The following is a 57,671-nucleotide window of genomic DNA, read 5'->3' as shown; positions in this document are numbered from 1 at the left end:
CTCATATCTTTATGCATTATTTCATCTAATTCTGTTACACGCTGTTGTAAATTAGAAATCCAAATGGTAAGTTTCTTTTTTCCTTCTTCAAGTTTCTTCTTTTGCCTCATTGATTCTTGGTTATCTTTTTGATATCTTTTTACTTTTGCATTCCTTAACATTTTTAATGCGAGTGGCAATGCCAATGCTGGAATAGATAAAATATTTAATCCAGTAATCATTCCTAATCCCAGTCCGCCAACTGCCATTGTCCCTCCAGTAGCTAGCCCGCTGGAAAACATTCCTGTGGTAACCGAAGTTCCTACTGCTGCTGCGACCGTTCTCCCGACTATGGATGCATAACTCATATATTTTTTTGTAACATCTGATTCCTTATTTTCGAGATTTTTAACCAATGAGGGTAAGGATGATTCTTTTAGTTCCACTGGTTTAGAAATAGAATTAATATAAGATAAAATTTCTGTTGCATCATCATCAGCTTGTTGATATGCCTCTAAAATAGCTTCAATAGTTTCTGTACTCTTTTCCATATTCTCCTCCACATTTTTACTATTACGCTCTAATTACCACTTTATTTATTCTAGATAACCTTTTTTATAACCTTTCTCCTAACTATTTTATATCTTCCTTGACTAGCAGAGCAACACACTCAACATGCTCATCATTGTCCAAACCTATATTTAAATCTCCATCGATGATAGGAAGTTTAAAAGTAATTGATTTTAGCCATTGCCCATTCGGTTGCTTTTCTTCGTAAATTTGAATTTCAGAAATCAAAGCTGTAATTAACTGTCTACGCTCTACATCATTCATTACCTTGTAAAGTTTATCAAAATAGATCAAAATCTTATATATGTTATCTCCTGTAAGTTTCTCAGCTTCAATAGTTTGTTTCTTTGCTTTCGCATCAATTAACAATGATTCTAAGTCTTCAATCTTATCATACATACGATAAAGTCTATCGTCTAAGTCCTGTTTTCTTCGTTTGTAGTGCTTATCATCAGCATCTAAATTATCTATTTCCTCAATTAGCTTAAATTTCGTAGAATGGCTCTTCCTCAATTCTTTCTGGTAATTATCTATCTCTTTTTCTATTTCAGAGGTATCTACCTTCATGTTAATTTTTTCTTGCATCATAGAAGCAAATTTGGGATTGCTTACTATCTTTATAATTACCTCAGCAACTGCATCATCTAACAATTCTTCTCTGATTTGTTTATTGTAAGTACATTTATGACCTCTTATCATATGCCTATGTTTACAGCCATAGTAATAAAAATCTTTATACTTTGTACCATCTTTCTTTTTCTTAATACACTTGTTTCCAAACATTCCCACTCCACATATTGGACATTTTACAATTCCTGAAAGCAGATGTGTGCGTGTATCTTTCCCTTTATTCACATGCTCATATTTCTTTGCTTGAGATTTTAACTTAACTTGAGCTGCTTGCCATAGCTCATCAGAAATTATAGCTTCATGAATACCTTCAGCTATTAAATATTCATCTTGTTCAACTTGCTTATATTCATTTCTTGTACCATGAACTTTTTCTAAAGTTCTTCTTCCAAAGGCTATCTTCCCGTTATATACCGGATTCTTTAATATCTTTCTTATAAGACCCGCATCAAATAATGGATTTTTCCCATTCTGTCTTGGAATTTTTCTTATTCCATGATTTTCTAGGTATTTAGAAAGTCCATTTGCTCCAATGGTTGTGTTAACATATTGATCGAAAATAGTTCTTATAGCTACAGCTTCTTCTTCATTGATAAACAGTTTTCCATCGACAAGCTGATACCCATACGGGGCAAACCCTCCGTTCCATTTTCCCTCTCTTGCCTTTTGAATGCGACCTTCCATTGTTTGAACACGAATGTTTTCTCTTTCAATTTCAGCCACAGCTGATAAAACTGAAATCATCAATTTGCCTGCATCTTTGGATGAATCAATCCCATCCTCAACACAAATTAAATTGACTCCAAAATCTTGCATTGTTTGTAGAGTTGATAAAACATCAGCAGCATTTCTTGCAAATCTTGATAGCTTAAACACAAGAACAAAAGATACTCCATCCTTTCCGGATTTTATATCTTCCATCATGCGAGTAAACTGTATTCTTCCCTCAATAGATTTTCCAGACTTACCTGCATCTTCGTATTCACCAATAATCTCATAATCATTATAGAGAGCAAAAGCTTTCATTCTTGATTTTTGTGCCTCTAAAGAATAACCGTCTATCTGTATTGATGTAGATACTCTTGTATAGAGGTATACTTTTATTTTTTCTTTTGACATAGCATTAACCTCAATATTCTTTTTTCTATATCTTTATATTTTTACCAATTATGGTTTGGACTTATATCTCAAGTATATTATATCACTTTTATTACTTTCTCTCAATCTGTGTTTTTGCCATGTCAAATTTATTTTTATCTTCAATATTTTTTACTGGAGTTGGATTTGGAAGATTATCTAAATCTAAAACTCCAGCATACTTTGTAATCAGATTTGCTATCAAATCAGCCAATCCATTCCAGTGATTATCCACTAATACACCCCCTCCGATTTAAATTCTTTATAATCAAGTATTATTTTTCTTACTAAGTTTTATGACATTGGTAGGTGCATTGGCTGCTACATAGGAATCTCACCTCTGCCCCTTGTTCCAGACGAGGCAGCTTAAACTATTGAAGTATCATTATCACTACTTGTATCATCGAACAGATTGCCACCTCTGTTTTTTATGTATTCTTATTTACCGCTCGCTTTCTTGTATCCTTGGTTAACACAGTATTCATAAAACCGAAATTACTTTCAGCAGAAAGGTCATGGCGTAAGTCATAATTCTCCACAAGTAGATAAAGTCCTACCTTGGTCTATTCAATTGTCAAAGAGCAATATTTGAAAGGGATTGTTTTCTTTACATTTTCCTATTTGCCATAAGCAGGTGTATCTCTTACTCAAGAAAGTAAAGGAGGTCAAACTCCCCTTCACTTTACATAAGGAAAATTTGACCCCTTTGGTTACCGAAGTTTTAAAGTTCTTCGATAAATTTTTTCAGCTTTTCAAGAATTTTGTTTCTTCTTTTGATTAAAGCTGGATGTGTAATACTTTTGAGCTTTGCTACTGAACGAACAGTTTCATCATTAAAATACAAACGTTCAATAATATCTCTTTCTTCTGCATTAAGCCTTGATATAGCATTTCTGACTGCTTCAATCATCATCTGTGTTTCAACAATCTTTTCTACATCAACACTTTCATCAACAATATTATCTACAAAGTGTCCGTCATGATCCAATGATGAAAAAAAGAGCAAGTGGTTTTTCTTGTCCACCTGCTCTAAATACTTTTCGTGTTCTTTTTCCTGCCAGTAGACTTTATAAATATCTTCACTGACTTTCACCTTTTGTCCTCTGACATAAAGGTAATACTCTTTTGCCATAAAGTTTCCTCCATTCTTTTTTGTCTGCTTGTTTTCAGGCAAAAAAAGGAGGACTCCTGCATCTAAACATAAGAAGTCCTCTAAAATGAAAGAAATACTTTCTTCTAAGAAATATTTTTAATTGTTCAACGGAATATGCATAAGGATGAGATATTGTAGAATGCAATATAAGAAAAAGGGTTATTCATAATCTTATCAATCTTTATAATGCAATAAATGTTTTTTTGCATTTTCCCATCCACTCCTTATATCTTTTATGATTCACTCCTGCTAAATTCTTTTGTAATCCATCCTAATTTTCTCTAATATTCTTTTTTATCCATAATTGAAATAGATATTTTTATGGCAATCCCTATAGTAACAAGTCCTACCAAGACTATTCCAATAAAAATCATTACCATTGAATACTTACTGAAAAGCTCCACCATATTCGCAAGTAAATCTGATTTTTCTTTTAAAAAAGTGGATAGAGCAAATATTGCAAAGTAGGTTATCACCATAATCAGCCTGCCCTTTTCAGCACCATATTTTAGGATAAACGGTAGTTGAATAGCTGACATTAAAACACTTGCAACTAATGTAATCAGTGAGATAAATACGATGTTATCTATCGACATCTCATTTTTAACTATAAATAGAACAAATAAACATACTGAACCGACTAACCCAAATACAAACGCAAAAAACAATTTACTTAATACAAAGCTGCTCTTTTTAATAGGCATCGAAAAGGCGAATTGTTCAAACTTCGATTTCGTATCATAGCCAAAAGCGATAGCAGTTAAAATTAACGGTATCATTGCACATATAAGTGGAATCATAAAAATCGCATTTTCATATATCCCATACACAGCGAGTGCAATACAAATAGTAATCGTCAATAGCAGCGTCTTTTTTAAAGTAGCTATATCTTTTAATATCAATGCAGTCATTACCTTTTATCTCCTTTCACAAAATAAATCATAATATCTTCGATAGACGGTTTTTGTAATGTTATTCCATCCGGAATAAGATTTCTTTTAACAAGCAGCTCTTGTCCAAATGAGTGTACCCTTCTTCCAATAATGGCTTCTTCATCAAGATTTTTAACTTCTTCATTAGATAAAGTACAGATACCATAGTTTTCCTTTAGTCCATCCTTTGTTTCCACAAAAAGAACCTTACCATCATTGATAAAAGCGATATAGTCTGCCACCTTCTCTAAATCCGATAGAATATGTGAAGAGATTAGAATTGTGTGATTTTCTTCTTGCATAAAGTCAAGAAGCAAATCTAAAATTTCCTCCCTTACAATTGGATCCAATCCACTTGTAGCTTCATCCAATATAAGAATTTCAGCATTATGAGATAAAGCTACTGCCATAGATAATTTCATTCTCATTCCACGAGAATAATTTTTAATAGTCTGTTTTTCAGATAAATTAAATTTCTTTTTTAATTGATAGAACAATTCTCTATCCCACTTTGAATAGACCCTTGAACAAAATTTTTCCAAATCAACAAGTGTCATCTCTTCCGGCACTAATAACTCATCGAACACGACTCCAAGTTTATCTTTCAACTCAATACTGTTAGGATTATCACAACCTAAAATTTTAATTTCTCCTGAATCTATTTTAAGCAATCCTAATAACAATTTTATTGTTGTACTTTTACCTGCTCCGTTTTGACCAATGTATCCGACGATAGTCCCTTTAGGAATAGACAAATCTATCGGCCCTAATGTAAAGCCATCAAACTTTTTAACCAAGTTTTTAATTTCAATAGCATAATTACTCATATTTCCCCTCCACATAACTCTTAAGCATCTGTACCAATTCATCATTGGATACACCTGCAATTTCCGAAAGCTCAACAACCTCTTGCAGCTTTGATTCAATTCGCTTTAAATATTCTTCACGAATAAGTTCTCTATTCTGAGCCGCAACAAAATTACCTTTTCCTTGCACTGAATTAATGAAACCATCAAGTTCCAGTTCATCAAAAGCTCTTTTAGCAGTAATCATACTCACTCGAAGTTCTTTAGCTAAAAATCTAATGGATGGCAATTGCTCCCCAACCTTTAATTCTCCCGAAATAATCTGTGCCTTTATTTGATTTTTTATCTGCAAATAAATCGGATCATCACTTGAATTATTAATCTGTATATTCATCTTCCATATCCTCCGACTGTTATTTCTGTTCTATCTGTTTCTATTATAACATAACAGTTGTATAAGTTCAATATTTAAAAATCAGTAGGAGCGATCATGTTTAAAAATGATTACTTTTCTTTTGCAACTCTAAAATTTTTTATGCTGACATTATCACTCTTATCTGGTATAATTAAATCATAGATTTTAAATTAGCTTAATGCTTGCTATCTAATTCATTCTTTTGTAGCAAGCACAGTAAGTGTACGGACACTTACGGAAAAATTGACGAAGCAGCCCTTTGGGATCTGCTTCTTTTTTTATCAATTTTTAGCTTGTTAGGGAGAACCCTAAGACCCCGAAATACACCTAAAGGAGGAAATACCTATGGCAAATAGAATACGAAACGAAAGACTTGAAATTAAACTAACTGAAGAAGAAAAGGCTCTTTTTGAAGAGAAAAGAAAACTTTCAAAGTGTAGAAATATGAGCCATTTTATTCGCAAATGCGTTTTGGAAAAGGAGATTTATCAGGTAGATTTAGAGCCTTTCCGGGATTTACAAGGCTTACTTTCCAATGCAACAAACAACATCAATCAGATTGCAAAGCGAGTAAATTCGACAGGCGTAATCTACAAAGAGGACATCAGTGATATAAAAAAAGAGATTGAACATTTCTCAAAAGAGCTGTGGCAAATTCATTCACTACTTCTGAAAAGAACATCTGAAACGGGAGGTGAATAATAATGGCTATTACAAAAATACACCCAATAAAATCAACGCTTAATCTTGCCATTGACTACATTGTAAATGGAGATAAAACAGACGAGCAGCTATTAGTAAGCACTCATAAATGCCACGAATCAACTGCTCATACACAATTTTTAAGGACACGAAATGACGCAGGAACAAAAGGAACCGTTCTTTCACGACATCTCATTCAATCATTTTTACCGGGAGAAACAAGTCCTGAATTGGATCACCAGATTGGTATGGAGCTGTGTAAAAAGATACTCAAAGATGAGTACGAATTTGTCTTATCTACTCACATAGATAAGGGACATATCCACAATCACATCATCTTTAATAATGTAAATATGGTAACAGGTAGGTGCTACCAGTCTAACAAGAAAAGCTATCATAGAATCCGTTATCAGAGCGATAAGTTATGCAAAGAAAATAACCTATCTGTCATTGACGAGTTTTACGAAAGCTATAAGAAAAAATATATGATTAACGGTAAATCTTGGTATGAAAACGAACAGGCAAAACATGGCACTTCTTGGAAAAGTAAGCTTCAATTTGACATTGATAGAATGATTAAACAGTCTAAGGATTGGGACGATTTTATAAAGACAATGGCTGATCTTGGCTATGAAATTAAGTATGGCAAACACATTGCTTTTAAACCGAAAGATAAGCCGAGATTTACAAGATCTAAAACAATCGGAGAAGATTATACTGAAGAAAGGTTAAAAGAACACATTGCAGAAATATCGTCTATTAAAACCCCTGCCGTCAAAAAACGCATTGGCAATGTTATTGATATGAACACAAATGTTAAAGTAAAAGAAAGCAAAGGCTATGAATATTGGGCAACCAAACATAACCTTCATACAATGGCTGAGTCTGTTATCTTCCTCAGAGAACAAGGTATTAAATCCGTTAAGCAACTTGATGAGTACATCCAAAAAGCAGCCGACGAAAGGCAAAATTTACAGGATAAAATCAAGGTTATTGATAAGGAAATGCTGTTGCTTTCTGCCACTATGGAACAAGTTAATACCGTTAAAAAATACAGGGCATACTACAAGGAATATAAGGCAAATTCGTCTGATAAGTCATTTTTTGAAGAGTACAAAGCTCAGATTACCCTATATGAAAATGCCCTTTCAGAACTAAAAAAATCCTATTCCAAGCTCCCAAATTCAAAGGATATTTTAGCTGAGCTTGATAAATTACAAGAAAAAAAGAATACCCTAATGCAAGAGTATTCTTCCTCAAAATCTACTATGGACGAGCTTTACAAGATACGAAAAAATTATGGAATTTATATGGGTAAGGAGATGGAGAGATAGTTTTCTATATTCTCTTCTCCCCCTACCTTGTCTGTTTAATCATACATTTAATTGCTTCATCAATATTGAAAACTGTACCTTTTCCATCTATCCATCTGTCCCAAAAATCAATAGTTGAACTTTTGGGCTCTTCCTTAGGTTTGTCTAAAATAATTTTAGTAGGTAATTTAATTGAATCTCCAATAACAATACATTCTCCAACATCAAGATTAGGTAATGTTTCAACCAAACCTACCAATGAATCAGTTAACATAGTTGCTACTGCCGATTTATCTCTATCATTCGTAATTTTCAAACTTATAATATTATTGCATTGAGATATGATAGTGGAATTTAGTTCTGCAGGTCTTTGAGAAACAATCACCAATGAAACACCATATTTTCTCCCCTCCTTAGAGATTTTTTCAAATATCTCCAGTGATTTGTTCTCAACCGCTTTCAATTTTGTTGTATCTCTCGGCATGTATAAGTGTGCTTCATCGCAAATGAAGGCTATAGGATGTCGAGTCTCATCTGTTTTAGGCGACATCCAAAATTGAACTTCATATACCAACCTTGTTACAATACCTATTATCATAGGTAACATATCTGATGGGACTTCTGATAAATCTATTACTTTTACTTTTTTATCTAGCCCCATTATTTTATCAATAAATTCTTTCAAATATTCAGCTCTTCCAGTGTTACTCTCATTAAATACAAACCCATATTTTTTATCGTCTATTTTTGTCTGTAATCTCGTAATGAGATTAGTTAGCTTGCCATAATATTGCCCCTGTTTTGTTTTTTCTTTTCCTTTATTTGGACCACTTTGAATAATATCACCTGTGAATTCTTCTTTTATATTTTCATCTTCTAAATAGTCTTTTAACCCTTTTGCTAAAAAAGGAATCGGAGTATCTGCTGTAATTATTTCAGAAGAAAATCCAGCCATATTGTCTTCAAGATACCTTTTCTTATGCTCTAAAATATATTTAATTACTGCAGCTCTTTGATTTGTAGATGTCCCTTCCGAAGATTCAATAAATAAAGAATGAATTTCTTCATAATTAAAAAACCACAAAGGAATATGTAATCCATCCTCAGAGTCACAAATTTTTATTTGTTCAGCATAACTTAATTCATTGTATTCACCATGCAAATCAAAAACAATTAAATTAGCATGTTCCAACTCATTCGCCTTCTCAAGAATATTTGCTACAGTAAAAGATTTTCCACTTCCAGTACTACCCACTATGGTTGCGTGTCTTTGAAAAAATCTATTTCCATCCAAAATTGCTTCAACCGTTTTATTACTTGCATATTTGCCAATGATTAATCTTTTTTCTGAAGATATCTCATTTTCAAGAGAGTTCATAATAATAGAGAGTGCTTTACCATCTGCCAAATAAACCTTGCTATTGATTTCAGGGTAAGTATTCACCGCTCTTTTAAAAATATTTTGTTTAGTTGAAGACAGTTTTTTATAAAAGGTACCTACTAAAGTTATATTACAAAAGTTAAATGAATACTCTTGTTCTTCAGTTTCTTCATCATCGATGTCAATTCTCTTTTTACTTACTCTAGTTACTATTCCAATTAGTTTTTCATCTGCATTATTTCCAGATAAAACAACTATATCATTTATTTTTAACCTATTTAAAATTTCTTCCTTTTCTACTGATACAGATACTTTCTTGGTATCAACATTTTGAACAACTCCAATTTCTTGATTTAAATAATTTTGAATATCTTCCATAATTTCCTCCTACCCTAAAAAAGTTTCTGAAAATACATTTATATCCCACAATTCCTTATTTATATTATATTTTTTGCCTTTATATACCATATAATTTCCTTCTTCTGTATTTTCTTCTTTATCTTCATATTTATAAAATAAAGTCCAGTTTTCGTTTTTCATTGCTCTATCTAAAAATGATTTTTTAATAGTCCTTGTCAAGACAACCACATCCTTTTGAGTATCCTCGAATACTGTATTAAAATGCTGGTCATTGAATCCATATCCATAAATAAATATAGAAAAATTCTTTTTAGAGTCTGTTATCAATTCATTAAAAATTTCCCTATGACATCTAAAAATACCGTTAATCATTCCTGACTTATATTTCATACTGCCTGGTGTAATAATATCTATATAGCACTTGTTATCTTTTAGTAACTTATAATCATTAATCTGATATTCTCTCTCATTCTTTTTTATCCAATTAACTGATCCATGTGGCTTAAATAATCTTACTAAAGGAACGCTTTTAGAAAAAAAATCATAAGGTTGTTTTAGTATATTTTCATTAAAAGTTTGATACATATTCCCCGAAAATCCTAATGTAGTTGATAGTTTTAATTTATCACAAATTAGTTCTATAATTCTGTCATAATTAGGAGTCATTATATCGATTACTTGATTATTTACACTTACAGTTCCCAATAAGTACTTTAATAATTTTTCAAATCCGGAAATTTCATTTAATATATCACGATGCTGATTATATTCTTCATCTAAAATAAATTCACTCGTTATCTCTCGAATTATTTCCACAAACGATTCTTCACTTATTGAAACATCTAATAAGGCTGCTTCTAATCCTTCATCTTTGATCTTCCCCTTATATTTGTTCCACTGCTTCTGTAACTCTAAATCACCGATACTTTCAAACGATTCCCCCAATTTTTCAGCCAATTTTGACATTCCCGGAATATTCATTGCAATAGAAAGCCCTGTTCCAACTATTAATTTGGGGAAATTTACACCTGATAGGTATCGTTCCTTAATATCCATAAATATTGGTTCAAATTCTTCACTATCTATATTCATCACTACACTCCATAATTTCTTCAATACCACAATCCAAAGTATTGCAAATTCTAAGTAAAACATCCGTCGTTATATTCTGCCCATTCTTCATTTTGTAAAATGTGCTTTTACTTATTTTTGCCTTTTCCATCAATTCATTATTTGTCATATCTAAATCAATAAGTTTTTTGAATAGTCTTTTATAGCTAAATACTCTCATCTATATTATTATCCCCTGTAATTACATTTAGAGTTACATATGGTTCTTTTAGTTTAATAAAACTATCTAATTTTGTTCTTCTGCCAAGATATAAAAAATCCATAATATCATTAAATTCTTTTATTTCTTCACTATCCTCATCTATAATTCCATATTGCTTGTAATACGGCAATGCACTTTCAAAGTCAATATACAAATGACCTTTCGAATCTATTTCATTTCCAATTTTCATAATTTTATCAATACACAACTCATACATATTTTTATAAGGCGAATTAAATCTAATTAGCTTTGCAAATTCTATCCCTTTATTTTCTGCAATCTCATTAAATGCTTTATCTGACATTACATCTAAATTAATCAAGTTGTTTTTTTCAGCTTCAATCCATCTGATTGCTTCTTCTTTATCAAATGCTTTAACAATAGCTAATGCCAATCTATCAATAACATGAATGTTATTTGGATATTTGCTGTATAAAAATATTAGCACCTTATATCGTACTATTGGGGGTAATAATGAAAATGACTGTAAAACATCACTTCTTGATCCAAATTCATAAGTTTCAAAATAATTTATAAGCATGAATGAAAGCATATCCAAAAGCTTATCCACAATTTTATCAAATTCATCAGATGTAACCTCTTCTAAATACTCAGTATGTGTAAATTTATTACCATCCTGTCTAATATTCTCTAATGCTTCTTTTAAAAATTCACTATTGTTGAGAGCATCAAGTTTTTTAGATATTTCATTTGCACCAATAGTCATCTTTTTGCTTGGGTTAATATCTAAAATTTTTCTCACTATCACTTCTGCATACTGGCGAATGGTAGCAATTTTATTCCGATTAGATGTCTCCGAATAAAAAATATCCCCCATTAAATCTTTTGCTAAAATTTGATATTTTTCATTATCAAATTTTTTCATTCAACAACCTCCTTTCAAGAAAACTTTATTTAGTATATTATACCATAAAATATACTTATTTCATAAATATATTCTCTTTTATCGAACTCTCGCAAATAAAAAAGAGTCGGTGCAGTCCTAAGACCACACCAACCATAAGTTTATCTCTCTGCTTCTTTGCTTGCTTCTTTCTTTTTTTTGGCTTTTCCTTATCTTCAGCCTGATATTTTTTGATAGCTCCAAGTACAGATTCTTTCTTTTCCTCCTGTCCTTTCATTTGTTCCTTTGCCTTTAAGAGTTTTGAAGAAAGTATCCTTACATTGCTATGCTCCTTACCGTTATCATCAATGGAAGTTCTAATTTGTCCAAAGAGCTTAACAAAATCTCCCTGCTTAAAGTCCTTTGGAATATCACTCTTTTCTCCATAAGCGGAGCAGTTGTGATACACCTTATTACCCTCATCATCTTTGGATACAACAGAGAAATTTGCCACCTTAAAGGCTTCTCCGTTTTTGTTTTCTCTCTCAATAACATCAACCTTGCCGACAACATTTCCAACGATATTTATAAGGTTATCTTTCTCTTCCTGAACATAAGGTAGGTCTTTTATCTGTCCCTGTTCTCTTAAATCCTCAATCATATAGTCAAATTCCTCATGTAGCAAATTAAGGCTGTCATTGTCCATATAAGCGTCATAGAGCTTGTCTAAAGCACTTTCATCATTGATACCTTTTTCCATGCTTATAATCGCCTTCATAAAGTCCTTGTGGTTATCATTTACCATATCTTCAATTTTATCTCTTATTGTTTTGTAATCCATATTTTTATCTCCCTTCATGGTAAAGGGGAGGTTTACCCTCCCCTTATCTTAAAAATTCCTGTTCTTTTGTAGTGTGTTTTTCTTCCGTTTTACTTTCTTCCTGATAAGCTCTTATCTGTCCTAAAATAGATGGCTTATCCTCTGTTTTTTGCGTAGCTTCCTCTTTAGTATGCAGGTTATCCTCCACATCATAGGTTGACTCAAAATAATCACTGTCCTTAAAGTCATTGTCATATCTATCAGGAATACCGTCATTATCGAGGTCTTTTGCAAGCGGATCATAGAAGTTTCCTTCATCATCAATGTCCAGTCCGAGAGCTGCCTTTAAGTCCTCGGAATCCACATAGACTAAATCTTCAAAAGAGGATAGCTCTATTTCATTTTTCATATTCCTTAGAGCTTCATTTTCTCCCTTGTTTTCATAGTCGAAGCTCTCTGTTTTGATTGGAGTATCATCAATATACTGTGTCCATGTTTTAGCTTCTAAATTAAGCTCATATTGGATGCCGTGTCTTTCGTCAGGTGTATTGGTATAGGCGATGCCGATGTGCTTTAAGTCAGGATATAGAGTATCAAACTCATCATAACTATGGTTTTCTTCATATTCTCTGTTGCAAAAGTCTATGATAGCTCTTTTTACATCTTCCACAAGAGGATTGTCATTTCTCTTTTCTTCCACTTCTCCCATATCAAGGAGCTTATTTAACTCAGCAAGCCTTAGTATCTTAGACTTTAATTCTTCCGCTTTTTCAAATGGCTTTTTTAATTCTTCTTTAGCATTTTCCAGTTGTTCCTTTGTGCTGATGAGTTTTTCTTCAAGTCTCTTTAATTTCTCAGGTATTTTCTCAAGAGCATTATCAAGTCTTGTGATATTACCATCTGCACTTGTTCCAAGCTCTCCTGAATGCTTTGCAGCACCGTTTAAGCTGAAGTTATGCTCATTGGTGAAGAAGTTGTAACTTACCTCTAAATCCATATTTCGATACTTACCTATAACCTTGCTTTCATTGATTTTTACTTTAGAAATAGCTTCAAGCAGCTTTTCTCTGGCTAATTTCTTATCGGTAATCTTTTCTCCCGCAATGGTAATGGAAGTAAACTTTTCCTCACCTTCCGCTTTAGGCTCTACACTTACTATATCTTTCTTAACAGCTTCAATTAGTTTTTCTGTTCTTGCGATTTCTTCCGGATAGTTTTTAGCAACCTTATCCTCTAATCTGTAACGGTTGGACTTATAGTTTGCTTCAAGCATTTTAAGTTTTGTAACCTCATTATCCAAATCCATCTTTTCCTTGATTTTCGGATCACCTGTAGCAAGGGCTTTAATCTCTGCATAGTTTAAGCTGCTTTCGTCCACATCTTCCGCCACTCTTACAGGTGTTTTACTTGTCATAATCTGAGAAATGAACTTCTGTTTATTCTCGATGGTCTGCCAAAGGTACGCATCAAAGGTATTCTCCGTTACATATCTGTATATGCTGACTTCTTTGTTTTCATTTCCCTGTCTTACAATTCTACCCGCACGCTGCTCTAAATCCGCAGGACGCCAAGGGACATCGAGGTCATGAAGTGCAATCAGTTTGTTCTGCACATTCGTGCCTGCTCCCATTTTCTGAGTTGAACCAAGTAATATCCTCACATCTCCCTTACGCACCTTTGCAAATAGCTCGTCCTTTTGCTTATCGGAACCTGCTTCATGGATAAAGGCGATTTCTTCTTTCGGAATTCCCATTGCAACGAGTTTTTCTCTGATGTCATCGTAAATGTTAAATTCTCCATCGCCTTTCGGTGTGGACATATCGGAAAATAGAAGCTGTGTTGACCTATCTTCTTTTGTCTTATCCCAAATGGCAAACACATTTTTCACGCATATATTGACCTTGCTATCAGGATTGTCAGCAAGCAATGGATTGATTAAACGCTGATCTAAAGCAAGTTTCTTACCGTCATTGGTAATTTTCAGCATATTATCTTCATCAGGTTCTACCACTCTGTTTCTGACATCATCAGCTCTTTCGGATAAGCTCTTTAGGATTTCCTTTTGCTCCTCACTTGGCAAAGTCTTAATCACTTCATATTGTGCTTCCGGTGTTGGAAGATTGAGCATATCTGCTGTTTGAATATCTGCAACTTCCTTAAACATACTCATTAGCTCCGGAAGATTATAGAACTTTGAAAATCTTGTCTTAACTCTGTACCCCGTTCCCTCCGGAGATAATTCAAAGGCAGACTGTGTTTCACCAAATGTAGATGCCCAGCTATCAAAATGCTCTAAATTATTCTTTTTAAGACTTTCATACTGAAGATAACGCTGCATTGTATAAAGTTCCGTCATGGAATTTGATACAGGAGTTCCTGTGGCAAATACAATACCTTTTCCACCCGTCATTTCATCCATATATCTACACTTCATAAACATATCGGATGACTTAAATGCTTCAGACTGACCAATACCTGCTACATTTCTCATTTTTGTGTAGAGATAGAGATTTTTGTAATTGTGTGCTTCATCGATAAAGAGCTTATCAACGCCTAATTCCTCAAAAGTAATGACATCGTCTTTCTTAAAATCATCATTTAATTTTTCAAGCCTTGTTTCCAGTTTTTTCTTGGTCTTTTCAAGCTGCTTTACCGTAAAGTTCTGATTTCTATCATGCTTATATTCCTCAACATAGTTGATGATTTCATCAATCTGATCCTGAATGTGTTTTTCCTGATATTCTTTACTCATCGGAATTTTTTCAAATTGCGTATGCCCAATTACAACCGCATCATATTCACCAGTAGCAATTCTTCCTATGAACCTTTTTCTATTTTTCGGCTCAAAATCTTTTTTATCTGCAACCATAATATTAGCCGACGGATACAGCTGCATAAATTCTCTCCCTATTTGACCTGTTAGATGGTTCGGTACAACAAAGAGTGATTTACTGCACATTCCAAGCCTTTTACTTTCCATTGCGGAAGCCACCATTTCAAAGGTCTTTCCGCTACCAACCACATGGGCAAGAAGCGTATTTCCTCCATACAAACTTCTTGCAATAGCATTTTTCTGATGAGGTCTAAGCTCTATTTTAGTATTCATTCCCTCAAAGGATAAATTGCTTCCGTCATATTCTCTGTTACGAATAGAGTTAAAACGCTCATTATACAATTTTACAAGTCTGTTTCTTCTTTCCTGATCGTTAAATATCCAGTTCTTAAATTCTTCTTTTAGAAGCTCTTGTTTCTGCCCTGCAAGTAAGGTTTCTTTTTTATTTAGCACAGAAGTTTTTGAGCCATCAGGATTTACAATCTGATCAAATACCTTTGTTTCTTTAAGATTTAAGGCGTCTTCAATCAACTTATAGGCACTTACTCTACTTGTACCGTAAGTCATTTCAGCAAGGTCATTTCCTCTGTCTTTGCTTTTTCCCTCAATATTCCATTCGCTTGTGAGATTTGAAAATTTAACCTTAATATCCCATCTTGCCCAGCCCGGAGTTTTCAGTGTTTCAAAGATAAACTTTTCTATATCTTTTATCGGTATCCAAGTAGCACCAAGCCTTACATTGATTTCACTTGCTTCAAGCTCCTTTGGTAAAACTTTTGTAAGCTCTGCCTTTTGGTATTCCAATCGGTTCATCTCATAGCTTATCAGCTCTTTTTCTTTGCCATCTTCCGCATAGCCAAGATGAGGCAGCTCTCTTTCCGTTTGTCTAAGTTTTGACAGATAACTGTCAACAATCGCAATCTTTTCTCTGATATTTCCTGATAGGTACTCATCTTTTGTTACATAGCCATATTTATAGGAATTGCTGTCATTTGCACAGGCAAAAGGTAAATCCCCATCTTCGAGGTTAAAGGATAACGGTCTATAAAAGTTTTGTTCTTCCCTGATGTTTAAGTAAATTTCTCCTCTAAGTTCTTCTATCAAAGTAGATCTGTCTTTTCCTGTAAGACTTCCCATATAGTCAAAATCCACATAACCTTTTTCAGACATAGATAACACAAGAGCTTCAAGGGAAGTGTCTACATGGTCGATTGTCTTTGCCTTTGTGATTGTTCTTTTTGAAAAAATATCTCCCTTTGCCTTAAAGTTTTCTTCTTCATCAAGGATTTCTATTGAAGATACAAGCGGGAAGTTGCTATCTTCTTTTAAGGCTCTGGTGTTAGAAAGGTTATTTACATACCCATGCTTTTTAGAAAAACTGTCATAGACTTCATTTAGCTTCTCTTGAGCTTTCCTTACTTCATCATCGGAAAAATCTTCCTTTTGCTTGTAGATTACATCTTTTAGAGCATCATTTAACTCAAGATAATCCTTAATCTTTTCCTTATTTTTCTCCGTTACTTCCTTCTTTACGAAAAGTGAGTTTTCTCTGTAATATACTTCATCATCAATAATGGTATAGGAGAAATTCTTGACATCATCTGTTGCAGGTATTGTGCTGATTTCATCGTCAAGTAGCTCTATTTCTTCATACTTTGCATCTTTAGAGATTTCTTCACTTGCTTTTGTAAGTAATTCCTTTAAGTTAGCATTTTCTTTTGGAAGGCAAGCTATCATATTTCCAAATCTTCCGAGTACTTCCTCCATACTTCCAAGCACCATCTCAGGATGATCCACAAAGTATTTATTGTAGGTAAGTCCGTTTTTATCTTCAGATAGATGTATCCAGTCCTCATCCCTTTCTCTAATACTATCTCTTTTCTTTAGGAAAATAATGTCCGATGTTACTTCCGTTCCGGCAACACCCTTAAAGGTATCATTTGGAAGTCTGATAGCTCCTAAAAACTCTGTTCTTGCTGCAAGGTAGCGTCTGACACTTTCGTCCTTTTTATCCATTGTTCCGCTTGATGTAATAAAGGCGATAACACCACCATTTCTTACTTTATCAATGGATTTCGCAAAGAAGTAGTCATGAATCAAGAAGTTATTTTTGTTATACTCCCTGTCATTTACCTTATATTCTCCAAAGGGGATATTACCGATAACTGCATCAAAGAAGTTATTGGAAAAGGTAGTTTCTTCAAATCCCTTAATTTGCACTTCACTTTCAGGATATAAGAGTTTTCCAATTCGACCGCTTACTGAGTCAAGCTCTACACCGTAAAACTTCAACTTACTCATTTCATCTGGAAGATTTCCTATAAAGTTTCCAACTCCCATACTTGGTTCTAAGATATTTCCGCTCTTAAATCCCATACCGGAAAGTGTCTTATATACGATGTAAATAACTGTTTTAGGTGTATAAAAGGCTGTTAAGGTAGATTCTCTTGCAGCTTCATATTCAGATGGTGATAGATTTTCCTTTAAGAAACTTCTTGCAGCTTCCCATTGTCCCTCTTTACTTTCATCAAACACATCAGCAAGTCCGCCCCAGCCTACATATTTCGCTAAAACTTCCTGAGCTGTACTGTCAAGCTCTCTTTGTCCACTCTCTACACGATTAAGCATGGAAATTGCTTCAAGGTTGTTATTCAGTCTCTCACTTGGAGATAACTTTTCCGGGAGCGTTTCTTCTGTGATTTTGAAGTTATGAGCATCAGCTTTCTTTATTTCTACTTCCTCAATAGTCTTTTCAGGGTTCGTATAGGTTATATTTTGAAATACCCTCTCAAGGTCGCTTTCAAGATGATAAGGGATTACATCGGAGCCTGTTATCATACCGCCAAGATATTCGGTATTGTCCTTAACCGTTACTGTCTTTAGATTATTTCCCATATCATCAAAGCGTGTGATGGTATAGTTTTTGTCCTTATATTTAACTTCATCACCAACAATAAAATTCGGTCTTTCAAGGCTTATCTGCTTTAATAAGTCCCCATTATCTTCAAAGGCTATAATCGGGATTTGACGATTTCCACTTCTTACCGGATCAAGCCATAAATCATTTCTTCCTGTGATTTGATTTTTAGCAATCTCCCTTACAGTGTATTCTTCATGGTTGAAATAGACTGTATCACCTTCTTTAACTGTAAATTCATCGGTAAGGCTTTCCTTTTCTTCATTAAGCTCTACTTCTTCTCTTTCTTTGAGGTAATCAAATAGCGTTCCTTGAACAGGTGTTGCAGCTATTCTTTCTTCTACTTCTTCAGGTGCTTCAAGCTCTGTTTCTTCTTCAAAACTAAGTTCTCCGTTAAATACCGATTGAAGCTCCTGCTCATCCATCTGCTTGACAAGCTCTGTATTTTTAAGTTCTCTAAAGGTCTTTGGAAAATCTTCTAAAATAAGCCTCTGGGCATTTAATTCTTTCAACTCTTCAATACTGAAATATCCCCATTCAGGTTCAATCCCAAGTACAAGTCCAAAGGCATCTCCACTTTCTCTATCATACTCCGTCATATACCAAGTCCAATTACTTCTAAACGGAATGATATATGCAGCATGAACCTCTTTATCTGCTAAAGCGACATCTTCCTGTGCATAAAGCTCAGGCACTCTTTCAAGCATTTCATCAGTCATTAAGTTTTCAGGATCATCTTTAGAATAATATTGTGGTTCTTTTGCTTCTTCTATCTCTGAATTACCTTCTATTTTTTCCTCAAGATAAAGATTTTTAGAAAGCAGCTCATCAATATGCTTTGCCACACTTGACCAAGTAAGAAAAACATCACTGCAATCTTTCTTCTGTAATTTAAGTCCCTTAGCATCGTGCCATTCATCACTTCCCATTGCCCCTGAAACAGCATGAGAGCTTCCCCCGATGCCATACTCATCTTTTAGGAAATTAGCTTTTTCTTGAAGCGTATGGTTTTCTTTGAAGAATTTGGTGATTCGCTCTTTTCCCTTATCTATTCCGCTTCCTCTTGAAAGCGTAGAAAGAACTTCGTCATCTGTAATAAATGGCTTTACTTTAGGAAGCTCTATCAGATTGGTACTATATTCCTTTCGTGGCAGCTCAAGTTCCTGTAATCTCTGATAAAGGCTATCTACCTTGTGGTAGTGAAATCTTAGTACATCTCTATTTTCTTTATATCCTGCTAAAAACCTGCTGTATTCTTTGATTGTTTCTTTCAGATACTCAGGATTTTTTAATGCCTCAGACAATTTTTTCGTTTCTTCCGGAAAGCCACCACCTCTTTCTATAAAATCAAAATATCCCTGTGCTTTTCCTTCTTCGCTTAAATCGTGATATAGATACCATAGGGATTCTGAAATTCTATCTCTTTCATAATCAAGGGATTCAGAAAGTTCTACATTTGTGGCAAACTCTCCGGTTTCCAAAAGCTCATTTATCCTACTTGCTGCATCATTCCAGCTTAAAATTTGCGTATCATCTTCTCTTGCTGAAGTCCCATAAGCTAAATAAATGCCTTTATCCGAATACCAGGAAGATGCCTCTCTTTCATCAATGTAAAATCCGTTTCCACCCCCAAAGGTATCTTTGAGGTATTCTCCTAATTCTTCATTGCTCTTTCCTTTGGAAAACTCTGATATAACGGGAAGCCTACCACCATCATGGTTTCCTCCGTTAATAAGGATAGTGTCTATGTCTTTCTGATTAAGAGGAATAGTAAGCCTCATCTGTCCATAAGAATTTTCAGGCAAAGAAAAAGAAGCCTTATCAGCTTCTCTTATCTCTGCTTCAGTATTTTCTTTTAGATTTCCACGATTTCCTTGACGGTCATCTCTTTCAGTGCTGAAATCATCGCCCCATACTGTGGATTGTTCTCGTCCTCTATCTTCCAAGCTGTCATCAGTTTCGGCTTTTCCGTTCTCATAAAGTCTATCGCTTGTTTCTGAATATCCATCAGGTGTCCTGTCAGCTTCTTCTCCTTGTATAGATCTACCAACATCTCGAAGTGGCTCTGCTCCTCGCTCTGTGAAAGGTAAGTGAGCCTCATCACTGCGTATATCGGATTCGGAAATTCTTTCATGAAGTCCGTCTGTTCCTCCAAGCTGTTCAGCGTATTCTCCCTGATTTTCTCTATTATCTCGTCCGTACTCTCCATTTCGGAGAACTCGCTCATTTTCATTTCTTTTCTGATCATCTCGTCGAAGTACATTTTCTTCTACCTCCTCAATTTCTTCTCTAATCTTATTATATCCTGCTTCTTTACCTCTTAAAACTTCTTTATCAAGCTCTTTACTTTTCTGAATGGTTGCATCAATAATCTTTCCGCTAATATCCGATATGGTTTCGCCAAGACTCATAAGGGAAATACTATCAAGTCTTTCAAAATTCTCTCTTAGAAGTTCGTTATCTATCGGATAGTCTACCTTAAATCTTGAAGCAACTGCATAGCTTATTGAGTCCCTCACAAACTTGGTAAAAGATATTCTATCCTCATCCGCTATTCTAAGATCATTCATAAGGCTATCTATCTTTTCATCTCCGTAAAGCCTGCTTAAAGAAAAGATATTTTCTAAGATACTTTCACTTTCCTCATAGCCCTCACTTGTTATCATTTCCTTTAGGACATCCTTATGAACTTCTTTGTCAAACTTCCAAAGATTTACTTCATTGACATCTCTGTTTCTTGAAACTGTCTGACCTATATCAAAGATATAGGTCACCTTCTTGTATGTGCCGTAGTCCTCTAAAATTGGGATACCCTTTTGTCCTCTCATAACGGTACGGTTAAAGCGTTCCCTCCAATAGTCGAACTTGGCACAGGCTGTCGCTTCAGGATTTCTATCATAGATACTTAACTGACTTCTAAAGTCGTATCTTTGATTGTTTCCGACAACCTTTAAAAGCTTCAGGTATTCTGCTTCACTTTGCAAAATATCCAGTTTTACAAGTTCCAAAATATTATGAAAATCATTTATTCGCATTTTTACCTCCTTCTTTTTTACATGAAAAAGACGATAGATGTTCTCTACCGTCTATGCCCAAAATTATATTTATTTATTTTTTATAACACCATTCAACTCTTTCTCGTATTCCTTAAGAGTATCAATGATTTTATCAAATGGTATCTTTTCTCCAAACAACATATTTTTCATGCGGTCATAGTCTTTTGAAAAAATTTCTAATCCTTCCTTTGATGGTATTAACTTTAAATTACCATTCATGATGTCATCATATTTCGCCCAATTACTTGCGTAGAATTTTTTCTTAAAGTGAATAACTATTTTTAATAGTTCGATGTTTTCAAAACTCTTTTCTCTAATATCCGTTAGTATCATTTTATAAACATCGTAAAAATGTCTTGAATATCTTGTCGGATAATTTCCATTCACTCGATTTGCTTCTCTATGAAGTATAGTAATCTTTTCAAAAAAGGTTCGTAAACTGTCTACCGCCACAACTTCTATATTTTCATCAAATACTTCCGGATACACTTCTTCGATATAAGTTTTTATTTTTTGATTGCTTGCAGGAATTGGTTCTGCTAAGCTTCCAATTTCCAATCTTATCACTTGTAGAATCGAGCTATCTTTATGATTTTTAGGATAGTCAAAACATATTGTCTGTCTGTCAAACTCATCGATATAAAAACTATATATTTTGTGCTTTAGTATTTCTTTAAAATCATTTTGTAGAGTGGGCAGAAATTCATCACGCAGAAATACTTTTGTATCATCATTTATTTTATCGTTGAATTTTAGTTGCTTGGTATTACTTCTATCTTCATAAGGTTCTATTTTTCCGTATCCTAAAACTTTCCAATCTAACGCAAGGTCTATATCTTCTGAAAATCTTTCAATCAACTTATAAACTTTAGATAGACTTGTTCCACCTTTAAAAACAATAGCATCCCTGTACTTAAACCTACTAAACAGATATTTTAAAATCACACATACCCACAAATCTTTTTCTACAATAGCTTTCGACATATTGAGTTTGTCTGCGGTGTTTTGTATAACAAGCTCTAATTCTTCGCTTGATATTTCTAATAATTTACTCATAGTTGATCTCCTGTATCTTTTCTAAAACTTCCTGTATCCAAAAAGGAAGTTTTAAAGTATCTTCTTTCAAATTTTCTTTAATTCTTTTGGTAAATACAGCAAGCTTTTTTATATCTTCTTCACTGATGTTGTCTTTGCCTAATGCCTTAATTGCCTGTATTAAAATGGACAATTCTTTGGAATAAGATGTTATGTTTCTATTTGTTGTGTGTTTAAAGATGATCTTTTTATCCCTATACAAATATTCTCTATATGCCCCATCTGAAATATAAATATACTCATTAGGAATTTGAGTGGACAATCCTGTATAGTTTAGAGCTGTATCTCCTGTGGGAGCTATTGTCCAAGAAAATTTTTCTGCAAGTTTTTCAGCAACTTCACTTGCATCCGGATAGGAATATTCTTTTAAAATCTCGCTATATTTTGGTTTTATATATAATCCATCAATGAGCCTCGTAATCTGATTTTCTTCATTTAATCTATATAAGACAGATTTAATTGTGTTTTTTGTTCCAAGATTGTAGAAATCATTAATAGAAAAAATTTTCCCTTGATTTTCTGACATAATTTTTTCTATTTGATTCGTTATAGAAATCATATAAATCACCTCCTTGCACCTAAAATTATATACTTTTGGGTGCAAAAAGTCAATGCTAAAACTTTTCTAAAAGTTTCCTATTTGTATTGTTTTATCGTAATATTTATTTCTTCCTCAATTTTTTTCAGAAAATCTTCTTTATTTTCCTTGCCTTTTGCAATATCCGATAGCTCCATTTCCCACTTTGCAGTCGTTTCTGCTGACTTAAAGGTATCAGATACTATTGTTACAAGACTAATTCCTTTATGTGTGGCTACAAGATTTTTCTTATTTCTTTCTACAAATCCCTTAAATATTAGATTTTCAATAATTCCTGCCCTTGTTGCAGGTGTTCCGAGCCCTTTTCTTTCCACTTCTACACCTTTTTCAAGTACGTCATTTCCTGTAATCTCCATAGCCTTTAAAAGCGTATCTTCAGTAAAGTGTTTTGGAGGTTGGGTGAATTTCTCTTTAATCTCTTTATTTTCTACTTCAAATACATCGCCTACTTTTACATCAGGAAGCTCTATATCTTCATTTTTCTTAGGCTTGTAATCTTTAAGATATTTTGTAAAGCCGTCATCTTTAACAACCTTGCCGGCACTTGTAAACTCAAAGCCGTCAAATTCAGCCACAATCTTTGTTGTGCTTTCCACTAATGGATAACCTACACTTGCGTGAAGCTTATTAAAAATAAGCCTATACACTTTTACTTCACTCTTCGGAATACTCGATAAATCTTCACTCATTGAACTTACTGTCGGTATAATAGCATGATGGTCTGTTACCTTGCTTGAATTAAAAATGACCTTAATACGCTCTGTATCAAAGTCATTTTGTCCCAATATGTTATTTACCATACTTGTAATCATATCTGTTGTAAGGTATCTGCTATCCGTTCTTGGATAGGTAATCAGCTTTTTCTCATAAAGACTCTGAGCATAATCAAGAGTTTGTTTTGCTGAGTATCCAAAATACTTATTGCACTCTCTTTGAAGTGTTGTCAGGTCAAAAGGCAGTTCAGGCTTTGTAATCTTTTCTTTTTTGATTACATTGGTGATTTCAATCTTATCACCAACTAAATTGATTAGCTGTTCAGCAGCAATCTCATCATCAATTCTGTCTGTGGAAAGTATAAAACCGTCCATAGAAAGCTCTACTGTGTAATATTTTTCTTTCTTAAAATTTGCTATTTCGTTATCTCTATCTACAATCATTGAAAGGGTCGGTGTCTGCACTCTGCCAACTGAATAATTTTGCTTATATAGGCAAGAATAGAGCCTACTGATATTCATTCCGACCAACCAATCCGAAATGGCTCTTGCCTGTGCCGATTCAAAGAGATTGTCATAGTCCTTTCCGTCTGTTAGGTTATCAAAACCCTCTTTAATGGCACTATCTTCCATTGAAGAAATCCAAAGGCGTTTCATCTTCTTTTTGCATTTAGCTTCGTTATATACAAGTCTAAAAATGCTTTCTCCCTCACGACCTGCGTCGCACGCATTGATAACCATATCAATCTCTTTATTATTCATCAGCTTTTTAAGGATGTTAAACTGCTTCTTGGTTGCCTTTGCTACTTCATACTTGTAGTCGCTCGGAATAATCGGTAAATCTGTAATATTCCATTTAGCATATTTTTCATCATAAGCATCCGGATTTGCCATTTGAATTAGGTGTCCTACGCACCAGCTCACACTATATCCGTTTCCCTCATAATATCCATCTTTCTTTTTATTTGCTCCAATAACCTTTGCAATAGAGATTGCAACACTCGGCTTTTCTGCAATAACTAACTTCATCTGTGTTTTCCTCCTGTTATAAATCAAAATAGAGCGAAAGATATTACTCTCCCGCCCTAACTTTGCACCCAAAATAATATGTTTTTAGGTGCGTTTATTCTTCATCTTCCACTTCATCTGCATCATTTATTTCTTCCTCGCTTTCAGCTTCAGAAAAGAAATCATCATCTTCCTCCTCTAAGGCTTCAAGTTCTTTATCTTCTTTCTTTTTCACAACCTTAAAATAGTAGCCTGCTCCTAATGCACCACCTACTACAAGAAGCAAAATAATATAGGTTCCTAAATTACCCTTTTCGTTTTTCTTCTCAGGCTTTACTTCTTCCTTAACAGGTTCTTCTTTTACTACTTCCTGCTTTGGTGCTTCTTTTTTCTCCACCATGTTTAAGAGATCATCTTCAGATACTTCCGTAAGAAGCATTACATTCTCACTATCTTCATCATGATTGATGATTAAATAAAAGGTTTTACCGTTTTTCGTTTGAAAGGTAATAAACTGCCTTGCATCTGCCGAATACTGATCCGTTTCTTTGTTATCGCTGCTATCTCCATGATGAATCGGATACTCCTTATTTGCATTATCTTTATTCTCCGTAACGGATGCTCTCGCCTTTGACGGAGATGAAGCTACTCCCTTGTTGGTGTTTACACTCTTACTTGCAGACCCCATTGATGAATCCTGACTGTTATTCACAGAAGCTTTTGCCGTCAACTTATTGGGATAGCGAACTTCCTTTTCTTTCTCCTTTACTTCCGTTTTGCCTTTGCCGGTATCCTTTGTAGTATTACCTGAGCTTACCGAATCCGATGAGCCTTTACCGGTACTACTTACAGAAGTCTGTGGTGTTTGAGGAGAAATACCTGAACTTGTCTTAATTCCGGAAATAGGACTAATCGGTGTAACTGATTGTGATGTTACAGGAGCTTTATTTGTTTCAGTTGCCTTTTTCTCAAGCTCTTTCACCTTTTCCGTCAGCTTATCTATTTCCTTTTTCATATCTTCTGATAAGTCCTTATTTCCCTTATCTTTCTTCATTTTTTCTTTCAGGCTATCAATTTCATCTTCAAGATCTTTAATTTTATTCTTTTGCTTATCACTTAATTTGTCTTTATCCTTAAGTTCGCAATTTAACTTATCAAGTTTATCCTGAAGCTCTTTTGCCTCTTTTTCTATTTTTGAAATATCGTCTTTAGAAAGCTCTGTCTGCGTTCCCTTATCCTTAACCTCTATCTTTGCTACCTTACGGATAATCTCATCTTTTCCATCTCCCTTTACCTCATAAAACAGAAATTCATCAATGAATTTCATATTATCAGGAAGCATTGGAAGATCTCCGCTATCAATAAGTTGTCCTTTCTCAGCCTTTATCTTTTCTTCCTTAAAGACCTTTTCATCTTCAAAGATATACCTTACATTTACTTCCACTTCCGTTTGAACAGCTTCGTTTTTTGTTGAAGCTTCAGATTTTTGCTCCTGTGCATAAACAACCGTCCAAAGACCTAAAATACAACTAATACTTACAATTACCGCAAGTGCTACCGTCCAAAACTTATTATTCTTTTTCAAACTGGTTTTCATTTGTTTTCTCCTTTTTCATTTCTGCTTTTTGTCTGTTTACCTTTGCCATCAAATCGCTGATTGTGATGTTATTCTTTCTGCAAATGGCAATGATTTCTTCATTTTCAAGCTCTTCTTCACGAATGAATAAAGGCTCCAATTCTTCATTAATCAGAGCCTTTTTATCATTTAACTTCTTTATTCTGTTTTTTACTGCTATCAGTTCCTTTTTCAAATGGTTACCTCCTATTTCTTTACATTTGGCGGAAAACCGAATCCTACGGGATGGTGCTTACAAAATGTTGCTATCCAATCATCTAAGGTAGTTACTCTTATTCGACCGATGTTATCAATCACTTTTCCATCTCCAATGTAAATACCTACATGACCATAGGTAAGCCCTGCACTGCTTCCGCTACTGCTGCTTTCGACTGCCACAAGCATTCCGACCTTGAGCTTTGACCTGTCTGATGTAAAGGTATAGTTTCGGTACATATCACAGGCATTCCCGCCTATGTATCCAAGTCCTGCATTTTGATAGACCTGTGATACCCACATGGCACACCAGCCTGCACCCGGAGATGGCGTAATGTATGCAGCATTAACAATCTTCTTTTGAACCTCCGTAGATGCCTCATACTCTTTTCCACCACCGATACCTCCATTTGCACTGATAAGGTCAGAATTACCAAAGGCTTCTCCCATATTGCCTTGTGCAAGGAACAAGGCTTCATAGTGCTTTAGATTATCGGGATAATTTGCAAAGACCTTTCGGATAATGCTGTCCATCTCCTTTTTATGAAGCGTTACGATGAGTTTTTTATACTCATAAGGTTCTTCGTGGCTTTCGGTATATTCATTGCCATCTTCATCGGTATAGGTTTTTGTAACCGTCCTGTATCTGATTTCAATTTCTTCCCTATACTCAAGGTCATACATGGAATCAAATAATTCTTTTAATATGGATTCTACTTCCGATACACTCTTTACCTCTCCACACCTTGATGTAATGTAGGATAAAAGCTCATGGACATTATGACCGATGTATTCTGTATTATTTAAGATATATTCATCATATCCGGGATAATTTTCTTTCACATGGTCAACTTCACTTTGAAGCTCACCCTCCATATCTGAAAATTTCTGATTGATTTCACTTAGGACATTTGGCTTTGATAAATAGCTTGTTGTAAGCACAGAGCTTGTAGAGTTCATAAAGCCCGTCATTCCCGTTCCTGCAAAGTTAATCACAAAAGTCCCTAAGATAATGATACCTATGAAAATAAGCATTAGTCCTTTTGCTTTTCGGATAATCATATCCTTTGAGCTTTTCAGTGTTCCGATAAGTCCCTCTTTAATTCGATCTCTAAGCCTTGACTTATTCTCACGAGAAATTGCTGCCTTTACCTGATTTTTCTTTTGAAATCTTTTATATGCACTTGCTCTTTTATACTCATCCGTCTTTTTCAGTTCCTTTTTGGCATCACGAAATTCCAACTTTGACTTACGCTTTCTGATTTTATAGTCCTTATTTGTAAGGTCATAGCCTCTTTTAGCTCTTTTCTTATCAGAATACTTCTTTATGCCATGAATGAGCTTGGAGCTTGTATCTGCTGTCTTTTCTCCTGCTTCCACTCCTTGATTTTCATCACTTCCATGAGAAAGGTAATCTCTTACAGTTTCACTTCCTTTGGCAAGTCCAGAAAGTGCAGATACTTTTACCATATCTTTCTTTAGCTTTTTCTTCTGCTCTTTATAAATACTGCTATGAACTTTTTTGCTTGCAGTATCTTTTCCAGTCTTTTTATCTTCAGGCTTATTCTCCTTTAACACATCATCCTTTTTCCTTGTATAAAGGCTTTCGGTATAGTTTTTTCTCTTATAATTTTTCTTTTGAGCTTTTTGGCTTTTTAAGAAGCTATTTGTATTTTCTGCTTTATGATGAAGATTATCCTCGACATCATAGGTTGACTCAAAATAATCGCTATCCCTAAAGTCATTGTCGTATCTGTCTATAATCCCATCATTATCAAGGTCTTTTCCTAAAGGATCATAGATTTTCCCATCCTTAACCTCTGTAACATAATCCGCTCTTCCAGTTTCAGTTACAGAAGTTATGCTCCCCTTATCTGAAACTCTATATTTTGCGTTTCTCTTGGAATTTCCATAAGACTTTTCATTATCAGCGCTTACCTTACTTGTTTTTTCATGCACTTTATCCTGAAACCGTTCTTTCTCATGAACGATTTTACCTCTGTAATCATCGTTATGTTTTAGCTTACTTTCTTCAGGTATCGTATCTGTTTTACTATGAAACATCTCTCTTTCAAGGCTTGCCTTATGCCTTTCCTTAAAATCCTTTTTCAGCTTCTTTCCCATAGGCTACCTCACTTCTTCCGGCTTGGTAGTCATCTTCTGATAAAGAATCGTATCTTTCGGAAACTTATCAATGAAAGGCACAATGGTATTTCCAAAGAAAAGTAGTCCCTCACCTTCATTTGAATTAGTAACATATCTGAGCTGTGGAAGTGAGATTTTAAGTTTTCTTGCAAGTATCTCTCTATCTCCTGATGCTTGATTAAGCATTAAGACAAAGTCTGTATTGTCAAAGATATTTTCTATCTCCTTACTCATAAGTAGGTCTTTGACATTCTGCGTAATACCTGTTGGAATACCTCCCCATTTACGAAATCTTTTCCAAATCTCTACGGAATAGGATGCTGTCTGCTCATCTTTTAAAAGCAAATGGAACTCGTCGATATAGTACCTTGTAGCCTTGTTTCCTCTGTTTTGTGACACCTTATTCCACACCTGATCCTGAATAACAAGCATTCCTATTTTCTTTAGCTGACTTCCAAGTTCTTTAATATCAAAGCAAAGGAGCTTCTTATTCAAATCTACATTTGACCTGTGATTAAAAACATTAAGAGAACCCGATACATAGATTTCCATCTCTGTTGCCAGCTTCTTACCAACCTTTTCTTCCTGTCCTTTTAACATATCGTATAGGTCTTGTAGTATTGGCATATTATAAGGCTCTGGGTTTTCAAAATACTTTTCATAAATCTTTGGCAGGCATCTGTCTATTACAGACTTTTCTTCTGCTGTAAGACCACTACCGCCTACTACAAGCTCAAGCATACTCATGATAAAGTTTGCCTTGTCTTTCAGCGGTGCATCCCCATCACCGTAGTTCATGTTTATATCAAGGGGATTCAGGTAATCCTTTGACTTACTGCTGACCTTAATGACTTCTCCCTTAAACTGCCTTACGAGGTTTCCATACTCTCCTTCCGGATCACAGATAATCACATCATCATCTGTTACCAAAATTGCATTTGCCATTTCTCTTTTGGCACTAAAGGATTTACCACTGCCCGGAGTTCCGAGGATTAGACCGTTTGGGTTCTTCAGTTTCTTCCTATCCGCCATAATAAGGTTATGGCTTAGTGCATTTAGTCCATAGTACAGACTGTTACTTGAGTTGATAAAAAGCTCCTCAGTAGTAAATGGCATAAAGACTGCTGTTGAGGAACTTGTTAGTCCTCTGTCAATTTCTATCTTGTTCACACCTAAAGGAAGTACACTCACTAAGCCCTGCTCCTGCGTATGGTCAAGTCTTTTAATCTTACAGTTATGCTTATTGGCAATAGAGCTTATCTGAGCAATGGTGTTATCAAGTTTTTGCACTGTCTTTGCAAAGTTCATAAAGACAATGCTTACAACAAACATTCTCTCATCTCTTGTTTGCAAATCTTTTAGGAGGCTTTTTACATCTTCTCCATAGGTAATTAAATCACTTGGAAGAATATCCATATCATAGCCACTTCTAACAGCCTTCTTATTTTCCTCAATCTTCATCTTATCAATATCAGTGTTTTTTCGTTTTACCATCTTAATGGCTTCCGATTGGTCGATTGCCCTAATATGAAAGGAAATATTGATGTTATCGTCAATATCCAAAAACTCGGATAACATCCTATCTGAAAGCTCACTGGCAAGGATTTGAAAATGACTTGTTGCTCCGATGAATTTGCCGAACTTAAAGTATCTACTCGGTGTAAAGTTAAACTCATCAGGCACAATATATGTCTTTGTGCTTTCCCTTTTCTTTAGGTCTTTGTAGGAAAATTCAAATGTTTTATTTGGATTTAAAACATCATGAAGTATCTTTAGCCTTTCTTCTCCGTTTAGGCTTTCTGCTCTCACACCCATGCTCTTTAGATTAGATAATATATCTATCTCCAGTCTTTCAAGTTTTGATGTTGCCTGCTCTAAATTATCCGCTTCCACTGTAAAGGTTACATACTTTGATTTTTTAAGTCCGTTATTTCCCTTTACAATCTGGCTTTTAAGCATCTCTCTAAATTCAAAGCGTATATCGTCGAAACCGTCCTTTTTATCCGGTATCTGAATTGCCGACTTCATTTCTTCGTTTCGTCCGAGCTGATTGATATACGAAAACTCAATGCTGATACTTGGATCAAAAGAGTTTAGGAAGTTTGCAAACTGATTAAAAATCAAGTCCCTATCTTCATCTAAGGCAAGCTGATAGTTAATGTCCTGAAAGGCTATACTTTTACTGAAGTGCTTTTCATCAAGCTGGCATATTCCGCTTTTTAAAAGCCTTAGATAGGGAATGGTATCTTCTACCGTATATCTTTTCGGTTCTTTCTTAAAGATAAGGTCAAGGATTCCTCCCTTATCTTCTTTTGACTTGCCATTACTTTTCTTTAAGTTCCGCTTTTGACTTCTCAATGCCTTTTCGTTTTGCATGAGTTTTATTTGCTGAATTTTTCTTTTCTTGTTCAAGGTAAACCTCCTTTCTCACTCTCTTTTTGGGCTGATAAAACTTATGAAGGTAGATGTGCTTAAAATATTTCTCAAAGATCAGTCCGTCCTTTTCAAATAGTGTGATGAAAAAGATAGGAAGCGTTGACACAATGAGAAATATGACAGCTATGTCATTTGGCACAAACTTCCTCATAAATAAATAGACTGGTATTCCAACCAGTCCTGCAAGTGTGAAGCCTATGAGCTGCCTTTTCGTTAGGTTAAAAGCAACCTTTGTCTTTACCCTATTTAAGTCTTTAGGGATTGGTACATATGCCATATCTTACCTCCCATCTTCTTTACCCTTTGACAGCTCCTCAAAGTGTTCATATACAGAGCCGATTTCTTCCTGAATACTCTCTATCTGTTCATTCGTACTTTTGTTATATCTTTCCTGCATTAGGTAAAAATCATTATGGCAGCGACCGATGTCATCTGTTCTTTCTTCCAAATCCTCAAGCCTGTTATGAAGCCTGATTCTATCAATTATCGCCATAATGCCTGCTCCAATTACTACTGTTGTAAATACTGTTTTTCTTTTATCCATACTATCTTTCCTTTCTTTTAGTGTGCATTTAATACGCTTTTGGCCAGTGTTCCGCTCTTTAGCATCATTAACCCCAGCAAAACCGCATAGCCAAGTATCGTCATGGTACTTGTGTGTATATCTGTTATCTTAATCGTCTTAACTAAAACTGCGTAAATTCCAAGACAAACCATTAAAAAGAGTCCTTGTAGTCCAAGTGCAAATAGTCCTTTGATGTAATTTGTTCCAATCTGTCCCCACTCTTTGTTTCCCATTGTGGCAAATGGAATGGCTGAAACCGATGAGTAAACATAAATCTCAAACATTCTTCCGTAAACTACAAGCATAATCACAACGGATATTACCTGTATAGCAACCTTGATGAGGGAGGTTTCAAAGAGAATCATAACAAGTTCTCCAAGCCCCTTTTCTTTTAGGGTATCCATCATTGCCACTATCTGATCTCCGGAAACGGTGGCAGAGGTATTTATCACCCCCGCCGCCTTATTTACCACGTGCTGTGCCACATCAAAAACTGCCATTGAAAACTCAAAGGCATGGGATACTAACCATACAGCAATCCACATCTTGATGATGTACTTGAAAAATTCAAAGGTATCTGTATCGTGCATATTGTTCTTTTGCATTACCATATTGATAAGCTCGATACAAAGAACTGCTGTGATGATTAGTCCTGCTATTGGAATGATAACGGAATCGTTAATGTTTTTGATAAAGGCAAATACATCTCCGTTCCACCCCATAGGCGTTTTACCTACATCTGTTGCAACTGCACCAACTTTATCGTTGATGTCAAGAAACATGGACTCTAAGTTTGCTTGAATACCGCCCAGTAGAAGCTCCTTAAAGAATTCTTCTATCTTGTCGAATATTCCAAACATCTAAGCTCTCCTTTTCTTCTTAATTGAGTACATTGGCAAGTAGTGGAATGAGCTTAAGTCCGATAAGAACGATACCTCCTCCAGCCATAAGCTGCTTAATACCCTGGCTCTTAGCACCGGGATTGTCATTACCATATCCTTCCATCAAGTTGATAACGCCCCATGCTCCAAGTCCTGCACCTACTGCCATAACCAAAATCTTTAATACATTAACTGCCTGTGTAAAAAATGCCATAAGTTATTCCTCCTCGTTTTCTTCTTTCTTTTCAATCTTGTTATATGACTTCACTACAAAGTTTTTGTAAGTCTTTCCCTCTTTTTCACGCTTCTTAAAGTAACCAAAGATATGAATTAAATCGCCTTTCTCAAAGGCTTTTGCTATTTCTGTCTTTTCTCCATAAGCTGCACAGTTGATGTACTCCTTACCCTTTCCGTACTTTTTTACAAGCGTGAAGTTTGCAACTTCCACTTTCTCTCCTTCATTTTCAAAACTTGAGAAAGTAGGCTCTGCCAATAAGTTGGCGTTGATGTTAATCATTTCCTGCTTCATTAAAAATTTCTCCTTTTCATTTCAATAAAAAAAGCGACCAGAAGTATTACTTTTCCAATCGCTGATACTCTTACTATTTAGTTTTCGTTTAAGTGGGACTTCTGATCCTTATCATCTTACCTCCTGATTTTAAGTAATAAAAAAGCAGCAAATCTATGTTCTTTAGACTTACTGCTTTCTCAGTTTTTAATAACTTAATGATATTATTTTTTTATAACTATATCTTTTGCACCCGATGGCAAAGACTTATAACCAGCAAATCCTGGGTAGCCTGGATAGCCCGGATAACCCGGGTAACCTGGATAACCCGGATAGCCTCTATATGGATGATTTGAAAAATAATAAATTCTATCTTTGTCTACAATAGTTCCTAAATAATCGCCTTCCATAGTAACAACATCATTATCCCCCCATGGTAGCCAGCCAATTATATTCCCATTCGTATCCCAAATAAATTTATTAACTTTAAAGCAAATCCATTCTCCAGATGAATTAAATAAATAATCTACCAATATCTTTCCTCCTCTCTTTTTTACTTTATATATACATATATTATACCCTAAATATTCTTGTATTTGATGTCAATTTTGCTTTTCCTTTTCGCTTCATATAGCTTTCTATGTCAAACAAATTCTTCTTATCATAGTCCTCAAGTAATCTATAATTCTTGTGCTTTGTAATATCGAATTTATCTGAAAGAAAAGGTCTGACACCTCTAAGCTGAAAGATACATTTACCACCGTCCATTACAGTAATTTCATCTTGACTCATCAGTTCCTTACCAGTCTTTTGATAATTTAAGCCAAAGCTCTTTTGATTACTTCTTGTTTCTGATGTATTGTAAAGGTCTATTGTTTCTTTTCCAAGTGTTTCAGAAAGTTCCTTTAATGTTGTCTTTTCCTTACCACCAAGAAACAAGGTACTATCACAGTTACCTACAATTGTATCGGCGTTATCTTTATAGATTGCCTTTAACTGAGATTGTGCCTGTAATATAATGCTTGCTGATATTTCTCTTGAACGAATCGTTGCAATCAATTTCTCAAATTTTGGAATTAAGCCGATGTTCGCAAACTCATCAAGCAAACATCTCACATGGACAGGTAATCGTCCGCCATACACATCATCTGCTTTATCACAAAGTAGGTTAAATAATTGTGAGTACATAATAGATACAACAAAGTTAAAGGTATCATCTGTATCGGAGATAATAACAAAGAGTGCTGTCTTTCTATCTCCAAGTGTATCAAGCTCCAGTTCATCTTCTTTCATCAAGTCCCGTAGTTCCTGAATGTCAAAGGAAGCAAGCCTTGCACCGCAAGAAATTAAAATAGACTTTGCTGTTTTTCCCGCAGCCAATTTGTACTTTTTATATTGCTTCACTGCAAAGTGTGTAGGCTCTTTCTTTTCCAGTGCCTCAAAGAGTCTGTCTATCGGATTCATATAGGTTTCATCATCTTCTCTGACTTCTGAAGCATCTATCATATCAAGGAGTGTTGCAAAATTCTTTTCTTCTCTTGGAGCTTCATACCAAATGTAACCAATAAGAGCTGTATAGTAGAGTTTTTCGGCTTTGACCCAAAAGTCCTCACCTGCTTTTTCTCCCTCTCCTTTCGTATTTGTAATGATTGTCTGTACCAATTTCAGAATATCTTTCTCAGAACGAATATAGGCAAATGGATTGTATTTCATACTTTTTTTGAAGTTGATGGTATTTAAGATTTTTATCTCATATCCGTTATCCTCAAGCATCTTACCACACTCAAGGACTATCGTTCCTTTTGTGAAGATTTGTCAAGGACATAAACAAAATTTCTTTGACAAATTTATATCTTTTCTGTTTCTCTCTTGATTAACTTCAGTATTTTATCCTTGTATGTTTCTCCTGTACCTTGTTTGAAATGTAGGTTTACAGTATATTTTGTCTTTCCAATATCCATTATTAACTGTTTATTGGGTGATGCTTGTATTTCTCTTTTTTCTTCTTTCATAAGTCCTCCTTTCCGATTTTAGACAAAGAAAAAACAGTAAACCTTTTATGATTTACTGTTCTGTGTTAGTTTTTATTAAATTGTTAGTTATGCGAACTGTGGTTTGCTTTAATCTTTACTAAAAACAAGAATCTTCTGCGTGATCTTCCTCGCAATCGGAAGCCAGTCGATTAGCTTTAATGTAGGCATAAGAACACGCATACCACGTAATATGTTGTCATCTTTAATCTTATGAAACCCCTGAGCAATATTCTTTATATCATCAAAGCTGTCTGCACCGAAAACGAATCTGGCTCCGGTTTGCTGAATGGATTTTTCAACCCCTTCTCGTTTTACCCACATCTTTGCAATACATTCCATTATGACCGTAGCGGTGTCAAAGTTTTTATGAATGATAGAAAGTATCTTGGCATTTTCTTCAGCAGTGAGATACATGGACAGTCCTTCTATAATAAAAAGTACATTCTCTCTGTTTTTTACTTCCTTGAACCAATTTGGATCTAAAGCAGACGCACTGATAGATGAAACTCTCCCGCTTTCTAAAAAAATCTGATCTCTGAGATTTATAACATCAGGCAGATCCAGATTATACCAAGTGATAGTACCATTATCCACACGATAAAATCTTGTGTCCAGTCCACAGGCAATGTTCACTATTGTAGCAGTCGGGTTTCGCCCAATAAATTCTTTGACCAGTTCGTCAAAGACGAGTGTGCGTGCGATTACACCACTACTCATGGTACGATCTTTTGCTGCAGTTGAAAAGTCATAATCAATCTTATTTACAAGTTCTACTGCTTTTGCATCATAGAATTTATGCTTCTTTCTCTGTGAATACTCTGCACGTGCATAAAAACTTTGAAGCATAGTTTCTGCAGTGCCGTTCAAAACAGGTTTTATTTTCTCTTGCATTTCTATTTTCCCCAAATGTAAACGCCTCCTTCAAATTTTATTTTTTGTCTTCACTAGTTAATATTATATACTTTTTTCACTTAGTTTTATAGGTCTAACTCATTCCGCTTTACCTGTGATAGTTGTTTTTCTTGTACCTGTAACTGCTCTATACAGTTCTTAACTTTTTCAGCTTGTTCAACTTCTTCTCGTATTTCTAATATTTGATTGTATAGGCTCTTTTTCTCTTTCTTCAAAGTGATAAGTTCTGATTTCCATTTACTGATTGTTAAGGTCTTGTTTTCTCCTAAATGCTCTTTCAGATATTTCTTAGCACTCTCAAACAAAATAAGCTCTGCGACATGTTCGTTGTAAAAATCTTCCTGTTTGCTTTTCTTCAATTTTGTATAGGCTTTGTAGATGTCTTTATGCTTCAAATACTTCTCTGCTTGTTCGATAAGTTTGGTGTTATCATCCACTTTCTTTTCAACATCTTTTAAGGCTCTTGTAGTCTTGTAGTTCTTATCCCTTAAAGCAAGTATATTTCCTTTTAACTCCGATAATGAAGTGATGTTTTTCTCTTTAAGTAGCTGATAACTCTCAATATATTTTTCTAAGTCTGCATTATAGTTATCTGCATTGTTACGGATAAGATTTTCAAAAACAGATAATAGGTTTTCTTTTGGTGGGAAGGTAGATTTTATGTTTTCCGTTTCTGCTTTTTCTTCTTTTCCAATTCCCCTTATCCAATTTAATAAGGCTTTTATTCTTCTTGAGATTTCTCTTAATATTTTGTTCTGATATCTGATTTCCCGATTGATATTTCCTCTGTCTGTAACAATACCTTTCTTCTCCATTTGAGTTGCTGATACTCCTAAATGAATGGTCGGTATTTGCTCTATGCCCTGTCTTTGATAGGAACGATGGTCTACTTTTTCCTGTATGCTGTTTCCTTCAAGATATTTGTTTGTAATACCTGCCCATGCTTTCCTCCACTGCTCAGCCTTTTCTTGCTCGTTCCAGTCCGTTGTATTTATCTTTCTTGTTTTGTAATTGCCGTTTTTAAGTTTTACTTTTTCTCCGTTTTCATCAAGGATATATTCCTTTTTTGATTTTGCTCCCCATGTTGTATCTTCATTTAACGGTCGCATTGTTAGTAGGATATGTGCGTGTGGGTTTCCATCATTTTTATCGTGTAAGGCAATGTCGGCACACATACCAACATTTACAAAATTATCTTTTACATACTCCCTAACAAGTTCAATCTGTTTTTCTCGATTTAGTTCTTTAGGTAAAGCAATTTCGATTTCTCTTGCAAGCTGTGAGTTTTTACTCTTTTCTATTTTCTCTACGCTATTCCATAATGTTCCCCTGTCTAAAAATGCCTGTGGTGCATTTTGTGGCAATAGGATTTCTGTATGGGCTATTCCTCCTTTTCTTGTAAAGTCATGGACTATGCCGTCATACTCGTTTTTTATCTTTTCGCCACTTCGATAGGCGGAAGCTGCTACTACACTTTTGCCTTTACCTCTTGAGATAATCTTTATGCAAAGATGATATATCGCCATAGTCAAAAACCTCCTTTCCATTTTTCGATATGGTTATAGTGGCGATAGATAAGACTTTCTAAAAAAATCGGATAACTTTTTATCCGATTTCTTTTGGGAAGTACACAAGGGGTAGGAAATTTATTTCCGTAGGGGAGTGTAGCTCCCCTGTATCAGCTTTAGCTGATATGCTCTCTGCAAGAGCCTTCGGAGAACGCACACACCCTTTAGGGTGTATAAGTGCGCCCTTGTAAACAAGGGACTATTCCTCTGTGTTCATTTCTTCCTCTTGATTTTCTATGTTTTCTTCTTCCGTTTGTTCTCTTTTCTCTATGATTTTTCTGATTTTTTGATTGACTGCTTCTTTGATATTTGGAAATGTAATGAGCTGATAAAATTCATCTTTGGTTAAGTTCTTGCTTTCGGTAAAGATACTTTCAAATACTGCTCCTTTTTCATAAAGCCGTCTATCTCTCTTTTTTCTCTCTTCCTGTTTCTGCTGACTAATGAGCTTTTTTCTTTTGTTTTGTAACTGCTTGATTTCTTCTTCTGCCATTAAAATTTTTTCATCTATATTTTTCATTTTCTTTGTCCTTTCTTTTTAATTATGAGCAACAAAAAAGAGATAACATTTCTGCTATCTCAACAATAAACTTCTGTCTGTACTACATAAAAATATGCTTTTAGGTTTTATATGTTTTGTAAATTAAATATCCATTTAAGCCATGAATAAACTGAACTGGAACGTCTAACTATCTGCCCCTCATTACACACATTATTTTCTCTCATAATATTTTGAATTTCTTCTTTTGTAGGTAACTCTCCACTATTATAAACTTTTATAAATAGCCTATTAAATATTTCATGTTCTAAAATCAAACTGACCAATTTTAATTGGCGTTCTTTATATCTAAGTTTTACTGTATCTTTTCCTAATTTGGATAATGAAACTTTTTTTACTATCTTTTCTTCGTCTTCAACATCTTTCTTTTCAAACAATCCAAGATACTTACCAGCATTGTAATAATAATCTGACTGTCTTAAATCAAATTCCATAGTTTCAGCAATTTCTTCTGTGGTTTTATTTTCTTCAAATAAAATCTCCATTAGTGATATAATTCTTTCAAAAGAATTAGCCTGTATAAAAGGAATATTAGTATTATTTTGATTATCATCATAAATAACTTTTACATCCGAATACACATCATAAAGTTCATTTAAAGCAATGTCTGTATCTTGTAAAGAATAATTTTTAGATTTAACTAATCTTATTGATGAATAGTTGTCTTTATCTTCAAACACATATTCAAATAGTCTATATATCTGATTTGAATAAATAGAAAAAACGAGTCTAATAGGCTTGACAACTTTACTTGCCCACAATCTATACGGATAATAAAGCTGTCTGATGTGAAAATCCGGATGAACAACATTTTTTGCTTCTAAAATAACAACGGAATTATTATTTTCCATTCCTCCATCAATTTCACATTGTGCATTTTTTACGTCAACTTTAAAAGGACTCCCTCTATGTCTATCTACACGAAAACTGAAAATTCCTGTTCCCATTCTTCCATTAAATGTGGCAACATTATCATCTTCATCTAAAAAATCATCTAATATTTTTGAAAGCATTAAAACATTAATCGCATTCGCCTCCGATGATATATTACCAATATCAATAGTTTCATATTCTGGAATTTCAACTTTTTGCATTTCTGTTATATGTTCCCCTAATTCAGGAATTGGTTCATACAACTTAAAATCACTTAAAACATATCCGTTTCTACTAATTGGCAAAATATTAATATTGTGCTTTTTGAAAATACTGGGCAAATTTTCAGAACTGTCCCACTTCGCCATTAATCGTGGTTCCTTAAATTCTTTTATTTGATTGGCAGTAATGAAAAACGCACCCTCGCTCTGAATTTTATTGAGAATATCATATTTTTCAAAAAGTTTACTCCAAGCTTCATTCACATTCATTTTAATCATAATTCCTTACTAATACTTCATTTATTTCTCCACGTTTATTACCATTACTATTTATTGAACGCTTTGCTTTTACAGTAATAATTTCATAATCTTTATACAATTCTCTAATGAAAGGGTGATCTGAATTTGATAATAAAAATTTTACTCCTTTAGAGTTTAATTTATCGCACTCTTCTTTAAGTTCAATTTGTTGTTTCGTATCAAATCCATTTTCTGTATAACCTGTAAAAGAAGATGAGGATGAAATCGGCATGTATGGTGGATCAAAATATACAAATGCACCTTTCCTTAAATTTTTTAAGGAGTTTTTATAATCTCCATTCATTATCTTTATATTGTTTTCATTAAAATACTTCGACATAGCTAATACAACGGGCATATTAACTATATTAGGATTTTTGTATTTACCATAAGGAGAATTAAATTGACCTGCTTGATTTACTCTAAATAAACCATTGTAACACGTTTTGTTCAAATAAATAATTCTTGCAGCTTTCTCAATGTCATTTATTTCCCCATATTTTTCATTTCTGTCTAATGCCCTAACTTCATAAAAATATTCCTCTGAATTAAGTCGCTCATGATTTTCTAAAGCTAAAATTAATTCATTAGGTTTCTCTTTAATTACTTTATAAATATTTATAAGCTCACTATTAAAATCATTTATAATTGCCTTTTTAGGCTGAATATCAAATATGACCGCTCCTCCACCTACAAAAGGCTCAACATAAGTAGAAAATGTCTTTGGAATAAGCGGAACTATATCACTCAATAATTGTCTTTTGCCACCAACCCACTTTACTACAGGAGAAAGAACAATATTCTTTTTTCTTGAATTTTTAGTCATAGTCCTATCCTCCTTATCTTTTATCACTTGCACAGAACTGAAATACATCATTGGGGGTACATTCTAAAGCTTCGCATATACGGCTAATATTCGCCATTGAAACATATTTATTGTTACCCATATTAGCAACACAATTCTCTGAAATGTTTGCTATCTCAATCAAGTCTTTTTTCTTCATTTTTTTATCTTCTAAAATCTTCCAAAGCGGTTGATAAGATACATTCATTTTATACCTCCAAATATAATTTATTATAACAAAAAACTTGCAAAATCGCAAGTTTTAAGTATATCTCAAATGATTACTTCCATAAAAATTATATACATTATTCTTCACTCTGTGGTACTTGACAGTTGCCTATAAAGTTAAAATACACATCGACTTGTTGTTTTCTGTATTTGCCTTTTCTTCCTCCTGTAGATTCATGGACTACAACTTTTTCAATGTATTCATTTATCATAGGTACTGTAAGTTTTTCAATATTGGTATATTTTTCTATCATTTTTAGGAATTTATCGGTGTCAACTTTTCTTTGATGATAGCTTTCAATTTCTTGTTCAAAATACTGTATTTGTTTTTCTAAGTCTTGTTGCTCTGTATCATAGGTATTAAATAATCTATCAAAGTGTTTTACAGGAATTTTCCCAAGTGCGTGGTCTTCATATAGCTTTGTAATGAGGGTGGTTAGTTCTGCGTTTCTTGATGACAACTTTTCTAATTTCGTTGTATCTTCTTGATACTTTTCTTCTCTTTTTTCATCGGATAACTTGTTCATCACTTTTAGAAATTCTTGCTTTTCTTCTTTTGCAAAGTTGGTTATCTCTTTGATTGATTTTAGGAGAATCTCATTGACTGTTTTTACTTTGATATAGTGCATACTGCAAGTGCCTTTTCTGTGTCTGTAATGTTGGCATACAAAACAATAATCACAATCGTATTTCTTTTCTTTATGTTCTGCCGGCTCTCGATAGCTTAGCTTTCCTCCACAATCGGAACAGATTAAAAGCCCTGTAAATGGGTGTGAGGTTGTACCATACTTTGGACTTCTTCTTACTGTTTTTCTTAATCGTTGAGCGTTGTTCCATGTTTCTTCGTCAATGATGGCTTCGTGGGTATTTTTGAAGATAATGAGTTCATCTTCTTTTGCCTTTCTTCGCTTCTTAGTCTTATAATCAAGGCATATTGTTTTACCAAGTACAGTGTGTCCCATATATTCTCTTTTTTCTAAAATATAACCTACTGTGGTCGGTGTCCAAAAATATGGATCGTCTATTCCTCTTTTCTTGGAGCTATGATTATTTTCGGGGTAATGTATTTGGGCATAGGCTGATGGGATAAGGACTTTATCTTTGGTTAGTATATCTGCTATCTGTGTTACTCCATATCCCTCTATTACAAGCCTATAAATGCGTTTTACGACCTTTGCACTCTCTTTATCAACAAGTAGCTCCTGTTTGTTCTTAGGATTTCTATAATAGCCGTATGGAACGCTTGGTGATACTCTTTTACCCTCTTCCATTCTTGCTCTAAAGATGGATTGTATTTTTCTTGAGGTATCTCTTGCATACCATTCATTCATAATATTTAGAAATGGGGTAAAGTCGCTTTCTGCTTGTTTTTCGCTATCTATTCCGTTATTGATGGCGATAAACCTTACTCCCTTTTCTTTGAAAAGTATTTCGGTGTAAAAGCCTACTTTAAGGTAATCTCTGCCAAACCTACTCATATCTTTTACTATCACAGTAGATACTTTGTTTTCTTCTACTGCTTTTATCATTTTCTGAAATCCCTCTCTATCAAAGGTTGTTCCGCTTACTCCATCATCGGTATAGTGATAGATATTTACAAAGCCGTTTCTTTTCGCATAACTTTCAAGTAGTTGCTTTTGATTAGTGATGGAATTGCTTTCTCCCTGCATTTCATCATCTCGACTTAAACGCTCATAAAGGGCTGTTTGTCCTGTTCTTTTTGTATTTGACATGAGAATTACCTCCTTTCCAAGTTTTTTATTTTCTCTGTCCCTAAGAGGTTAATCCTTTAGGATCTGTAACACAATATGATGAGTGCATTTGCATTAGGTTCGGTTTGACATAAAATCTCGTCTTTCCGGATCCTGAACCACCTATAACAAGTACATTTTTATTTCTTGCATACTTGGGATTAGCTGGTCTGCCATTCATGGTTAATCGCTCAGTTTGAGTAAGCAAGATATTGTTTTGGAATTTTTCATCCACATACGGCTCTATATCTTTTTTAGTTCCCCAGGAAGCGTTTTGTCAAATACCTTTTTATATATATGGATGCTTTTTCTATAAGGCTTTTTTCTTTTGGGCAGAGAAAAACAGTAAACCTTTTTTGATTTACTGTTCATGTGTTAGTTTTTATTAAATTGTTAGTTTATCAAGCTGAAAATATCCTACTTGCAATACTCTTTTATTTTATGAGCATATTCAGTCAAAAGATTCTTTGAATAAATTTTTTCATTTCTTGAATTTCTTACTTCTTTCCAAAGAATGGAAGCTACTTTTAATTTATTTGAATAGTTGCAACTATTTTCATCTGCACAGAAATCCTTTAAAAATTGATTCCATTGACAAACCGAATTATCATACTTGGCATAATCCGATTTTCCATAATAAACTTTCAGCATATCTTGAATTGTAAAACTCAAATCATTTTCTCTTTTTATTTTTCTCCAAGCAGTAGCCATATCAGCAGTAAATTTAAATGGTGAAACATCTGTTAAAATTGAAAAATATTCTCTAAATTGTGTGTTAAAGGAGAACCCACATTCAAGTAATGGCGTATCTAAGGTAATAGTTTCTACTTGTTTCTTTTCATTTTTTATTGATGATTTTTTAATCAAATTGCCCTTAAAGTACTGCTCAATAATATAATTGAGTTCTTGTTTTATACCTCTATATTCTAATCCTAATGACTTGCATATCTGTGAAAGTTCTTCACGATACCAATAGTATTTACTAAATTCATCAAACGATGTAATTTTATCAAACTCAGGTCTACTTTCTATCAATATTTTATCTCCTCAAAACCAATTTGCTTTTTCATCTCTAAATAAGGGTGTTTCACTCTCTTTATAAGGATTGTAGTTATTGCAATTACAGCCAAACTCTTTTAATGCTTTTATCTTATTATCGACTGTCCAAACAATCAAAGAAATACCGTCAAATTCTTCAACTTTCCCCTCATTCATTTTATTTTTGAAGTGCCATTCTACAATAGTTTGATTATCCTTATGAAAAAATTGCTTTATATCCCACGCAAGCACTATTCCTCTTGTATTCCACTCGTTAAACCAGTGCTTTACTGTTTGACGGTTTTCATACTTAGGACACCAACTCTCAATATAAATTACATCATCAGAAAAAATTTCATCTATCCCTAAGTCTTGTTGTGTAAGCCACATGTCAAACCATAAACGAATGATTTTCTCTCTTTCATTCATAAATTTAAGCTCCTCCAAAATCAAATAACTATTTATAATTATACCATTTTTCCGATTGATTTTATAGGTCTAACTCATTCCTCTTTACCTGTGATAGTTGCCTTTTTTGTTCCTGTAACTGCTCTATACAGGTCTTAACTTTTTCTGCTTGTTCTACTTCTTCTCTTATCTCTAATATTTGATTGTAAAGGCTCTTTTTCTCTTTCTTCAAAGTGCTAACTTCTGTTTTCCATTTACTGATGGCTAAGGTTTTACTTTCTCCTAAATGGTCTTTCAAATATTTCTTAGTACTTTCAAATAAAATAAGCTCAGCCGTATGCTCGTTATAAAAATCTTCCTGTTTACTTTTCTTTAATTTTGCATAGACTTTGTAGGTGTCTTTATTCTTCAAATATTTTTCTGATTGGTCTATGAGTTGTATTCTATCATCAATCTTTTTCTCGGTATCTTTTAAGGCTCTTGTGGTCTTGTAGTTCTTATCTCGTAAATCGGTGATGCTCTCTTTTAATTGATTGATACTTGTAATGTTTTTTTCTTTGAGTAATTGATAACTCTCAATATATTTCTCTAAGTCTGTATTAATCTTATCTGTATTTTTACGGATAAGATTTTCAAAGATTGATTGCAAATTTTCTTTGAGTGGGAGGGTGGACTTTATATTTTCGTTTTCTACTTTTTCTTCTTTTCCTATTCCTCTTATCCAATTTAACAAGGCTTTTATTCTTCTTGAAATTTCTCTTAAAATCGCATTTTGTTGTTTTATTTCTCTATTTATATTTCCTCTATCTGTGACTATGCCTTTCTTCTCCATTTGGGTTGCTGATACTCCTAAATGAATAGTCGGTATTTGCTCTATGCCTTGTCTTTGATAAGAACGATGATCTACTTTGTCCTGTATGCTGTTTTCTTCAAGATATTTGTTTGTAATGTCTGCCCATGCTTTTCGCCATTCTTCTGCTTTGTCTTGCTCATTCCAATCTGTTGTATTTATCTTTCTTGTTTTGTAATTGCCATTTTTAAGTTTTACCTTTTCTCCGTTTTCATCAAGGATATATTCCTTTTTTGATTTTGCTCCCCATGTTGTATCTTCATTTAGTGGTCGCATGGTTAGTAGGATATGACAATGTGGGTTTCCATCATTTTTATCGTGTAGGGCAATATCGGCACACATACCGACTTTTACAAAATTTTCTTTTACATATTCTCTTACAAGATTTATTTGTTTTTCTCGGTCTAATTCTTTAGGTAGGGCAACTTCAATTTCTCTTGCAAGCTGTGAGTTTTTACTTTTTTCTATTTTCTCAACACTGTTCCACAATGTCCCTCTATCTGAAAATTCCTGTGGTGCATTTTGCGGTAAAAGAATTTCAGTATGGGCTATTCCGCCTTTTCTTGTAAAGTCGTGAACCTCGCCATCATACTCATTTTTTATCTTTTCGCCACTACGATAGGCGGAAGCTGCTACTGCACTTTTGCCTTTGCCTCTTGAAATAATCTTTATGCAAAGATGATATATCGCCATAAGAGAAAACCTCCTTTCCGTTTTTCGATATGGTTATGGTGGCGATAGATAAGACTTCCTAAAAAAATCGGATAGCTTTTTATCCGATTTCTTTTGGGAAGTACACAAGGGGTAGGAAATTTATTTCCGTAGGGGAATGTAGTTCCCCTGTATCAGCGTTAGCTGATATGCCCTCTGCAAGAGCCTTCGGAGAACGCACGCACCCTTTAGGGTGTATAAGTGCGCCCTTGTAAGCAAGGGACTATTCCTCTATCTCCGTTTCTTCATCTTCTTTTTCTGCATTCTCTACTTCTGTTTCTTCTCTGCTTTCTATAATTTTTTGTATTTTGAGATTTGCTTCTTCCTTACGAATTAAAGATGTAATCAACTGATAAAATTCATCTTTGGTTAGATTTTTACTTTCTATAAATATACTTTCAAAGACTGCTCCTTTTTCATATATCCTTTTATCTCTCTTTTTTCTTTCTTCCTGTTTCTGTTGACTGATGAGTTTTTTTCTTTTATTTTGTAACTGCTTGATTTCTTCATCTGCCATTAAGATTTTTTCTTCAATGTTTTTCATTTTCTCGTTTCCTCTCTTTCTATTTTTAGCAAATAAAAAAACAGTAAACCTTTTTTGATTTACTGTTTTTATACTATTTTTTATTTAATTGATATTACTAAAAATAGAAATTTTACGTGCTTGAGTAGATATTATATTTTCAGTCAATGCTTCATTCTTCATAACACAATCAAATATCTAATATCTCAACAATTTCTCCATTGTGCTGTTTCAATTCAATCTTCCGAATTATTTCTTCTCCCAAATATTTAATAAAATCGCTTAATTCTGATGAAACTTCAAATATAATGTTGTGTTTACTATCATTCTCCGGATTAAATGTTGAATTATAATTTCTTTCGCTTGACCAATAATTCCAATTTACATCTGTTCTTTCGTAATAAACATAATTCTGTTTTTTTGTAACATATATTCTTTTGTTAATCAATACCTTTTCATCTTCAGATTTAAAAATATCAGAATATAATTTTAAGCCCTCAAATTGCTTATATTCTTTAATTTTATTATTTGAAACATTAAGCTTTATTTCTTTATAATCCATAATCTTTCCTCCTTAAACTTGTTGCCTATACAGAAAAATATTATACCGCTTTGATTTACCGTTCATTTTTTCTTTTTAGTGCCGGTAATTCTTTATACATAGAATTGAATAACCCTGTTAAATATTCTTTGTTGTCAACATCATCTACCAATAGCATTTCCTTTGCTCCATCATACGGTAACTCATACTTTGCATTTGGCATATATGCTATTGCAGATTTAACAGGCTTCACTAAAAACCTATCATCATAAATTCCACCAACAATTTTTCCGCGATAATAAACAATATATTCGCCCATCATTAATCTATATGTTATTTCTTCCAACTCGGATAGTTGTTCTAAAATGAAATCTAAATATTTTTACTTGAAGCCATTTTTCTATCTCCCTTAATTACTAAAATTTCAATAGTCCATTTTCATCAAACTTGAAATTTGGACCCCATGCAACTTCCCAATAATATCCATCTAAATCCGAAAAATATGCGTGATATCCACCCCAAAAAGTATCTTGCGGTTCTTTTACAATGGTTCCACCAATATTGCGTACTAAGTCAATTACACTATTAACATCTTCTTTATGTTCAACATTGTAAGCTAATGTAATTCCGAAAAATCCATTTCCTTTTGGCGGATTATTTTCATCAATGTCTTTTGCTAATTGTTCCAAAGGAAATAGTTCGAACTTTGTTCCCGGAGTATCAAAAAAACATACCGCCGGATTATTTTCTTTGCAATCAGTCTTATATCCTAAACCATCTCTATAAAACTTGATTGACTTTTCCATATCTTTAACACCTAAACAAATACAAGTAATTTTGTTCATTGTTACCTCCTTAATTCGTTATTTCTCTCTTAATAGTTATTGATATTATAGCATTTTTTAGGCATTTTTTCTACTGCCAGATTTCCCTACTCACTACTATTTGCCCTTTGAATATATTACTTTGAACAGCTTATCTTGAAATGTCTCTTTACTCTTTTTATCAAAATATATCTCTGTTACAAAGGTCTTTCCATTTATCTTTTTTGTTAGAATACCGTCAGGCTTTGGGTGGAGTGCTTGTTGTTCTGCCTGTATTTCTTTAATATCTGTTTTCTCATTTTCTGCCATTTAGTTCCTCCTTTCGACTTGCACAAAAAAAGATTTCCTGTGATTAGGAAACATCTTTTGTTATTGGTTGATATTTAGTTTTAGGTTGCTCTTTGTAGTTTCTTTTTTGCTCGGTATTCTCTTGCTTTTAATTTCTCGTACTCTCGACACTTTTCAAGGTTTTTGGCTCTGTATTCTTTGTAATATGCCCTACGATATGCTCTGGCTTTTTCTTTCTTTGCTTCTTCTATTTCTTCCCTCATCTGTAGCATTTCCTGTTCTGTCGGCTCTATCTGTTTTGTAAGTTCATTTTTAAATTTTCCGATATAGTTAAAATAAACCTCTATTCGCTGAACAACATATTTTGCTCTTTTTACATCTCTTTCATGCACAACAATTTTACTGATAAACTCATTGATAATAGTTGGGGTAAGTTCTTCAAAGTTTGAATAGCTTTCTGCCAGTCTGATAAATTTCTTTGCCCTTTGGTTTGCATTTTCACATTCGGATAAGCGTTCTTTGATTTCTTCTTTTTCTGCTTTTAAGGTATAGTATTCTTCTGCATACTTTCTTGATAACTGCTCATAGCGTTCTGTATCCATATTTCCAAGTGCATTATCTTCATAGAGCTTATTCATCACTCTTTCTATCTGTTCCATTCGGTCTGTGATTTGGGGCATACGCTTTTGATTTTTCTTGACTTCCTCCGTCTGCTCTTTATACAAACTCTCTTTTACAAGTTTTTCAAACTCTGCTTTATTTTCTAAGGAATATTGTGCTATCTTTCGTAAGACTTCTGCAATATTTTCCATAACTTCATCTACATCAATACGATGTGGCGAGTTACATTTTGGGTGCTTTGCTTTTCCTTTGGCATATTCACTGCAATAGGTTACATGCTGTACTTTTTTGTTTTTGTGTATGGTGCGAATGTGCATTTTTGTTCCGCAATCTTTACAGTACATCAAGCCTGATAGTGCGTGAATTTCTCCGTCTCCGTTTGGTCTTTTTACAGGTGCATTTTTTAACATACGCTCTACATTTTCAAAGGTAGTTCTATCTATTATCGGCTCATGGACATTTTCTGTTATTTGCCATTTGCTTTTATCTACATAATGGTTTCTCTTATCCCTGTAATGCTTTTCGGTCTTAAAATTGACTACATCGCCACAATACTCTTGTCTTTTCAGTATGCGTGTTATGGTTGCTTTGTTCCAGTTATATCTGTTTTCTTCGTTGAGGGGTTTGCTTTTGGCTGTTCCTCTGTCTTGCTGTTTCATATAAAAGGTTGGGGTTAGTATTTCTTTTTCTTTCAGATAAACGGCTATCTGATTTCTATTTTTCCCCTCCATAAATAACCTAAAAATGAGTTTTACAACTTCGGCAGCTTCTTTATCGGCTATCCAATAATCTTTGTTCTCAGGGTCTTTTATATAGCCGTATGGGGCTTCTGTTGCGACAGGCTTTCCATCTGCTCCTTTGGTCTTAATTCCTGTCTTTACTTTCTTGCTGATGTCTCTTGCATACCACTCTGACATGATGTTGATAAAGGGAGCAAATTCCAATGTGTTTTGGTCAATGCTGTCTATTCCGTTATTGATAGCGATAAAGCGTACATTGTTTCTTCTAAATATCTCCATCGCATTTCCTACTTGGAGATAATCTCTTCCCCATCTTGTCATATCTTTCATGATGACAATTCCGATTTTGCCTTGCTCTACATCGCTTATCATCTGTGTATAGGCTGAACGGTCAAAGAACCTACCGCTTTCGTCATCGTCGATATAGTGGCGAATGTTTATCAGCTTTTTTTCTCTTGCATACCTTTCTAAAAAGGCTTTTTGATTTACAATACTATTACTCTCGCCACCGTCTCTATCTTCATCGCCAACTGAAAGGCGGGAGTATAGTGCTGTGATTTTATTGTGATATTCTATCATAGCATTATCCTCCTTTTCTCGTGTCTATATACCACTCCTGTTCAGTTAATATTATGCAACCCATCTTGCTGATCCATACTCTTTTCCCTGTCTAAACTTTTTAGCATTTTTGCCTTTAGTATAGACAATGAATTTGATTAAAGCAGCCACTCCTATGCCCATTAAAATATCCGCCAGATGAATACTTGGGAAAAAGCTCATGGTATTAAGCTCTAATATACCTTGAAATATTTTATCTATCACATCTCCTCCAACATAGCTTCTTACATGATGTGAAAAGATATTACCTGCATAGAAAAATGCAAGATAGGGAATATTTTGTTTTACAAACTTCGCCTTATCCTGCACCTTAAATAAGCCTTTGATGTCCTTTAATATCTTGTCTATCATAGGCTCTGCTCCTTTTGTTTATTCTTGACTTTATCCTTAGAAACAGAGTTCTTTGCCATCTCTTTGAATTTTTCAATATTCTTATGAATGGACTCCTTTCTTTCCGTTTTCTTTTCTGATTCTGAAAGGGCGTGCTTAAATGCTTTATCCATAACCTTCATATCTTTAGCTTGAAAGAATACTGAGTATTTCCCACTTTCCTTATCTTTCATGACTGAAAACTTAACGCCGTATCGGTTCAGTTCTTTTTTCAGTTCTTTAAGCTCTGCTTCTTCAACAGGAATTTCTTCAAGCTGACCTTTCTTTACCATATCTTTGAGCTTTACTTCACTACCTTCAGCCTTAACTAATTTTCCTAAGCCTCCATATTGTTTTGATCGTTGATGTAATTTATTGATATTATTTAATATCTCCTGATATGTTACTTTTAAAACATTTATTTCGATATTTACTACTCTATTTGCAATTTCCTCATTTATCATCAAATTCCTCCTTCCCTCATATCATAACTAACAAGTGCAGTATAATAGGCATCCATATTACTTGGTGCATTATATGCTGCTGTTAAAATAAATGCTCTAACATTTCTTATTTTGGCTTCATTCCCTGATAACGCATTTACAAGATACTCCATATGTGATGAATCTAAACTCCTAAACCTCTCTTGAACTACATATGCAGGTAACTTTGTTTGATTGATAGTAACCGTATCATCTGCATTTAATATCATTACATCAGCTAAAACTCTAATAATTTCATCATATGTTCGGGCAATAATCTTATTTCCCAATTCCATATGTTCATTATATCCTGTACTTTCTCTAAGTTCTTCTAAACAGGATTGATATGATTTTATTTTTTTATTACCTCCCTCCAATCCGCCCATCGTATATAAGCCTTTATCTTCATGGATGGATAGGTGGGAGGAATTCCCTGAAGAAATATCTGAAGTATTATTTGATGAATTCTTTGTAGTAATCTCTGGTAATGGTTCATGCAAGCTGCCATAATGCACTGGTATATTTTCATCAAATGCATCGGTGCAATATGCGTCATTGCATTGGTGTATTTTGCACTCTTCCATTGGTGCATTTTGCCCTAATGCATTATGCATAGTATTTCGGCTTTCTGTCTCTAAAATACTTCTTTCATGTTCCAACTTTTTCTTATTCAGTTCAAGATATAATTCTTCTAATTTTTCATCATTTATCGTATACCATTTTGTTTTATCTCTTGGATCCTTATTATAGTTTCCAACCAAAAGGTAGCCTGCCTTTTCAAGTTTGGCAAAAGTTCGTTTTACTGTATCAACACTCATATAGTCGAAGTCTTTTTCTTGCCATGCCCTTATAGAATTGTATGTCCAATATTTCTCGTCATGATAGTTTTTACCAGACTTCTTATTTATCTCAATCCAATAATTTATTTGTTGCAATACTAAGGCTTCATTTAACCCTAATGCTCTTGCCAATGCTTTATTTGCAATAATAGGCTGCTCGTCAAATAAATACATACTCACATCATCCCCTCCTTTCTTTTCAATTTTTGACATGCAAAAAGACGATAGTATTTTCTCTATCGCCTCATTAGTTTCTTTATATTTCTTTCAATTTATCCCTTGCAAATTCAATATATGCTATAACCCATAATGCAATTTTAGGTAATCCATAGGGACTTATCAAAAATGCTATTATCAGTGCTTGAATAAAAGTAGTTGTGTCTTTTTGTACAAGTGCTGCAATCGAACCTAATACCACTAAGAATGATAATATTCCTAAAATCATTCCACTGACACTGATTATGAATTTTAGAAAAGAAATTAGTATTGATAGAAGTAATATTATTGGAAACAAAATTATTTTTAATGTCCACCTCATATAATACCCCTCCCTTCTCTTAAATCATTTTAAAATGTCTTAACGCATCCATGATAGCTTCTTCTTTCTTAGGTGTGCATTGTGGGACAACTTGTTTTTCTTTTTTTGACTTATTATAATTTTCTCTCAACTCTATTCCACATTTCTTTTTAATCTGGGCAATATAGAGTGTCGAAACCTTTAAATCAAACTTTTCCAATATATATTCCTTAATCTGAGCATAAGTAGCTTTGCTCTCCGCACTTGTCAAATCAAGTTCATCCAGCTCTACTTCAACACTTATATGCTTATCGACATTAAGTTTGGACAATAATGCTACCGTCTCCACATGATGCGTCATTGGAAATAAATCCACTGGCTGAACTTTTGTGAGTTTATAGCCTAGTTCTTGATAGAGCTTGATGTCACGTGCCATGGTGGCGGCATTGCAGGAAATATAGACGATTTTCTTTGGATTCATACTGACGCTTGATTTGATAAAACTTTCAGTCAAGCCTTTACGTGGTGGGTCGACCATGATGATACTAGGTTTTATACCTTGGTTCAGCCATTTTTTGATAGCATTTTCTGCTGAATCACAAATATAATGGGCATTGCTAATACCGTTTAGCTCAGCATTCTTTTTGCTATTTTCAACTGCTTGGGGGATGACCTCCACGCCATAGACTTCTTTGACATGTTTCGCAACTGACAATCCAATGGTGCCAATCCCCGAATAGGCATCCACTACAATATCCTCTGTACTCAACTCAGCGAAATCAATCGCCATTTGATACAGTTTCTCTGCCATCTCTGTATTGACTTGGTAAAATGCTGGGGCAGCAATTTGAAAGTCATTATCCAGCATGCGGTCAGTAATATAATCTTGTCCATACAGTACACGAAATTCCTTCCCCAAAATCGCATTACCTGGCTGGTTGTTAATATTTTGCGTGACAGACTTAATAGCCGAAAATTGCGCGACTAATCGCTCAATTAACTGATTTATACGGAAAATTTTGGGACGAGTTGTCACTAAAATAACCATGATTTCACCAGAGTAATGTCCACGACGAACCACAATATTACGAATCAGACCAGATTGCTCTTTCTCATCGTAAGGTTTCAGGTCAAAACGACGCAGCAAATCCCGCACTGCCAAAACGACTTGGTCAATAACTGGATCCTGAATATAAAAATCCTCAATTGGCATTAAATCATGCGAATTTTTTCGGAAAAATCCCGTTTCTAGCTGTCCATTGACACGGCGAACAGGAACCTGCGCTTTGTTTCGATAATGTAGTGGGTGCTCCATACCAAGAGTTGGTGCCACTTCGATATCTGCAATTCCAGCAATCTTGTAAAGACTATCTCTAACTTTCTTGGTTTTAAATTTCAATTGCTCACTATATTTTAGATGCCCAAGGTCAGCAATACCTGTCCTCAGATAAGCCACATCAACATCTTCGTTTCGATAAAGGGATTTCGTCAGATAGGCTTCTACCTTGCCAAAACCAATTTTTTTATTGACTTTCAGTATGCGCATACGGATACGTTCCGTAGGCAGAGCATTCTCCACAAAGAAAACCAGTCCCTCTGCTTTAGCTACTCCTGCACCGTCATGGCTCAAATCCACAATTTCTACTTCTATCACATCATTCTTTTTTAACATATATTTCTCTTTCTATCAGCTCTGCCATTTCCCAAAAAAAGAAAGCGACAGAATCATCACTTTCTATTCTATCATTTATCTGAGTCCAAGTTGTGCCAATTTTTCTTTATAGGCTTCAAAATCAACTAGTAAGCCTTGACCGCCATACATATCATAGGCATCTATCCAATCTCCATTCTCAGGAATGGTCACCTTTTCAACACCATTACGAGCGTTGGTGAGAGAAGACAAGCCGTGCGTTAGTAAAAAGCTATATGGAATGTTGGTCGAGGTTAAAGCAAATACTTTGCCAAGCGCTTCAGAGCCTGTAAAGAGCTTCGTTGGGTCTTTGACTTGCTGAATAATCGCGCTCATCACCTCTTGCTGGCGACGTGTTCGGCCGAAATCTCCCTCGTCATCTTTACGGAAACGCGCGTAATTCAAAAGCGTGCGACCGTCCATTCGTTGTTTGCCAACCTTAATCGTCTGCTCTGGAACAACTCCGTCTTTCATATTGAGGTCATCCGGCACCTGTACTTCACTCACTTTTTCGCCATTGATGGTAGCGAAATTCGCATTCATTTCAACACCATTTGGAAAAAGGGTATCAATAGCTGTCGCAAAGGTCGAAAAATCAACCAAAGCATAATATTTAATGTCAATATCAAAATTGTCTTTCAGCACTTGACGTACTAATTCAGCGCCTTGATTGTTATTCTGCTCCCCAATGGCATATGCTACATTTAGCTTTTGATCATAACCTGATCCTTGACTCACTCCATCAATGTGAACGAGCGTATCTCTCATGAAACTGACGAGTTTCATTTTTTTATTTTTTCCACCAACATTTAAGACCATGATTGAATCGGTCCGCGTTTCAGAAGAAGATTGACCAATTCGTCCATCTGTACCCAAAATAAGTATATTCACACCGTCTTTGGTATCTTTCCCATTAAAGACTTCTGTTTGGGCAGCTTTGGCATTTGGGTTGTTTTTTGAAGTGTTCAAGCCTTTTATAAACATGAACAACATGCCCCCTACAATGAGAACCAAAATTAAAGCAAGCCAAGCTAGAATCCGCTTCACACGTATTTTTCTATGCCGCTTTTCCTTTTTAGGCTTGGGTGTATTTTCTACAACACTTTCAGCCGCATTAGTTGGTATACGCTCTGATTTAAATCGTTTATTACGGCGACTTCTCTCTGGATATTGAGGGAGTCCCTGCTCGGTGTAACCAAAATTCTCAGGCACTTGTTGGTCAGAAAAGGTAGCTCTTGCTTCACGAGCTGACTCTACCCTTTGGTCTCCTTCTTGCTTGCTAAGAAGATATTGATATTCTTTTTTCTCGCGTTCATTTAAATAATGGATATTTTTGTAAAGATAGTCCAGTCTCAACTGCTCATGGTGGCTGAGATTATCTGATTTTTTATCCATGATTGCTCCAATCTACTGTTCTGAAATAGTATAAACGGTGTAATTTCCTAAAATTTTATAAGTAATGCCAATTGCTTCTAGCTCTCTCATCGCAAATGACACTAAATCCTCTTTTTCATTATTGATGTCCACAATGAAAAAATATTCTCCCAAAGCGGTCTTCAACGGGCGGCTTTCAATTTTTGTCAAATCAATTCCCCGCCAAGCAAAAGTTGCAAGAGCTTTATATAAAGCACCGGGTAAATTGTCTGGCAAAGTCAAAGCAAGCGTGAGTTTCTTTTCCTTAGGATATAATGGCAAAGTCGGAATCGACTGTCCCAGCAACCAAAAACGGGTGAAATTCTCAGCCATTTCTTGAATATTCTCTGCAATAATCTGCAGACCGTATTCACTAGCTGCACTCCTTGGCGCAATAGCTGCATAATTTTCTTCTGGATGCTGAGCCACAAAACGAGCCGCATAAGCTGTGCTAGCTGTTATTTCGATTTTAGCTTGTAGATAATGCTGGCGAACATATTTTTTCCCCTGCGCAATTGCCTGCGGATGAGAAAAGATTTTTTCTATTGGCTTATCAGCTGCCGTTGCCAATAATTGTTGCTTGATTGGCTGGACGATTTCTGCCACAGCATGAATGGCTGCCTGATGAAAAAGGTAGTCCAATGTTTCATGAACGCTTCCTTCAATTGAATTTTCAACTGGCACTACAGAATAATCCACTTCTCCTGTCTCGTAGGCTTTTACAACTTCCGTGATATTTTCAAAAGCCACTAACGTATCTGCTGGAAAAGCTTCTTGTGCCACATGATGAGAAAAAGACCCTTTCGGACCTAAAAATCCAATTTTCATTGCAACACCTCCACGATTTGTTTAGGCGTCAGAGTAGTCACATCAATAACTTTTGTAGCCACTTCTTCATACCAAGTCTGACGTTGCTCGAAAAGATTTTTCAAATCAGCTTTGCTATTGTTCAAATAAAGCGGGCGCTGGTGTTCTTGATCTTCTTCAAGACGCTGGTAAAGCGTTTCAAAATCTGTTTTTAAATAAATATTTTCAGCGTTCTGCTTTAACAACTCGCGATTTTGAGCATTGCTGATGATGCCACCACCAGTTGAGATGACTTGTTCTGACTGTAGCAATTCTTTTAATAATTCACTTTCTTTTTGCCGAAAAGCTGCTTCGCCATACTGCTCAAAATATTCTTTAATCGGCATTTCCAGTCTCTCTGACAAAAGCTCATCCATATCGATAAAATTTTCATCTAGCAAGCTAGCAACCGTTGTTTTCCCAGTCCCCATGAAACCAATCAAAATCTTAGCCATGAAGTAAGTCCTCCAAATCATCAAAGAAATTTGGATAGCTCGTATTGATAGCTTCGGCGCGCTCCAACTCGACTTGACCGTCCTTTACCAAAAGAGCTGCAATAGCCGTCATCATGCCAATTCGGTGGTCGCCAAATGTATGAACTTTAGCACCGTGAAGAGATGTTTTCCCTTTGATAATCATGCCGTCTTCTGTCGGAGTAATATCAGCCCCCATGCTATTTAGTGCATCTGCCACAACTTGGATACGGTCTGTTTCTTTTACCTTTAATTCTTCCGCATCACGAATCACCGTTTGCCCCTTAGCTTGAGTGGCCAGAAGTGCAATGATTGGCAATTCATCAATTAAACGCGGGATAATTTCTCCGCCAATTTCTGTGCCGACTAATTCAGATGTCTCTACCATTATGGTGGCGGACTTAGCAACTCTGTCTATATTGGACAAGTTTATATTCCCCCCCATAGCCTTGACAACATCCAAAATGCCAGTTCGTGTTTCATTGATACCAACATTTCCCAAAATAATCTTAGAATTGGGAATGATAAGTCCTGCTACTATCCAGAAAGCCGCACTAGAAATATCTCCTGGCACCAGCACATTCTGTCCAGTAAACTCTTGTCCGCCTTGAACGCGGATTTCCTTTCCATTGACAGAAATCTGACCGCCAAATTGTTTAATCATGTCTTCTGTATGATTGCGGGTCATTTCTTTTTCAACAATGACTGACTCGCCTTGAGCTTGTAAAGCCGCAAATATCAAAGCAGACTTAACCTGAGCAGACGCCACAGGCAAGGTATAATGAATGGGCTGTAAGTTCTTATTCCCATGAATAGTGAGCGGTGGCAAATCACGCTTGGTTCGCCCGGCGATTTGCACCCCCATTTGACGAAGAGGAATCGTTATGCGATCCATAGGACGTTTAGATAAACTATCATCACCAAACATTTCTGCCACAAAATCCTGCACAGCTAATACACCTGAAATCAAGCGAATAGAGGTTCCAGAATTTCCCATATTCAGTTTGTTTGTTGGCGCTTGAAGACCAGCAAAGCCCACTCCATGAATCGTTACTACATTGCCGTCATCTTCAATTTGAACACCTAAATCACGAAAAACTTGCATAGTAGATAAAACATCTTCACCACGCAAAATATCGTGAACCGTTGTCACTCCCTTGGCCAAACTACCAAACATAATCGATCGATGACTAATAGACTTATCACCCGGCACACGAATGCACCCAGCTAACCCCTTTGCATTTGTTCGTAACTGCATAGAAAACCTCATACCTGATTCTTTTTACATATTGTACCATAAAAAGAGAAGGGAAACAAAAGAGAGCGGGGAAAAAGCTTCATTTCGTTGAATTCAACTTTTCCTCACCCTCTTAAAATTATAAACTTTCTGCAAATTTTTGCTTGATGAATTGTGCAGAATACGCTAATTTTTCTTCCTCTTTTTCCGTTAAACTAAGTTTGACTTGCTCAACAATTCCCTCACGTCCTACAATCGCTGGATAACTCAGGTAGGTGTCTAATGGCTGATAATAATTTGACACCGGCAATTCTTCATGTGAATCTGATACAAGAGCTACTGCTAAACGGATAGCTGCGCTCGCAATGCCATAAGATGTGTACTTTTTGCCAT

At 34.7% G+C, this 57,671-nt stretch carries 52 protein-coding genes and 5 pseudogenes (2 of these 57 cut by a window edge); 2 read left to right on the top strand and 55 right to left on the bottom strand.

Annotation, left to right across the window (positions count from 1 at the left end; all coding sequences use genetic code 11):
• The 7 genes from EL079_RS01720 to EL079_RS01685 all read right to left on the bottom strand — a co-directional run.
• On the bottom strand, window positions 1-530 hold the 5' portion of the coding sequence (locus tag EL079_RS01720; protein ID WP_003031310.1) for a hypothetical protein. The gene continues 106 nt to the left of window position 1, outside the view; only the first 530 of its 636 coding nucleotides appear in the window; the start codon lies at window positions 528-530; its stop codon lies beyond the left edge, outside the window.
• 82 nt (window positions 531-612) lie between these two features.
• Entirely contained in the window at window positions 613-2,298 is a 1,686-nt protein-coding gene (locus tag EL079_RS01715) for a recombinase family protein (protein WP_018543531.1), read from the bottom strand.
• A 91-nt stretch (window positions 2,299-2,389) separates the two neighbouring features.
• Entirely contained in the window at window positions 2,390-2,551 is a 162-nt protein-coding gene (locus tag EL079_RS01710) for a hypothetical protein (RefSeq protein ID WP_018543532.1), read from the bottom strand.
• A gap of 486 nt (window positions 2,552-3,037) precedes the next feature.
• On the bottom strand, window positions 3,038-3,448 hold the full coding sequence (locus tag EL079_RS01705) for a sigma-70 RNA polymerase sigma factor region 4 domain-containing protein (RefSeq protein ID WP_022524376.1): 411 nt from the start codon (window positions 3,446-3,448) through the stop codon (window positions 3,038-3,040).
• Window positions 3,449-3,750: 302 nt separating this feature from the next.
• Entirely contained in the window at window positions 3,751-4,380 is a 630-nt protein-coding gene (locus tag EL079_RS01695; protein ID WP_018543533.1) for an ABC-2 transporter permease, read from the bottom strand.
• Window positions 4,380-5,228, bottom strand: a complete 849-nt coding sequence (locus EL079_RS01690) for an ABC transporter ATP-binding protein (protein WP_003031323.1) — start codon at window positions 5,226-5,228, stop codon at window positions 4,380-4,382. The genes EL079_RS01695 and EL079_RS01690 overlap by 1 nt, the downstream gene beginning before the upstream one ends.
• A complete protein-coding gene (locus tag EL079_RS01685; RefSeq protein WP_003031320.1) occupies window positions 5,221-5,601 on the bottom strand; it encodes a GntR family transcriptional regulator in 381 nt (126 codons plus the stop codon). Before EL079_RS01685 ends, EL079_RS01690 begins: the two co-directional genes overlap by 8 nt.
• A gap of 366 nt (window positions 5,602-5,967) precedes the next feature.
• Between EL079_RS01685 and EL079_RS01680 the strand changes: the two genes are divergently transcribed.
• Window positions 5,968-6,324: a plasmid mobilization protein gene (locus EL079_RS01680; protein ID WP_018543534.1), complete on the top strand. Its 357-nt coding sequence runs from the start codon at window positions 5,968-5,970 to the stop codon at window positions 6,322-6,324.
• Window positions 6,325-6,326: 2 nt separating this feature from the next.
• A complete protein-coding gene (locus EL079_RS01675) occupies window positions 6,327-7,658 on the top strand; it encodes a relaxase/mobilization nuclease domain-containing protein (RefSeq protein WP_004224826.1) in 1,332 nt (443 codons plus the stop codon).
• A 22-nt stretch (window positions 7,659-7,680) separates the two neighbouring features.
• On the opposite strand, the gene EL079_RS01670 is transcribed toward EL079_RS01675, so the two are convergent.
• The 48 genes and pseudogenes from EL079_RS01670 to EL079_RS01430 form a co-directional block, all read right to left on the bottom strand.
• On the bottom strand, window positions 7,681-9,396 hold the full coding sequence (locus EL079_RS01670) for an ATP-binding protein (RefSeq protein ID WP_004224839.1): 1,716 nt from the start codon (window positions 9,394-9,396) through the stop codon (window positions 7,681-7,683).
• Between the two features lie 9 nt (window positions 9,397-9,405).
• Entirely contained in the window at window positions 9,406-10,470 is a 1,065-nt protein-coding gene (locus tag EL079_RS01665) for an SIR2 family protein (protein ID WP_018543535.1), read from the bottom strand.
• Entirely contained in the window at window positions 10,457-10,669 is a 213-nt protein-coding gene (locus EL079_RS01660; RefSeq protein WP_003033056.1) for a helix-turn-helix domain-containing protein, read from the bottom strand. Before EL079_RS01660 ends, EL079_RS01665 begins: the two co-directional genes overlap by 14 nt.
• On the bottom strand, window positions 10,656-11,597 hold the full coding sequence (locus EL079_RS01655) for a hypothetical protein (RefSeq protein ID WP_018543536.1): 942 nt from the start codon (window positions 11,595-11,597) through the stop codon (window positions 10,656-10,658). The genes EL079_RS01660 and EL079_RS01655 overlap by 14 nt, the downstream gene beginning before the upstream one ends.
• 140 nt (window positions 11,598-11,737) lie before the next feature.
• Window positions 11,738-12,396 (bottom strand): annotated as a pseudogene (locus EL079_RS01650) (DNA-binding protein).
• Between the two features lie 43 nt (window positions 12,397-12,439).
• On the bottom strand, window positions 12,440-21,160 hold the full coding sequence (locus EL079_RS01645) for a helicase-related protein (protein WP_004224837.1): 8,721 nt from the start codon (window positions 21,158-21,160) through the stop codon (window positions 12,440-12,442).
• A gap of 69 nt (window positions 21,161-21,229) precedes the next feature.
• Window positions 21,230-22,237 carry a nucleotidyl transferase AbiEii/AbiGii toxin family protein gene (locus EL079_RS01640; RefSeq protein WP_018543537.1) on the bottom strand — a complete coding sequence of 336 codons (1,008 nt, stop codon included), beginning with the start codon at window positions 22,235-22,237 and terminating at the stop codon, window positions 21,230-21,232.
• A complete protein-coding gene (locus EL079_RS01635; protein WP_003031504.1) occupies window positions 22,230-22,835 on the bottom strand; it encodes a DUF6088 family protein in 606 nt (201 codons plus the stop codon). Before EL079_RS01635 ends, EL079_RS01640 begins: the two co-directional genes overlap by 8 nt.
• Window positions 22,836-22,912: 77 nt before the next feature.
• A complete protein-coding gene (locus EL079_RS01630) occupies window positions 22,913-24,616 on the bottom strand; it encodes a DNA topoisomerase 3 (protein ID WP_003031506.1) in 1,704 nt (567 codons plus the stop codon).
• A gap of 94 nt (window positions 24,617-24,710) precedes the next feature.
• Window positions 24,711-26,192 carry a CD1107 family mobile element protein gene (locus EL079_RS01625; RefSeq protein ID WP_018543538.1) on the bottom strand — a complete coding sequence of 494 codons (1,482 nt, stop codon included), beginning with the start codon at window positions 26,190-26,192 and terminating at the stop codon, window positions 24,711-24,713.
• A complete protein-coding gene (locus EL079_RS01620; RefSeq protein ID WP_003031505.1) occupies window positions 26,167-26,406 on the bottom strand; it encodes a hypothetical protein in 240 nt (79 codons plus the stop codon). Before EL079_RS01620 ends, EL079_RS01625 begins: the two co-directional genes overlap by 26 nt.
• An 11-nt stretch (window positions 26,407-26,417) precedes the next feature.
• The gene (locus tag EL079_RS01615) at window positions 26,418-28,550 is read right to left on the bottom strand and encodes a CHAP domain-containing protein (RefSeq protein ID WP_018543539.1); all 2,133 of its coding nucleotides are present in this window, start codon (window positions 28,548-28,550) and stop codon (window positions 26,418-26,420) included.
• 3 nt (window positions 28,551-28,553) lie between these two features.
• Window positions 28,554-30,983: a VirB4-like conjugal transfer ATPase, CD1110 family gene (locus tag EL079_RS01610; protein WP_003032615.1), complete on the bottom strand. Its 2,430-nt coding sequence runs from the start codon at window positions 30,981-30,983 to the stop codon at window positions 28,554-28,556.
• A complete protein-coding gene (locus EL079_RS01605; protein WP_018543540.1) occupies window positions 30,895-31,284 on the bottom strand; it encodes a PrgI family protein in 390 nt (129 codons plus the stop codon). Before EL079_RS01605 ends, EL079_RS01610 begins: the two co-directional genes overlap by 89 nt.
• A 3-nt stretch (window positions 31,285-31,287) precedes the next feature.
• Window positions 31,288-31,551 carry a hypothetical protein gene (locus EL079_RS01600; protein WP_003032613.1) on the bottom strand — a complete coding sequence of 88 codons (264 nt, stop codon included), beginning with the start codon at window positions 31,549-31,551 and terminating at the stop codon, window positions 31,288-31,290.
• 17 nt (window positions 31,552-31,568) lie between these two features.
• Complete coding sequence (locus tag EL079_RS01595) at window positions 31,569-32,432, bottom strand: VirB6/TrbL-like conjugal transfer protein, CD1112 family (protein ID WP_003032619.1); 864 nt, start codon at window positions 32,430-32,432, stop codon at window positions 31,569-31,571.
• 19 nt (window positions 32,433-32,451) lie between these two features.
• A complete protein-coding gene (locus tag EL079_RS01590) occupies window positions 32,452-32,667 on the bottom strand; it encodes a Maff2 family mobile element protein (RefSeq protein WP_000863833.1) in 216 nt (71 codons plus the stop codon).
• Window positions 32,668-32,670: 3 nt separating this feature from the next.
• Window positions 32,671-32,982, bottom strand: coding sequence for a hypothetical protein (locus EL079_RS01585; RefSeq protein WP_003032603.1), 312 nt, complete (start codon window positions 32,980-32,982; stop codon window positions 32,671-32,673).
• A 203-nt stretch (window positions 32,983-33,185) separates the two neighbouring features.
• Window positions 33,186-33,494 carry a hypothetical protein gene (locus tag EL079_RS01575; protein WP_018543541.1) on the bottom strand — a complete coding sequence of 103 codons (309 nt, stop codon included), beginning with the start codon at window positions 33,492-33,494 and terminating at the stop codon, window positions 33,186-33,188.
• A 40-nt stretch (window positions 33,495-33,534) separates the two neighbouring features.
• Window positions 33,535-34,764: pseudogene (locus EL079_RS01570) on the bottom strand (VirD4-like conjugal transfer protein, CD1115 family); the annotation flags it as partial.
• 44 nt (window positions 34,765-34,808) lie between these two features.
• On the bottom strand, window positions 34,809-34,973 hold the full coding sequence (locus tag EL079_RS01565) for a transposon-encoded TnpW family protein (RefSeq protein ID WP_003031944.1): 165 nt from the start codon (window positions 34,971-34,973) through the stop codon (window positions 34,809-34,811).
• Window positions 34,974-35,081: 108 nt separating this feature from the next.
• Window positions 35,082-35,900, bottom strand: coding sequence for a class I SAM-dependent methyltransferase (locus EL079_RS01560; protein WP_003031946.1), 819 nt, complete (start codon window positions 35,898-35,900; stop codon window positions 35,082-35,084).
• A gap of 71 nt (window positions 35,901-35,971) precedes the next feature.
• Complete coding sequence (mobQ, locus tag EL079_RS01555; RefSeq protein ID WP_003031942.1) at window positions 35,972-37,432, bottom strand: MobQ family relaxase; 1,461 nt, start codon at window positions 37,430-37,432, stop codon at window positions 35,972-35,974.
• 241 nt (window positions 37,433-37,673) lie between these two features.
• A complete protein-coding gene (locus EL079_RS01550; RefSeq protein WP_018543542.1) occupies window positions 37,674-37,994 on the bottom strand; it encodes a DUF3847 domain-containing protein in 321 nt (106 codons plus the stop codon).
• Between the two features lie 107 nt (window positions 37,995-38,101).
• Complete coding sequence (locus EL079_RS01545) at window positions 38,102-39,406, bottom strand: type II restriction enzyme (RefSeq protein ID WP_018543543.1); 1,305 nt, start codon at window positions 39,404-39,406, stop codon at window positions 38,102-38,104.
• The gene (locus tag EL079_RS01540; protein WP_009525604.1) at window positions 39,399-40,253 is read right to left on the bottom strand and encodes a DNA adenine methylase; all 855 of its coding nucleotides are present in this window, start codon (window positions 40,251-40,253) and stop codon (window positions 39,399-39,401) included. The genes EL079_RS01545 and EL079_RS01540 overlap by 8 nt, the downstream gene beginning before the upstream one ends.
• Before the next feature lie 13 nt (window positions 40,254-40,266).
• A complete protein-coding gene (locus EL079_RS01535; RefSeq protein ID WP_002694906.1) occupies window positions 40,267-40,479 on the bottom strand; it encodes a helix-turn-helix domain-containing protein in 213 nt (70 codons plus the stop codon).
• Between the two features lie 97 nt (window positions 40,480-40,576).
• Window positions 40,577-42,232, bottom strand: a complete 1,656-nt coding sequence (locus EL079_RS01530) for a recombinase family protein (protein WP_003030832.1) — start codon at window positions 42,230-42,232, stop codon at window positions 40,577-40,579.
• A gap of 52 nt (window positions 42,233-42,284) precedes the next feature.
• Window positions 42,285-42,524 (bottom strand): annotated as a pseudogene (locus EL079_RS01525) (type IV secretory system conjugative DNA transfer family protein); the annotation flags it as partial.
• A gap of 143 nt (window positions 42,525-42,667) precedes the next feature.
• Window positions 42,668-43,285, bottom strand: coding sequence for an SAP domain-containing protein (locus EL079_RS01520; protein WP_003030821.1), 618 nt, complete (start codon window positions 43,283-43,285; stop codon window positions 42,668-42,670).
• Window positions 43,286-43,297: 12 nt separating this feature from the next.
• Window positions 43,298-43,717, bottom strand: a complete 420-nt coding sequence (locus tag EL079_RS01515) for a nuclear transport factor 2 family protein (RefSeq protein ID WP_003030827.1) — start codon at window positions 43,715-43,717, stop codon at window positions 43,298-43,300.
• 61 nt (window positions 43,718-43,778) lie between these two features.
• On the bottom strand, window positions 43,779-45,239 hold the full coding sequence (mobQ, locus tag EL079_RS01510; RefSeq protein ID WP_018543544.1) for a MobQ family relaxase: 1,461 nt from the start codon (window positions 45,237-45,239) through the stop codon (window positions 43,779-43,781).
• A gap of 241 nt (window positions 45,240-45,480) precedes the next feature.
• Window positions 45,481-45,801: a DUF3847 domain-containing protein gene (locus EL079_RS01505; RefSeq protein WP_018543545.1), complete on the bottom strand. Its 321-nt coding sequence runs from the start codon at window positions 45,799-45,801 to the stop codon at window positions 45,481-45,483.
• A gap of 169 nt (window positions 45,802-45,970) precedes the next feature.
• Window positions 45,971-46,342, bottom strand: a complete 372-nt coding sequence (locus EL079_RS01500) for an EXLDI protein (RefSeq protein WP_003030991.1) — start codon at window positions 46,340-46,342, stop codon at window positions 45,971-45,973.
• A 55-nt stretch (window positions 46,343-46,397) separates the two neighbouring features.
• Window positions 46,398-46,717 (bottom strand): annotated as a pseudogene (locus tag EL079_RS01495) (TfoX/Sxy family protein).
• Window positions 46,718-46,737: 20 nt separating this feature from the next.
• The gene (locus EL079_RS01490) at window positions 46,738-47,166 is read right to left on the bottom strand and encodes a VOC family protein (protein ID WP_003031522.1); all 429 of its coding nucleotides are present in this window, start codon (window positions 47,164-47,166) and stop codon (window positions 46,738-46,740) included.
• 96 nt (window positions 47,167-47,262) lie between these two features.
• Window positions 47,263-47,454 (bottom strand): transposon-encoded TnpW family protein, encoded by a 192-nt coding sequence (locus EL079_RS01485; protein ID WP_003031519.1) that lies wholly within the window; start codon window positions 47,452-47,454, stop codon window positions 47,263-47,265.
• A gap of 80 nt (window positions 47,455-47,534) precedes the next feature.
• Window positions 47,535-49,373, bottom strand: a complete 1,839-nt coding sequence (locus EL079_RS01480) for a recombinase family protein (protein WP_003031536.1) — start codon at window positions 49,371-49,373, stop codon at window positions 47,535-47,537.
• Window positions 49,374-49,433: 60 nt separating this feature from the next.
• Window positions 49,434-49,763, bottom strand: a pseudogene (locus EL079_RS01475) (VirD4-like conjugal transfer protein, CD1115 family); the annotation flags it as partial.
• A complete protein-coding gene (locus EL079_RS01470; protein WP_003031533.1) occupies window positions 49,760-50,245 on the bottom strand; it encodes a PcfB family protein in 486 nt (161 codons plus the stop codon). The pseudogene EL079_RS01475 and the gene EL079_RS01470, both read right to left, overlap by 4 nt.
• Entirely contained in the window at window positions 50,245-51,282 is a 1,038-nt protein-coding gene (locus EL079_RS01465) for a DUF6017 domain-containing protein (RefSeq protein ID WP_026248175.1), read from the bottom strand. Before EL079_RS01465 ends, EL079_RS01470 begins: the two co-directional genes overlap by 1 nt.
• Window positions 51,283-51,358: 76 nt before the next feature.
• On the bottom strand, window positions 51,359-51,640 hold the full coding sequence (locus EL079_RS01460) for a CD1845 family protein (protein WP_018543548.1): 282 nt from the start codon (window positions 51,638-51,640) through the stop codon (window positions 51,359-51,361).
• Between the two features lie 19 nt (window positions 51,641-51,659).
• The gene (gene rlmD, locus EL079_RS01455; protein WP_003031535.1) at window positions 51,660-53,291 is read right to left on the bottom strand and encodes a 23S rRNA (uracil(1939)-C(5))-methyltransferase RlmD; all 1,632 of its coding nucleotides are present in this window, start codon (window positions 53,289-53,291) and stop codon (window positions 51,660-51,662) included.
• Between the two features lie 75 nt (window positions 53,292-53,366).
• Window positions 53,367-54,704 carry an LCP family protein gene (locus tag EL079_RS01450; RefSeq protein ID WP_003031537.1) on the bottom strand — a complete coding sequence of 446 codons (1,338 nt, stop codon included), beginning with the start codon at window positions 54,702-54,704 and terminating at the stop codon, window positions 53,367-53,369.
• Between the two features lie 12 nt (window positions 54,705-54,716).
• Window positions 54,717-55,550, bottom strand: a complete 834-nt coding sequence (gene pheA / locus EL079_RS01445; protein ID WP_018543549.1) for a prephenate dehydratase — start codon at window positions 55,548-55,550, stop codon at window positions 54,717-54,719.
• Window positions 55,547-56,023: a shikimate kinase gene (locus EL079_RS01440; protein ID WP_003030969.1), complete on the bottom strand. Its 477-nt coding sequence runs from the start codon at window positions 56,021-56,023 to the stop codon at window positions 55,547-55,549. Before EL079_RS01440 ends, pheA begins: the two co-directional genes overlap by 4 nt.
• Window positions 56,016-57,299: a 3-phosphoshikimate 1-carboxyvinyltransferase gene (gene aroA / locus EL079_RS01435; protein WP_003030968.1), complete on the bottom strand. Its 1,284-nt coding sequence runs from the start codon at window positions 57,297-57,299 to the stop codon at window positions 56,016-56,018. Before aroA ends, EL079_RS01440 begins: the two co-directional genes overlap by 8 nt.
• Before the next feature lie 118 nt (window positions 57,300-57,417).
• A protein-coding gene (locus EL079_RS01430) for an L-lactate dehydrogenase (RefSeq protein ID WP_003030966.1) crosses the window boundary here: on the bottom strand, window positions 57,418-57,671 show its 3' end. 661 nt of this gene lie beyond the right edge of the window; 254 of the gene's 915 nt are visible here — the last part of the coding sequence; its start codon lies off the right edge, out of view; the stop codon is at window positions 57,418-57,420.

Origin of the sequence: Streptococcus anginosus (assembly GCF_900636475.1) — a bacterium.
Taxonomy (GTDB): domain Bacteria; phylum Bacillota; class Bacilli; order Lactobacillales; family Streptococcaceae; genus Streptococcus; species Streptococcus anginosus.
This window is presented reverse-complemented; position numbering and strand designations above follow the sequence as displayed.

Excerpts from the sequence above, each read along its gene's own strand:
- EL079_RS01660 (WP_003033056.1), bottom strand. The coding sequence starts at position 10,669 with ATGAGAGTATTTAGCTATAAAAGACTATTCAAAAAACTTATTGATTTA.
- EL079_RS01530 (WP_003030832.1), bottom strand. The coding sequence starts at position 42,232 with ATGTCAAATACAAAAAGAACAGGACAAACAGCCCTTTATGAGCGTTTA.
- EL079_RS01715 (WP_018543531.1), bottom strand. The coding sequence starts at position 2,298 with ATGTCAAAAGAAAAAATAAAAGTATACCTCTATACAAGAGTATCTACA.
- EL079_RS01630 (WP_003031506.1), bottom strand. The coding sequence starts at position 24,616 with ATGAAGTTAGTTATTGCAGAAAAGCCGAGTGTTGCAATCTCTATTGCA.
- EL079_RS01655 (WP_018543536.1), bottom strand. The coding sequence starts at position 11,597 with ATGAAAAAATTTGATAATGAAAAATATCAAATTTTAGCAAAAGATTTA.
- EL079_RS01625 (WP_018543538.1), bottom strand. The coding sequence starts at position 26,192 with ATGAAAACCAGTTTGAAAAAGAATAATAAGTTTTGGACGGTAGCACTT.
- EL079_RS01675 (WP_004224826.1), top strand. The coding sequence starts at position 6,327 with ATGGCTATTACAAAAATACACCCAATAAAATCAACGCTTAATCTTGCC.
- EL079_RS01460 (WP_018543548.1), bottom strand. The coding sequence starts at position 51,640 with ATGAGGTGGACATTAAAAATAATTTTGTTTCCAATAATATTACTTCTA.
- EL079_RS01535 (WP_002694906.1), bottom strand. The coding sequence starts at position 40,479 with ATGAATGTATCTTATCAACCGCTTTGGAAGATTTTAGAAGATAAAAAA.
- EL079_RS01505 (WP_018543545.1), bottom strand. The coding sequence starts at position 45,801 with ATGAAAAACATTGAAGAAAAAATCTTAATGGCAGATGAAGAAATCAAG.
- mobQ (WP_003031942.1), bottom strand. The coding sequence starts at position 37,432 with ATGGCGATATATCATCTTTGCATAAAGATTATCTCAAGAGGTAAAGGC.
- EL079_RS01550 (WP_018543542.1), bottom strand. The coding sequence starts at position 37,994 with ATGAAAAATATAGATGAAAAAATTTTAATGGCAGAAGAAGAAATCAAG.
- EL079_RS01500 (WP_003030991.1), bottom strand. The coding sequence starts at position 46,342 with ATGGATTATAAAGAAATAAAGCTTAATGTTTCAAATAATAAAATTAAA.
- EL079_RS01640 (WP_018543537.1), bottom strand. The coding sequence starts at position 22,237 with ATGAGTAAATTATTAGAAATATCAAGCGAAGAATTAGAGCTTGTTATA.
- EL079_RS01665 (WP_018543535.1), bottom strand. The coding sequence starts at position 10,470 with ATGAATATAGATAGTGAAGAATTTGAACCAATATTTATGGATATTAAG.
- EL079_RS01485 (WP_003031519.1), bottom strand. The coding sequence starts at position 47,454 with ATGGCAGAAAATGAGAAAACAGATATTAAAGAAATACAGGCAGAACAA.
- EL079_RS01565 (WP_003031944.1), bottom strand. The coding sequence starts at position 34,973 with ATGAAAGAAGAAAAAAGAGAAATACAAGCATCACCCAATAAACAGTTA.
- EL079_RS01645 (WP_004224837.1), bottom strand. The coding sequence starts at position 21,160 with ATGCGAATAAATGATTTTCATAATATTTTGGAACTTGTAAAACTGGAT.
- EL079_RS01615 (WP_018543539.1), bottom strand. The coding sequence starts at position 28,550 with ATGGGAAAGAAGCTGAAAAAGGATTTTAAGGAAAGGCATAAGGCAAGC.
- EL079_RS01695 (WP_018543533.1), bottom strand. The coding sequence starts at position 4,380 with ATGACTGCATTGATATTAAAAGATATAGCTACTTTAAAAAAGACGCTG.
- EL079_RS01480 (WP_003031536.1), bottom strand. The coding sequence starts at position 49,373 with ATGATAGAATATCACAATAAAATCACAGCACTATACTCCCGCCTTTCA.
- mobQ (WP_018543544.1), bottom strand. The coding sequence starts at position 45,239 with ATGGCGATATATCATCTTTGCATAAAGATTATTTCAAGAGGCAAAGGC.
- EL079_RS01490 (WP_003031522.1), bottom strand. The coding sequence starts at position 47,166 with ATGAACAAAATTACTTGTATTTGTTTAGGTGTTAAAGATATGGAAAAG.
- EL079_RS01540 (WP_009525604.1), bottom strand. The coding sequence starts at position 40,253 with ATGACTAAAAATTCAAGAAAAAAGAATATTGTTCTTTCTCCTGTAGTA.
- EL079_RS01450 (WP_003031537.1), bottom strand. The coding sequence starts at position 54,704 with ATGGATAAAAAATCAGATAATCTCAGCCACCATGAGCAGTTGAGACTG.
- EL079_RS01585 (WP_003032603.1), bottom strand. The coding sequence starts at position 32,982 with ATGAAGCAGGAAATGATTAACATCAACGCCAACTTATTGGCAGAGCCT.
- EL079_RS01705 (WP_022524376.1), bottom strand. The coding sequence starts at position 3,448 with ATGGCAAAAGAGTATTACCTTTATGTCAGAGGACAAAAGGTGAAAGTC.
- EL079_RS01545 (WP_018543543.1), bottom strand. The coding sequence starts at position 39,406 with ATGATTAAAATGAATGTGAATGAAGCTTGGAGTAAACTTTTTGAAAAA.
- EL079_RS01605 (WP_018543540.1), bottom strand. The coding sequence starts at position 31,284 with ATGGCATATGTACCAATCCCTAAAGACTTAAATAGGGTAAAGACAAAG.
- EL079_RS01635 (WP_003031504.1), bottom strand. The coding sequence starts at position 22,835 with ATGATTTCTATAACGAATCAAATAGAAAAAATTATGTCAGAAAATCAA.
- rlmD (WP_003031535.1), bottom strand. The coding sequence starts at position 53,291 with ATGTTAAAAAAGAATGATGTGATAGAAGTAGAAATTGTGGATTTGAGC.
- aroA (WP_003030968.1), bottom strand. The coding sequence starts at position 57,299 with ATGCAGTTACGAACAAATGCAAAGGGGTTAGCTGGGTGCATTCGTGTG.
- EL079_RS01590 (WP_000863833.1), bottom strand. The coding sequence starts at position 32,667 with ATGGCATTTTTTACACAGGCAGTTAATGTATTAAAGATTTTGGTTATG.
- pheA (WP_018543549.1), bottom strand. The coding sequence starts at position 55,550 with ATGAAAATTGGATTTTTAGGTCCGAAAGGGTCTTTTTCTCATCATGTG.
- EL079_RS01690 (WP_003031323.1), bottom strand. The coding sequence starts at position 5,228 with ATGAGTAATTATGCTATTGAAATTAAAAACTTGGTTAAAAAGTTTGAT.
- EL079_RS01600 (WP_003032613.1), bottom strand. The coding sequence starts at position 31,551 with ATGGATAAAAGAAAAACAGTATTTACAACAGTAGTAATTGGAGCAGGC.
- EL079_RS01515 (WP_003030827.1), bottom strand. The coding sequence starts at position 43,717 with ATGAATGAAAGAGAGAAAATCATTCGTTTATGGTTTGACATGTGGCTT.
- EL079_RS01470 (WP_003031533.1), bottom strand. The coding sequence starts at position 50,245 with ATGATAAATGAGGAAATTGCAAATAGAGTAGTAAATATCGAAATAAAT.
- EL079_RS01685 (WP_003031320.1), bottom strand. The coding sequence starts at position 5,601 with ATGAATATACAGATTAATAATTCAAGTGATGATCCGATTTATTTGCAG.
- EL079_RS01595 (WP_003032619.1), bottom strand. The coding sequence starts at position 32,432 with ATGTTTGGAATATTCGACAAGATAGAAGAATTCTTTAAGGAGCTTCTA.
- EL079_RS01440 (WP_003030969.1), bottom strand. The coding sequence starts at position 56,023 with ATGGCTAAGATTTTGATTGGTTTCATGGGGACTGGGAAAACAACGGTT.
- EL079_RS01670 (WP_004224839.1), bottom strand. The coding sequence starts at position 9,396 with ATGGAAGATATTCAAAATTATTTAAATCAAGAAATTGGAGTTGTTCAA.
- EL079_RS01680 (WP_018543534.1), top strand. The coding sequence starts at position 5,968 with ATGGCAAATAGAATACGAAACGAAAGACTTGAAATTAAACTAACTGAA.